The following is a 56,119-nucleotide window of genomic DNA, read 5'->3' on the forward strand; positions in this document are numbered from 1 at the left end:
ACTGATGTATGGTTTCGTAGCGGAATTCAAAGCAATAAAGTTCAAATTACGCAATGAGCCTAATTTGCCACCTTTAAAATAGTCAAATCGGCAGATTTGGCGGAGCCCGAAAAGAGCTACACTGCTCAAAATTACTACAAAACCGCTATGAACTATACATTTTGTTAGCACCTGCTATTCTTTGTGAATGTTAGTCATTCTTAACTTCATTAACATAGTATTTCCCCACTTCTGCAGTAAATTCACCGAGGTCGCTATAACTTATCTCTACTTCAAAGTTCTTATTTCCGTTTTTATTGTTATTCCAAAACGTCAGTCTTGCGTTACTTACGTCAATTGAGAAATTAGCGTGTGCCAAAGAGTTTCTTAAAAGTCTTAAAAATTTGAGTGTGTCAATATCTTCAGTATTTGCAGGCAGGTTAATAGTAAAATTTTTTCGTGTAGTGAATGCAAATTTAGTACTAGTCATTTCCCATATTTCTTTCGGGATAACCATTAAACCATACATAAGCAAAATAACTGTTCCTTGATTTTTTGTGTGATAGAAATTCAAATCTTGAATTCCTTGGTTGGTTTGAAACTTACTAAAAAACTCCGAAATTGTCATATCGGGATTTGTCTTCAGTTGTTCGTCAAATTGAAAAAGGAACTGTCCATTATACCAAGTCCATACTGGGATTTCTTCTCTTGAATTACTCATATTATTTTGATTTTTCACAATGTATGTATGTTTGTTCTTTAGTTGGTGCTAACGTCTCGTATATGAAACGTTTGGCATTTATTGCACTATCTTTCAAAATACGAAAAAATATTTTTACTTGTAATAACTTCAAATATAGCACTTTCCGCCAAATGTTATATATACATTGTTGGCGGTTCGTTCTTTTTCCTTTCTTTGTTAATCATTTCGTTATATATTTGTAACCATTGTGTAAGGTTTAATAATGTGGTTATGAGTGAATATATATCTCTTTCAGAAACAGCAGAATTAGTCGGGAAATGTAAAGAAACCCTGAGAAGATGGGACAATGAAGGTATTCTAAATGCTGTTCGTGAGCCTGTTTCCAATTATCGTGTTTATAAAAAATCAGATGTCCATGCATTATTAGGAAATCTATTTGAGGATATTAAAGAGGATGAAGTTTCAAACTATGTTAAGCCTAATCATGATTATTCAGTTCTTGAGTTATTCGCTGGTGCTGGTGGTCTTGCTGTTGGTCTTGAAAAATCAGGTCTTAAATGTGTTGCTTTAAATGAAATCGATAAATGGGCTTGTAATACTTTAAGAAAAAATCGTCCGAATTGGAATGTTCTTGAAGGTGATATTAAGGACTTCAATTTCTCGAAATATAAAAATCAAGTTGATGTTGTTACAGGTGGTTTTCCTTGTCAAGCGTTTAGTTATGCTGGCAAGAAACTAGGTCTTAAAGATGCCAGGGGTACATTGTTTTATGAGTTTGCTCGTGTTGTTCAAGAAGTTTCTCCTGCTATTTGTATCGGAGAAAATGTCAGAGGACTACTTAGTCACGAAAAAGGGAAAACACTGCAAGGTATGATTTCTATTCTTGACGAAATTGGTTATAATGTTGTTCCTTTTCAAGTATTGAAAGCAATTAATTATAAAGTTCCTCAAAAACGGGAACGTTTAATACTAGTTGGCATTAGAAAAGATATTGACATCAATTATGAGTATCCAGAACCTCATAAAAAAATATATAATCTTTCTGATGCTCTTAAAAAAGGCGAATTATTTGATAAAAATGTCCCAAAATCTGACGGAGCTAAATATCCACAATCTAAAAAGGAAGTTCTTGATTTAGTACCACCCAAAGGATATTGGCGAGATTTACCTTTAGATATTCAAAAAGAATATATGGGCGGTAGTTTTTATTTAGGTGGCGGAAAAACAGGAATGGCTCGTCGAATTGGTTGGGATGAGCCAAGTTTGACCTTAACCTGCAGTCCTGCTCAAAAACAAACTGAACGTTGCCATCCTGACGAAACTCGTCCGTTTACAGTACGTGAATACGCTAGGATTCAAACATTTCCAGATGAATGGAAATTTGTTGGTTCTATTGCTCAGCAGTATAAGCAAATCGGAAATGCAGTGCCAGTTAATCTAGGCCGAGAAGTTGGATACTCAATTGTTAATTTTCTAAATAAATATTATTCAATTAAAAATCAAAAAATGGAGAATTCTTAATTTCTTCCTCTAAAGCATCGCATCCTTTATTTATAAAATCCTTTGTGTCAATGGTAAGAATACTTTTATGCAATTCATCTACTAGTCCTTCGTAAAAGTTTGGAAAACCAGTTAATCTATGCCAAAACTCTTTGCCAATAATCACTGGAAATTGTTGGTCTATTTTTTTGTAATGCTGACTCAATTGATTTTCCTCTCCGTATAAAACACCTAAAATTAAATCTGAATTATTGAGGTTCATTGAGTTTGTTCTTGCCAAGTTAGTAACAGTTGTAAATTTCTTTAGCAATGGATTTACATCTTCAGAGTTAATGGTATTTGGACCAGATTTCAATTGACACCATTTTTGTCTGTTATCAATTTTATCGGTAAACTCAATATCCATTCCTTTTATTAAGGAGCCTTGTGCCAATCCAAGTTCAACAAACATATTTTGTATACGTGTTCCAAATGATGTATTTATTGAGGTTCCCAAAACTCTCGGGTAATATAAAGCCTTTGCAACGCCTTTCGCTGTATAGTCTTCTTCAAGTACTTTAGATAAATACTTCACAACAATCGGGTTGATGTTGTATGACTTTAACTTAGCATTATTTTTTAAAGATGCTTCAATATGATTTTTGAATATTTTGGTTTCAAAATACTCTACAATTTTTGCAATTAACTCTTTCTCTGTCATAATAATCCTTGATAAAAAACCAAAGATAACAAATTCATGATATTATTTACAGTTCGCTCTTTGAATGACCGCCAACGGCCACTTATAAGCGTAGTGCGGGTTTCAACGCACTTTCCTTTCAAGTTACCGCTATCGTTGTTTATTTTACTTTTGTTTGAATTACTCACTTCGCCCCGCATTACGTTTATAATTTGTTGTGAGCAGTACATTCTTTATTTCATTTTAGAATATTCCTAATGACATCTGCATTTACTTTGGACAGTTCTCTTGGTTCTATTTTGTGCATTCCTCCACCATAAACACGCCCTTCATCCAATAATTGACTATCTAAAATACTATTTAAAGCATCATAGATTAATCTCTTATTTTCAATATTCTCAGATAGAAAAGACTTTAGTTTATCTTTTGGATTCAAAATTAAATATGAATTTGACACTATTGAATCAGAATGATTTAAAATAAATCTAAAGGTGTTTTTGTTTTTAGAGTTGGAACGTCCAATATAAGTACAATAGAAACTGCTTGACTCTCTATTTTCTTGTGCATACCAAATTTTTCTATTCTTGCACAAATAACGATTTGAGACTCCTTTCTCAATACCAGTTTGAATATAGCTATACAGACTTGGATATCTACCTTCAATTTCGGTTAATGATAACTTGCAATCTAAAACAAATAGCTTTTGTTCAATAATTGGATTCCTATTTTCATCACTTAAAATCTCAGTTTCTTTAAGATATCTTGGACTTGGTAAAATAGGACGAAAATGTTCTAAAGGTAAGTTTAACCTATTGATTTCTTCTTTTGCTAGAATAAAGAAAGAATTATCACCTGTGGCTATTCCTCTTTTAATAGCAAAAAAATCACTGAGCATAGAATGGTTACTAGAGTCACGTACATTTTTTTGGGGAAACCTTGTCCATTTACTTTCTTTTTCTAAATCACTTCTTTTTATGGAGTTGGACATTAAAGGTGTTTCTATATTACCTCCAAAAGAAAAATTAACTTGATAGTCTGTAGTTGGTTTCTTATTCCTAATTATTACAATTGCAGAAGATACAAGTGCATCCGTAAATTGAATATCTTCTGGAGCAAATCTATGTATTTGAATTAACTCAACTTTATTAAGTAAGTAGTTTTTTATTTCCTTTCCATAATTGACATCCATAAATTCACTAGGTATCAGCCAAACTCCAATTCCATCTGAATCCAACCATTTATGACTTATTGCGACGAAGTAACAATACAAGCCAGCAAGACTAGATAGTTTTATATTTGAAGACTTAACTGCATTTTCTTGAAGTACCTTTTTCTGACCATTTAAATGATGATGACGAACATATGGAGGGTTGCAAACAATTAGGTTATATTTCTCATTTGATGAAATTTCTGCCTTGCAAAAATCATCAATTCTATAATCAAGTTTTGATTCTCTCCATAATTCTTTTGACTCTAATGCATAATGTAGGTCGATTTCATAACCTGTAGCTGAATCTATTTTATTTAAAGGAAAGTTTTTTAATAATGCACTGTAAAATGAACCAGTACCAATTGCTGGGTCAAGAAAAGTGATTTTTGAATCCTTGTGAAAGAAATGCTTTGTATATGAAAGTATACTATTTGACAATTCTATTGGTGTTGAAAACTGACCTAGTTTGTTTCGTTCCAAGCGTGTCTTCAAAGAATCCAACTTTAATTGTATTCCTTGACGTTTTTCCTCTATGATATTTAAACTATTCATTTTTAAAAACCAAACTTTTCTAAGTCTTCAATTCTATGTTCCCATACCCAATCAATTCCTTCTGCTGCTTCATAGCCTAGATATCCTGAATCAAAATAACCACATAAGAATAAATCAAAAGTTATTTTATCGCCATATGTATTTCTAAGCTGTTGCATTTTGATAGCTTCTTCTTTCCTTCGCTTATTTGTGTTTGTAAAATCACCTGCAGATTTGGCTTCAAAAAGTGCAGGAAAGTCACCTTGCTTGGACTCCTTCCTCATAATCACAGCATCTACAGGTATATTCACACTGCGTCCATCTTCCAGTTTTACTGGTACGTTAAATCTGAATGAAAAAGTACCACTCGGCATTGATAAAAAATCATCTGCTTCTCCTTTTTTTAATTCGCGGTAACCACGGGCTTCAAGCCACAATTTCATCGCTTTTAATTGTCGTTGTTCTTGAGCGTTTCTTATAATTGGGTCAGCAACAGCTCCACATAGTCTGTCGGCAACAATAGTAGATGCACGATAAACTTCCTCTTTTGTACCTTTATCATTTCTTGACTTCCAAACAAAAATATCAGGGTCTGCCATTGTTTCAATAATATTCCCAATATCTTTTAATTGATTTATTAGAAGCGGTATCTTCATTTTTGGGGGCATTCGATGCTCAATCTCCATATTTTTCACCAAGTTTGGTGAAACACCAGAAAGACCAATCAATCTGTCTCTAGCAATTGGAGGGCATGTAGTCATTCTAAGCATGGGTAGCACTGATGGGTGCTCCTGTAGGACTTCAGGTTTAATATTTGTAAGATTTTCAGTCCAATTTAGTGCTTCTTCGACTTGTTTCGTTGTGTGTATTCTTGTGTCTCTATATGCTTTTGGAGCAAAGTGCATAAACCAATTATTATAAAAGTCCACTGATTTTGCAACATCTTCTTTCCAAATATCAACTTTATCTCTATTTACAGCCATAAAATATTTTCCTTATTTTTTTACAAAAATACAATAATTCATTGGGTTCTCAAATTCAGCACCGTATTGCTCACAACTACCTAGGAAAACAACCTTAGGTGTTGTTATTTTTGTTTTAACAAAGCTAAAGGTGCACAATACATGCCATATAGGCAAGAATAACACACCTAAATATGTTAACTATGGTAATTTTAGCTAACTCAATAAATATGGAGGCAGTAACAAGTGCATAAATCATCTTCGGTTTTAGTGTTATCTCATAATAAATGGGGCGTAATCTAACCAAAAGTGTAATTGAGAGCTATGTTTTCACTCTTCAACTCTATATATATTGATTTCATTTCTTTAGTTTCAGTTTTTTTTTTAAAATTGGGGCACATTTTATAAAGACATGGCGGAGAAAGAAAAAGAAGAGCTTACCAGAATTGACATCGAGAAGGTTTTTAGAGATAAAAATCCAGGAGTTTTAAAATGGATTCCGAAGTTTGTAATTTCATATTTAAAAAAGGTTATTCATCAAGATAGTCTTAATTGGATGCTCGAAAACTATGCAGATAGTTACAATGTAGATTTTGGAAGAGTTTGCATGGAGCATTTTGGAGTTAAAAGTAAGTGTATTGGCTTAGACAAAATTCCCACAGATGGAAGATATCTTTTTGTAGCAAACCACCCGCTTGGTGGATTAGATGGTATTATTTTTCTGACAGAAGTAGGGAGTGTTTTTAAAAATATTAAATTTCCAGTTAATGATATTTTACTGTTGTTAGGTAGGTATAATGATATCTTTGTTCCAATTAATAAACATGGCAGTCACTCCAGAGAAGCGGCAAAATTAATTGAAGATGCGTTTACTTCAGAAGCCCAAATGTTATTCTTTCCAGCAGGACTAGTTTCGCGTAAGCAAAAGGAAGGTATAAAAGACCTTGAGTGGAAGCCAAATGTTATAAAAAAAGCAATTAAAACTAAACGAGATATTATTCCTGTGCATATTGATGGTAGAAATTCGAACTTTTTTTATAATCTATCTCGTCTCAGAAAGCTACTTGGGATAAAAGCTAATCTTGAAATGTTATATCTTGTAGATGAAATGTTTAAGCAAAAAGGTAAGCTTGTAAATCTTCAATTTGGAACGCCAATTCCTTGGCAAGAATTACAAAATGGAGACTCTCCAAAAGCTTGGGCCGAAAAAATAAAGAAAACAGTCTACAGCTTACCAAAAATAATTTAATTTTGTCTTTGCAAAAATCTATTTTTTTATGGATTCAATAAAACCAATTATTGCTCCAATAGCTAAAGATAAGCTAGAAGCTGAGTTAACAAAAGATCGTTTTGTTCGGAATACAAACAAGGGCGGTAATAAAATATATGATTTCAGAGGCGACGAAGCTCCTAACTTATTGTTAGAAGTGGGGCGCTTAAGAGAAGAGTCTTTTCGCCAAGCTGGTGGAGGAACAGGAAAAGAAACAGACATTGACGACTATGATACTGCTGAAGTACCATATAGGCAATTGATTGTTTGGGATCCTGAGGAGAAAGAAATTTTAGGTGGGTACCGTTATATCATGGGAAATACTATACCTAGAGATAAAGATGGAAAAGTAACACTAGCTACATCAAGGCTTTTTAACCTTACCGATAAATTTCTCGACGAATTTCTTCCTAAAACAATTGAGTTGGGTCGATCATTCGTTCAGCCACAATATCAATCGAGTAAACAAGGTGCTAAAAGCCTTTTTGCTTTGGATAACCTTTGGGATGGATTAGGCTCTCTAATCGTTAATAATCCAGAAATGAAATACTTTTTTGGTAAGGTAACGATGTATACCCATTTTAATCAGGAAGCTAGAGATTTAATTTTGAGCTTTATGAATAGGTATTTTGGCGATCCTGATAACTTACTTTATCCAAAAGATGAATTCAAGGTTAAAATTGGTTTGTCGGATGCAAAGATTGAAGAGATCTTTCAAGGCCCTACCTTTGTTGAAGATTACAAGGTTTTAAATCGTAGGGTTAGAGAATTAGGAGAAACAATTCCTCCTTTGGTAAATGCTTACATGAATTTATCTCCTTCAATGCGTTCGTTTGGTACAGCTATTAACGATAGGTTTGGAGATGTTGAAGAAACTGGAATTATTATTACCATTAATGAGTTCAACAAAACTAAAACAGAACGACATGTAGAGACTTATAATCCTAACGATCAGCATGATTAGTGTTTAAGTTATTATTATTATGTAATATATTAAAGCATCTTTTTTAAAAGATGCTTTTTTTGTTTCTGTAAATCCCTAATTGTTGGTATTGATGGATTGGTTGAGGTAATTTACATTTGTATTTATAATTAATCTAAATAAAAATAAAACATTTTGCCTGAAAGCATTGTTTTAAATAAGATAATACAAATGAAGGGAGTTAATATGGAAATTATAGATATAAAAACATTACATGGCCATATTTTTACTTGCGATAAGTGCAGTAAAATTCATTTCGAATTTAATCAATTAGCGATAAACTTTTCTTCCTTAAGTATTATAGAGGACTTTTATAGTTATTTGAATAAGCTTGAGGGTGACGAGTTTGAGCGTATCAATAATCAGTCTCAATATATTCGTAAAATTCAAATACCTTTTCCCAATACATCTATTAAAATGGTGCTTTCAAAAGCCGATTTAAAAGAGTTGAAAATACTTATGCAGATGTTTATTGTGGACTATAGAGAATTGGAACAAAAAAGTCAATTAATTAAAAAGCTATCTCACATCTCCGAAAAGCAACTCAATTAAGGGCTCTACTGAAAATTTAACAAATATTAGCTTTTTAGGTAATTCAATACCTGTTTTACCTGATTAATAAAAAGATATGACATGATAATGGTCATATTTATTCCTCAACAAACCCACTCACAACAAGTTGGGATTTTTTATGAAAGAAAATAGCTCTACTTTTGTGCAAAATTTAAAAAGCAACTATGGAAACAAAAGACTTTGCTAAAGGAAATTGGTGTGATGCCATTGATGTTAGAGACTTTGTTAAACAAAACATCTCTCCATATTCTGGAGATTACTCTTTCCTTGAAGGAGCAAGTCCTAAAACAAAAAAGCTTTGGGATGTTTGCCTGCAAGCATTAAAAGAAGAACGTGCTAATAATGGGTTAAGAAGTGTAGATACGGAAATTGTTTCTACTGTAAACTCTTTTGCGGCGGGTTATATAGATAAAGAAAGTGAAGTAATTGTTGGTTTGCAGACCGATGCTTTACTTAAAAGAGCTATGAAACCTTACGGTGGATTTAAGGTAGTTCAAAAAGCACTTTCGGAGCACGGTTTAAAACCATCTGCTATGGTTACCGAGGCTTTCGGAAAATATACAAAAACACATAACGACGGGGTTTTTGATGCTTATACAGATGAAATCAGAAAATTTCGTTCTTTAGGTTTCTTAACTGGTTTGCCAGATAACTATGCTCGTGGTCGTATCATTGGTGACTATAGAAGAGTTGCTCTATACGGTATCAACCGTTTAATTGAGGAGAAAAAACAAGACTTAAAAGGAATTAATGGTCCGATGACTGACCATACTATCCGTTTAAGAGAAGAAGTTGCTGAGCAGTTAAAAGCGTTAGGTCAAATGATTGATATGGGTAACCATTACAATTTAGATTTATCTCGTCCTGCAGAAAATGGTATTGAAGCTGTACAGTGGACTTACATGGCTTACCTTGCTGCTGTAAAAGAGCAAGATGGTGCTGCAATGTCATTGGGTAGTGTTTCTTCTTTCTTGGATATATATATACAACGTGATTTAGAAGCTGGTTTAATTACCGAGCAAGATGCTCAGGAGTATATTGACCAATTTGTGATGAAATTACGTATGGTTCGTCACCTTAGAATGGAAGCTTACGAGCAAATTTTTGCTGGAGATCCAACTTGGGTAACTGAGTCTATAGGTGGTATGTTAGTAGATGGAAGAAGTAAAGTAACTAAAACTTCATTCCGTTTCTTAAATACCTTATATAACCTAGGGCCTTCGCCAGAGCCAAATATTACTATCCTTTGGTCTAATAGCCTTCCGCAAGGATTTAAAGAATTTTGTTCAAAAGTATCTATCGATACATCATCTATCCAATACGAGAACGACGATTTAATGCGTTGTCACAGAGATAGTGATGATTATGGTATTGCTTGTTGTGTATCATTCCAGGAATTGGGTAAACACATTCAGTTTTTTGGAGCACGTACCAACTTAGCTAAAACACTTTTGTTAGCGCTTAACGCTGGACAGTGTGAAAATACAGGTACTCAAATGGTAGATGGTATTCCATCGATGGCTAATGATGAGTATTTAGATTTTGACAAAGTAATGGCTAACTTCGAAATTGCCATGAGAGAAGTAGCGCGTGTGTACAATGAGTCGATGAATATCATCCACTACATGCACGATAAGTACTACTACGAAAAAGCACAGATGTCTTTAATCGATACTAATCCAAAAATTAACTTGGCTTACGGTATTGCAGGACTTTCTATTGTGGCCGATTCACTTTCTGCTATCAAGCATGCTAAAGTTAAACCAGTTCGTAACGAAGATGGCTTAACGGTAGATTTTGAGATTGAAGGAGACTTTCCAAAATATGGTAACGATGACGATAGAGTAGATTTAATTGCTCGTAGTTTAGTAAACCATTTTAGTGAGGAGTTGAAAAAGCTTCGTGTATATAAAGATGCAAACCCGACTTTATCGGTACTTACCATTACATCTAATGTAACTTACGGTAAAAAAACGGGAGCTACGCCTGATGGTAGAGCTAAAGGTATTGCCTTTGCACCAGGAGCAAATCCAATGCACGGGCGTGATACTCACGGTGCTATTGCTTCATTAAATTCAGTAGCTAAAATTGATTACGAAGATTCTCAGGATGGTATTTCTAATACATTCTCTATTGTACCTAAATCATTAGGTTCAAACGAAGAAGATAGAATTGCCAACTTGGTAGCAGCTTTAGATGGATACTTTGGTAAAAATGCACAGCACCTTAATGTAAACGTTCTTAACAGAGAGCTATTAAAAGATGCTATGGAAAACCCAGAAGAATATCCACAGCTAACGATTCGTGTATCAGGATACGCAGTTAATTTTACACGTTTATCGCGCGAACAGCAGCAAGAAGTATTGTCTCGCTCGTTCCACGATTCAATGTAAAACAACATATTTTTAAGACAAAAGTCGAAAGCTGAAAGTACTACTACTTTTGCTTTCGGCTTTTGTCGTTTGTAAGAAAGGTAATAACTTTCGAAAATTTCAATTTCAACTTTTAACATTACTAAATGTCAAAATTAAAAGTTCATTCCATAGAATCGTTTGGAACCCATGATGGTCCAGGCATAAGAATGGTTATCTTTTTACAAGGGTGTAACCTTAAGTGCTTGTACTGTCATAATCCCGATACCATCCCTTTAAAAGGTGGTGCGGAGCATGAAATTGAAGCTTTGGTAAAACGTGCAGAAAACATGAAATCCTACTTCGGAAAACTAGGTGGAGTGACTGTATCTGGCGGAGAACCTTTAGTGCAAAGTAAAGCGCTCATTCCATTTTTTAAGGCCTTAAAAGAAAAAGGGATTCATACTAATATTGATACCAATGGTTCTATATTAAATGATGATGCTAAGGAATTGATTGATAATTATGCCGATTTAGTGATGGTAGATATCAAACACACGCATGCTAAGGGTTATCATCAAATAACTGGTGTAGATAAATATGGCTCGTCGCTTAAATTTATTCAGCATCGCGAAAAATCAGGAAAGCCTGCTTGGTTAAGGTATGTTTTAATTCCTGGCCATACCGATATTCCAGAGGAACTGATAAAATTAGGTGAGCGATACAAAGGTTTTGATTGTATTCAAAAATTGGAGATACAACCATACCATAAATTGGGTACCCATAAATGGGAAGCATTGGGCGAGGAATATCTTTTAAAGGATGCTATTGAAAACACACCTGAACAGATTGAAAGAGCCAAAGAAATACTTTCGCCTTACTTTAAAGAAATTAAAATAAACTAGGTCGCACAACGACAACGAATAATTACAGACAATTCAATGTTCTCCCAGTGAGCATTGATGAAGCAAACTAATGACTATTTTATTATGACTTTATATTCTCCTCCTGAGATTATTAAACTGGCTGGACAAGCTGCTATTGCAAAAGACAAGTATTCAGCTAAAAAAGTACTTACCTTAAGTTTTATGGCGGGTGCCTATATTTCCTTTGGCGCCTTACTTTCTATCCTCATTGGAGGTGGAATGCCTGGTATTGCAGAAGAAAACCCAGGTATAGCTAAATTTGCTTTTGGGGCGGCCTTCCCTGTGGGACTGATGATGGTGGTTATGGCAGGAGCTGAGCTTTTTACGGGTAATAATGCTTATTTTATGCCCAATGTTTTAAGTAAAAGACAAAGCTGGAAAGCACCACTTCGCAATTGGGGATTGGTTTATCTAGGCAACTTTGTAGGTTCTATTTTTGTAGCTTATTTTCTTACGCACCTAACCGAGGTTGTATCTGCAGAACCATGGACTGATATGATTTTTAAAATTGCAGAGGGTAAAACATCTAATCCATTTTATAAAACCTTTTTAAAAGGTATTGGCGCTAACTGGTTAGTTTGTTTAGCACTTTGGATGGGCATGTCGGCTCAACATACTACAGGTAAAATTTTAGGTATTTGGTGGCCTGTTATGGCTTTTGTTACTATGGGGTTCGAACACTCCATAGCCAACATGTACTTTATTCCATTGGCTATTTTTCAAGGAGCTGATATTACCTGGACTAGCTTTGTGGTGGATAACTTAATTCCAGCTACTTTAGGCAATATTGTAGGAGGTGCATTTTTTGTAGGAACGCTATATTGGTATGCCTACGAAAAAGAAGCTTAAGCAATAAGTGGTCTTAAACATTCTCATCTTTGATTTTGTTTTAAAATTGACGTAGTTTTACCAGTAGATACTATTCTATGATATAATGGGTAGTCTTTATTTCAATCTTTTTTAAACTTATTTCAACATGAGAAAACTAATTGTAGTACTTGCGTTGGCATTTATGGTAATAAACCTATCTGCACAGTTATCTAATGATAGTATACAGCCAACTAAAACGCCTCAAAAGGTGAGTTTTAAGGATAAATTATATACGGGAGGTAGTTTTGGTTTATCTGGTAATTTTAGCGATTATATGTCTCTAAGGGTTAGTCCGATAGTGGGTGCACGTATTTCTCCTAAATTCTATTCTGGCCTTGGGTTGGAGTATATTTATACCAAGGATAAACGATATAACAAAGATATATCAGCACATGATTATGGTGCACGTTTGTTTGGCCAGTATAATTTTATACCACAACTGTTTGCACATGCCGAGTTTGCAGGCTACAGTTACCAATCCTTTTTTATTAATGGACAAACAGCAGGAAGAAACTTTGTGCCATTCATATGGCTAGGAGGTGGTTATCGACAATATATTAGTAATAAAAGTTTCTTTTCGGTGAGAGTGCTATTTGATGTATTACAAGATAAACACAGTCCGTATGATTCTGGAGAACCTGTTATTAGTGTGGGGTTTGGTGTAGGGTTATAATTAGTAAATACGAAATTGATTTAGTCATTATGAAAAAAATACTTCTAGTATTATATATATTATTCATTTCTATTAGTAGTTATGCGCAAGATTTTGGAGGCGTTCATACCAGCAACTTTCTGCCTCTTCAGAATATAGCCAATGACCCAACAGGAATTGTTAGAGATTCTACTAAATGGAATATAAATGTTCTGTCCGGCCAAGTATTATTTTTGAATGATGGGCAGAGTCAGGAAACAGATGTTTTTCAGAAGCTGGCAAATACTGGAATTTTAAGTTTAGATAAATTACTTGGCTCAACAAGTAATATAACGGTGGCTAATGGTAAAATCATATTTCCTTCCATATCTTATAAGTTTAATCATAAAAATGCCATTGCGGTGCACTTCGATCTTAGAGGAAATGGAGTGTACAGAGCATCACACGAGAGTGTAGCTAAGCTTTTTAAAGATGTTGAATCTCCAGATGGTTTAGATGATTTACAAAACGAGAATTTAAATGGTATTGTTAATACCTGGACGGAGTATAATGTGACGTATTCTCGTTTGCTATTTGAAAATGATAAACATGAATTTGCTGGAGGTGTCACGCTTAAGTATCTGCAAGGTGGAGGTGCTGGGTATTTTAATATGGATGGAATAGATGTGAGTTATGATAAGACTCAAATTAATAATTTAGATTTTGACCTTAGTTATGCCGTTAATGAAACATTGTACGAAATTACTGAGGATGGAAAAGTTAAGTTTAATGGTGACAGTGGTTTAGGTGCCAATATAGGTTTTTCGTATATCTATAAAGATCCGAACCAGAAAGATAAACCATACTTGTTTAAAGCTGGCTTAACCATTAACGATATAGGGTCCATAAAGCACTCCAATAATAAAGGTAACAAAACCTATCATGTTTCTATGCAGGATGTACCGTACTCTAGATTTCAAGGTGTTGAGACTCTAGGTGCGCTTATTGATACGCTTAAAAATTCTGTTGATTTTAAAGAAATAGATGGGGACGATTATAGTTTAAGTTTACCTACCACATATGCGATTAATGCAGATTACTGTTATAGCAAAAATATTTATATCAATGCTAGTTTCTCGTATCAGCCAAGTGTTTACGGAAAGGTTATAAAAAGCTTTAAAACAAAGTCTGTAACTACCTATTTAACTCCTCGATTTGAAAATAAAACATGGGGATTTTATTTACCTATGCGCTATCATAATAAACTAGGAGCAAATGCTGGTTTTGGTGCTCGATGGAAAGGGTTTTATATTGGCTCTGCTACCGTAATTGGTAATTTGTTTAAAAGTGACAGTGAATCAAGCCAATTTTATTTTGGTGTTAATATACCTATCGGAAAAACTATTTAATACCGCCTAACCAGTACATTCTTTTTCTTTAGTAAAATATTGTAGATGAATCCAGATAACACCTTGAATCAATTATCTTCCTTGTTAAAAGGGGAAGTATCTGTTAAAGATTTAGATCGCGCTCAGCACGCAACCGATGCTTCTGCTTATCGCGAAAAGCCTTTGGGAGTCGTGTGGCCTAGAGATAATGCCGATCTTCATCTAATTCTGGATTTTGCTTATAAAAATAAAATAGAATTAATTCCCAGAGGTGCTGGTACGTCATTAGCCGGACAAGTTGTTGGTAGTGGCTTGGTAGTTAACATGTCAAAGTACATGAACAACATTCTGGAATTGAATGTGGACGAAAAGTGGGTGATGGTTGAGCCTGGTGTGGTATTAGATGAGTTAAACAAATATCTGGCTCCACATGGTTTATTCTTTGGCCCTGAAACATCAACTTCAAATCGCTGTACTTTAGGTGGAATGGTGGGTAATAACTCCTGTGGTTCTCACTCGTTGGTTTATGGTAGTACAAGAGACCATCTTTTAGAGGTACATGGATATTTAGCTAATGGAGATGAGGTTGTTTTTAAAGAGATTCAGAATTGGGAGTTTGATAAAAAATGCCAGCAGGAAGGGCTAGAAGGTGATATTTACCGAGAAATAAAAGACATCTTATCTAAACCTGAACATATTGCTGAGATTGATAAAGAATATCCGCATAAAAGCATACATCGAAGAAATACAGGTTATGCCTTAGATTATTTAGCCGAAATGGTTCCGTTTAAAGAAGATGGTGATCATTTTAATATGTGTAAATTAATTGCAGGCTCAGAAGGAACTTTAATGGTGGCTAACAAAATGAAGCTAAATTTGGTTTCAGTCCCACCAAAACACGAAGCGCTTATTTGTGTTCATTTTAATAGTCTCGAAGAGTCTTTACAAGCCAATATAGCAGCGCTGAAACATTCGCCCAGAGCAGTTGAATTAATTGACGATAAAATAATTGATTTAGCAGGACAAAGTACAGCTCAGCAAAGCAATCGTTTTTTTATATCGGGTAAACCCCAAGCTCTATTGGTGATTGAGTTTGCAGATAACTCTTCAGTTGCGTTGGAAGAAAAGATTCATCAACTGATTAATGATTTTAAAGAGCAGAATCTAGGCTATGATTATCCCATTGTAGAATCGGAAAATATAAAAAGAGTTTGGGCACTCCGTAAAGCAGGATTAGGTGTTTTATCCAATATGAAAGGGGATGACTTACCCGTTGCTGTGATTGAAGATACGGCTTTAAGACCTGAAGATTTGCCTGCTTTTTCAAAAGATATAAAGGACCTTTTGGGTGGGTTTAGTAAGGACTGTGTGTTTTATGCACACGTTGGAAGTGGTGAGTTACACCTGCGTCCGGTATTGAATTTAAAAGACCCTCAAGATGTAATCATATTTAGGAAAATTGCCAAGGAAACAGCAGCCATTGTAAAAAAATATGATGGCTCGTTAAGTGGAGAACATGGTGATGGTAGATTGCGCGGAGAGTTTATTCCGCTCATGGTGGGTGATTTAAATTATAAATTAATATTACGTGTTAAAAAGGTATTCGATCCAGAGGGACTTTTAAACCCTGAAAAGATTGTTAATACCCCACAAATGAATACTTCCTTAAGGTATCGACAAGCGAATCCTTTGAAGAAGATAAATACCGTTTATAGCTGGCGCGATACAGAAGGGATTGTTCGTGCAACGGAAAAATGCTCGGGTTCGGGAGATTGTTTAAAATCGGAAGTCATTGGCGGAACCATGTGCCCTAGTTACATGGCAACTAAAGATGAAAAGCATACCACACGAGGAAGAGCTAATATACTGAGAGAATATTTCACAGGAACCTTAGATTCGGATAATTTATATTTAGAGGATATTAATGAAGCGCTTAGTTTGTGCTTATCATGTAAGGCCTGTAAATCGGAGTGTCCTTCAGGGGTTGATGTAGCCAAATTAAAGGGTGAGTTTTTACAACATTATTATAGCCAAAAGGGAGTTCCTCCTAAAGCGATGATGATTGCGTATATGCCCGCTATAAATAAGTTGTTTTCAGTTTTTCCTTGGTTATACAATGGACTAACTCATGCGCCATGGATTAAACGTATTGTGCCTAAAATGATGGGGTTTAATGCTTCTCGCTCTATTCCAAAGATGAATAATATTTCTTTGAAGACATGGGCTAAGTGGCATAAAAAATCAGCAGCCAAGCAAAAAACAGTATATCTTTTTGCGGATGAATTCACTAATTATTTAGATAGTGATACGGGTATAAAAGCTATTCTTTTGCTAGAGCAGTTAGGGTACCGAGTTGTGATTCCTGAACACTTGAGTAGTGGACGAACCTATATTTCGAAAGGGCTGATTAAAAAAGCTAAAAAAATTGCTAACCGAAACATAGAACTGTTGGCACCCATGGTTTCATCTTTAAGTCCTATTGTTGGTATTGAACCTTCGGCTATTTTAACCTTCAGAGATGAGTATATAAACTTGGCAAAGGATGAGTTGTTAAGCGAGGCGCAGAAAATTAGGAAATGTACCTATACCATTGAAGAGTTTTTGGCCAATGAGATGAATAAGGGAAGGATTAAAAAGGAGCAGTTTACCAAGGAAGAGCGAAATATTAAATTTCATGGACACTGTTATCAAAAAGCCTTGTCTAACACAAAATACATAAGGCAAGCTTTATCTTTTCCAGAGAATTATCACGCTGAGGAAATAGATTCGGGTTGTTGTGGTATGGCAGGTTCATTTGGTTACGAAAGCGATACTTACGCCATCTCCATGAAAATTGCTGAAATGAAGTTGCTTCCTGCGGTCAGAGAAACAGAAGAGAGTACTTATATTGCTGCTTCTGGTACTTCGTGTAGACATCAAATTAAAGATGGTACAGGAAGAACGGCAAAGCATCCTGTAGATATTTTATTTGAAGCTTTGGCTTAAATGGGTCGTTAATCTTCAACAGGCTTGAACGGTATGTTGATGTAAAATGTAGAGCCTATTCCTACACTAGAAACTAACTCAATAGAGCCGCCTAGTAACTGCGTATTTTCCTGAACGATGGCAAGTCCAAGACCCAGCCCTCCGTTTAGTTTAGACTTTTCAGGATCTGCTTGTTGAAATTTTTTAAAGATATTGTTTTGGTCTTCGTCTTTGATGCCAATGCCCGTATCTCTAACAAAAAATTGCAAAGTTTGCTGCTTGTCAATAATTTTGTAGCCAAACTTAATAGAGCCTTTATCCGTGAATCGGATGGCATTTTCAATCAGACAAGTCAGTATTTTATAGATCTTAATTTCGTCAATCCAAACCCTGCTAGCATCATCATCAAGTTCTGTTTCTAAAGATAGCATTAGAGGTTTGTGGTTGAGTGTATTGCTAAATAAGGTGTGTATTTCATTAAGTTTGTTATTCAAGAATACACGCGACTCAAAAACCTTAACTTGTTTAGTGCCAAGCTTCGATATTTCAATGATGTTATCAATGATAAGGAGAAGTTGATTGCTGTTATTCTGAATCGTTTCGATATACGACCTCTTGATATCTTCCTCTATATCTTCCATATCTAAAAGTTGAGCAAATCCAATAATACCGTTCATTGGCGTGCGCACCTCATGCGACATGTTATTTAGGAATTCAGTTTTTAGTCGGTCACTTTCTTCAGCTTTGTTCTTTGCTATCTCTAGGTCTAAGTTCGTTTGTACTAATGCTTCAGTAGTAGCTAAAAGTTCTTCGTTAGTGGCCCGTGCTTCTTCTTCCGAGCATAACAACTCCTTATTTTTTTCTTCTTTTTCAACCAGTTCGTTATTGGCTTTATTTATAGTAGAATCAATAAATTTACTGGTGTAATACATAATTAATGCAACACTTGTTAGTATGAGTGTGTGGTTCAGGTATGCATTAGTGAATAATGGTTGGTCGTTTGGTTGTAACTGGATGGCTAAATAATATATTCGAGAAGTAGTTATAAAAGTAAGTATGGAATTGATCAGTATTATGGGGCGTGAGGCATATAATACATTAAATACGATATATCCTAAAACAGAAACTTGGCCAAGTGCAAACTTATAAGTTACATCAATCTCTGGCTGAATAATATTCATGAAAATAAGCAGAGAGATAACCGAAGTAAGGCTAAAGAAGTTTCCGGCAATCTGAATTCCTTTATTTTTTAATACAAATAGTGAGATAACTAAGATTGTTAAGGCCGAGGAATTGGACCAATAGGTAATCGAAAGGTTATCGTGTTTTTGAAATACGTTGGATAATATACCAATGGAGAGTATGACTATGCCTATAAAACATAGCTTTATGAACAGTTTGGTTTTTAACTCAGAAAAATAATCTGAATCCTGGTTAGGATGAAAAAACAAAAGAATATTTTTCATTTATGGCATTAGGTGTATATGATTTGTTTTCCAATTGTATTTTAATAACTAAATTCAATCTAAGGAGATAGAATTTAGTTATCAAGTTGCCATGTACGACAATAAAAAGGAAAAGTTTCTGTCTGCTAATAAATGAATGAAAAGAAGATGATGAATGATTATTTTAATCGAGACAACTCTTTTTTAATATTTGATTTTTCCTTTTTGATACGCGCTATTTCTTTAAGTACAAATGATATTTCGTATCCATCGCTAATCGCTTCTTTGTCAAATTTCTCCATTACAATGTAGTAATGCTTTTTACCTATAAACTGTACTTTTAATGGCTTAGAAGTGTTTTGCGCAATAAAGTCTATAATACCATTGTCGTTATTGTTTTTGTAATTAACAACTTCCCAATAAGTACCTTGATCTTCAAATTTTCTATTGTCAAAACCATCTTCAGGAATCTGCTCACTAGTAACCGATTGATCCTTATGATATACCTTTATTTTATTATGGTAGATGTAGTTCTTGCCAGAATATCTACTTGAGATATAGAAGTTACCTTCCATGTCCAGATGGGCACGCAAGTATGTTCTACTGTATGAGTTTTGTGGTTTCTGGCGTTTGTGAATAAGTACTTCTTTTTTACCGTAATCGTTGCTTACAATAAAGTTTTTCATCAGTACTTTTAGTTCCTCTTCTTTCTTCACCAAAGCACTATCAAAGAATACTAAGTTTCTTTCTTGTTCTCCAATTTTAATGGTTCGCATCAAGTCCTCAGCACGGGTTACAAACTCAATTTCTTTCGGAAAATTTTCTATGATGGAGTCTAATGCCACCTTAGCATCATTATATTTTTCTTGATTAAAAAGGTCATTTGCCTTTTCAAATTTCTCTTTGGCAATTTCTTCAGGTGTAGGTCCGCATGCTAATAAAAGTGCTGATAAGAATAATACCCAGATTGATTTATTTATAGTTTTATTTAGTGCGAACATGTGATAAGTTATTAAGACCGTTTTTAATGTGTTGCTATAATTAGCAAAAATAAAAAAACCGACAATAAATGTCGGTTTTTAGATCACTAAGTTTGAAAGGTATTAGTTTAAAAATTCAAAATCCTTAACGGTAACATTAAGTGACGATTGAATTTCACCTTCTTTGGTTTTATATCCAGAGCTACTAGGTTCTCCTTCAATTAATACTTTTTTTCCTTTTTTAATGTAATCAGCAAATTTTGTATCGCTGTCTTTACCACGCCAAATGGATGCTCGTATCCATTCTGTTTTTTCTACTTTTTCACCTTTTGAGTTTTTGTAGTTTTTAGAAACAGCCACATCAAAATTAATTACCTTACCATTGCTGGTTTCCGTTACAGTGGCGTCATTTCCCACATTTCCGCTTAAAATTAGTTTTAACATATCTTTATAATTGTTTGATTAACATTATATCTAAGATAGTCATATTTAACTAAATATCCAGCTAACGCCGATTAAAAATCTTTCTCTTTATCTTCGTTAAGTAATTTTTTGGTACTTAATAAACCACAAGCAGCATAAATATCTTCGCCTCTCGATTTTCGAATAGTGGTAATAATACCTTTCTTTTCCAGCACCTCTTTAAACTTTTCCATGGTAGGATGAGATGACCCGCGAAGAGGAGTATCTGGTATCGGGTGAAACTTAATTAAGTTTACACGTGATTTTAATCCAGAAATTAATTTTACCAATTCTTTAGCATGTTGAACAGAGTCGTTAACACCTTCGAACATAATGTACTCAAATGAAATTCTACGTTGTCTACCAAAATCATATTCCTTAAGTATATCAATAATTAATTCGATAGGATAAACATTTTCAATCGGCATTAATTCTTTACGCTGCTCGTTTAACGGTGTATGTAAGCTAATGGCTAAATGGCAGTCACTCTCTTCAATAAATCGACGCATGGCAGGCGCTACGCCAATAGTAGATACGTTTACTCTTCTTGGGCTCCAGGCAAATCCCCACTCAGCAGTAATAATTTCTAAGCTTTTTAAAACTTCCTCTATGTTATCCATAGGTTCGCCCATACCCATATAAACTAAATTAGTCAGTTCATCACTTTCAGATATGCTAACCATCTGGTTTAATATTTCCCCCGCAGTTAGGTTTTGCTGAAAGCCTTGTTTACCTGTCATGCAGAATAAGCAACCCATTTTACAACCAACTTGCGAACTTACGCAAAGTGTTTTTCTAGTTTCGGAAGGTATATAGGCAGCTTCAATAAACTGTTTTGTTTTGGTATGGAAAAGATATTTTTTTGTGCCATCAACCGACTCTTGAACATTTTCAAAATTTCTTAACCCAATGTTATACTTTTGATTCAGTATATCTCTATTTTTTTTAGAGATATTATTCATATCATCAATTTGGGTTACTTTTTTTTGGTACAGCCAGTGCGCAAGTTGTTTTGCTATAAAGCCAGGAAAACCTAGTTCTTTAACTAATGCTTGAAGTTCTTTTAGGGTTTTGCCAAATAATGCCTCTTTTTCCATATTTTGCTTTCTGTTTGTTGCAGCTTATTTAATAAGGTGCAAAGGTAGTATTTCTTTTATTTTTGAAGTTAATTTGTTGTTTAGTTCAAGAGCTTGGTATGACCAAGGTAAATTTATTGGGTACTTAGGTTATCGCAGCTTCGATTTATATAAGCGAATCAACGTATGAAACCCCTGAAGTCTATAAATGTTTATAACCCTTGATTCGAATTGTTAATAGAGATATGAAAAGGTTCACTAAAGAAATAAATATTAGGTATTTCGATATCGACATGAATAATCATGTAAATAACTCGGTGTATTTTACTTATATGGAAAATGCCAGAACGGAGTTATTAATGGATGATTTTTTAGCTGCCAAGAAAGATGGGTTGACCTTTGTGGTATCGGAAACATCATGTAAATATTATAAGCCTATTAGGTTGGGAGATAGTATTATATGTGAAATGGTTTTTACCTTAAAGAGGAAGGTTCAGTTCTTGGTTACTTATACTTTTAAAGATAAAACAACACAAGAAATTTTTGCGGAAGGAGATACCATGGTTGTGATGATTAATGAGTCTAAAAATCGCCCCGTTGCTGTACCGCAGGCTTTTATCAATAGTTATGTGAATGTAGATTAAAAGTATATTTCTGCCATTATATTTTCAAACGCTACCCCCTTTGATAGGATTATATCTCGAACGTCTACTACCATCTCAGGATTACCGCAGAGGTAAAATTTGGTGTTTTGGGGTAATGATTCTTGAGATTTGAGCCAATTGCTTAGTCGCCCTTCTATAATACCCTCTCCTTTTTCTTTGGTGCAAAACCGTAGGTAGTCACTTTTAAGTTGGTTACTAATGTCATCCTGAAACAAGAAGTTATCTATTGTTCGGGAACCATGCAGTAGTTTTTGCGGTAGTTCGCTTCCTGATTCCATCATAGAAATAAAAGGTGCAATTCCAGTTCCTGTAGCTATCCACCATTCTTTATCTTGCGATGGTATAAATTTCCCAAAAGGTTTAGAAACGTATACAGTATCTCCCTTTTCTACCTGAGAAAGCGGAGGAGTGAGCTTCCCATCTGGTTTAACATCAAATAAAATTCTCATATATGATGCTTTATTACTGCTGGCTATACTGTATAATCTAGGGTCGTTTTCTTTATTCAAAGTAAGAGCTACTACCTGCCCAGGAGTAAAGTCAAACTTTCTCGTAAAATTAACTGTGAAATATCCAGGTGTAATTTCAGTGATAGATTCAATTTTATGAGCAAAAAGTTCTTTGCGTTTTCTTGTCATGGTAATTATTTTGAACTCAAAACGTAGAAAAGCCGCACTTTGTTTAAAGGCGGCTTTTATCTTTGTTTATAGTATATGTACTAATACTTCTGGGGCAATCAATAAATTATTCGTTTATCGGTAAATAAACCTCAGTCACCCATTTTCTCGAATCTGTTTCCTCCATTGGGTTGGTAAGGTATAATTCGTATGGTGGTATTTTTTTGCTTTCGTTTAATTTGTAGGTTCTCGAATAAGTCATTCCTGCAGCCCAGGCGTTGCCAATGTGTTCGTAATCTCCTGTAAATCTAATCTTTAACGCTTTTATGGCTGGCGAGATGTCTCCATAATAAGGTTTAGCAATGCCCGTGGTATCTTTTACTGGTATTGCTGTGGTATAATCGCAATTACCCTTAATTAAATCAAAATCATGATAAACTGTTAGTGCTTTGTTGTATTGAATGTTGTTGGTAGCAGCATATTCATGTAACTTATTAAAAGAATTTTTCATGTTGTCACCCACTTCATCCATGTTACAAGCCGTTCTTTCTCCCATGTATTTGATTTCTTCGGCATCAACAATTCCAATAATTTCAACCTTAGAAGCAACGTAACCTTTTTCGGCCAATTCTTTCATCATCTTAAGACCTCTTTCGTAATCCATCCCAATCATAGGCTCCATCATTTCAGCCATAAATCTTACTATAAATGGCATTTCGCCTTTCATACCCCAGGTTACTTCGGTGGTTGAGTCGTTAATATTGCTGAATTCCCAGTAAACAAATGACGATGATTCCATCGGTTCTTTAAATACAATATCCTGATCAATTGATTTTCCATCCACAATTTTAACATGTTTCATTTCTCCAGAACCAACTAATTCACCTGTCCAAGCATAGGTGTCACCTACCTTTTTACCATTTCCAGAAATATTAACTTCAGCTTCAGGCTCCATGCATAGCCATGGCGACCATGTTTTCCATTGGTTAAAATCTTGTACCAGGTTAAAAACTTCGGCGTTTGGTTTGTTGATGGTAATGGATCTTTTAACATCATACGATCCATCAAGTGTAGCTAGCCATATAGCAGCAGACCCAAGAGCAACGATCAATACTACAACTATAGTAATTAAAAACTTTTTCATTATACAGGGTTTTAAATAATTATAAGTGATTATTAAGATAGGTTCAAAATAGTAAATATTTTCATCCAAGTCAATTTAAATCTGAATGGGGTATAGGCGCAGCTGTGCTTCTGTTTGGTGGATAATATACTCTTTGTAATCAAAATCAATTTCTTATATTGTAACCTTATGGTGCGTTTAACGAACAAATAAAAACAACTCACACTTAAAATAATTTATGAAGTTATTACGTAAATTTATTTGCATTGTAGCATTTTGTTTGTCTCTTGTTTCCTGCGATTTTCTTGAGCCATCAGATAAAGTTCCTTCAGTTCCTTTGTTGTATTTTAATTTTAATGGAAATAATGAGTCTTCAGGTATCGAGCCTTTTAAAATATATGGTAATCAAACCATGTCTTATTCAAAAGGAATTAAGGATTCATCATTAAACCTTACGGGAACTTCTTATTATAGAAAACCAATTGTGGTAGAAACCAAAGGGCATTTTATTCCACAGCAGCAGAATGCTTTTGCCGTAATTGTGTGGGTAAATGTAGCCGAAGGAGATAATGAAGTATATGGAATCATTGGAAACAAAGGTGTGGGTACAGAGGATGAAAAAGGTTGGGTGGTATCTACAACAGATGAAGGAGCATGGCAATTAGAAGTTTCTGATGGTTTTGAACATCAAGTTTATCGAGCAACGCCTGTGCGCCAAAGAATAAATGATGGAAAGTGGCATCAGCTTGGTTTTATGATGGACAAAAATGAGAAGGTGGCCCGTACTTATTTTGATGGAAGATTGGTTGGAGTGATGAGTTTAACAGGGATTCAAGGTTTTGATGCAGATTATAATTTATTTATTGGTTGCAATCCTGCTTCGCTCGATTATACGATGGATACCTTTAATGGTAAATTAGATGAGATAGGCGTTTGGTCGCAGAGGTTATCTGATGAGCAGTTTAAGCAGGACTTTGTGAGTATAAAGAAAGAACGAATGAGTGCTCCTCCTCAGGCCAGCGATTCTATTAGAGTAATGACCTGGAATATTTGGAATGGCGGAAGACAGCAAGGTAAAAGAGTGGGTTTAGATAGAATTGCACACTGTATCAAAGAAAATAAGGCGGATATTATTGCTTTGCAAGAAGGTTTTGGGTCTGGTGAATATTTGGCAGATAAACTAGATTATTATTTTTATAGAAGAAGTCATAATCTATGCCTTTTGAGCAGGTTTCCCTTAGGGAGAAATTTAAACATGTATAAACCTATTAATTTAGGTTGTGTTGAGGTGCTTTTAAATGAAGATGATGCGGTAATAATGTGTCCGCTTTGGTTGAGCTTTAAGCCCAATATTAAAGGCCTTTTGATGAATGAAACAGTTAGTAATGATACCATTCTAAAACTCGAAAATTCTTCTCGTGGTAACGAAATGACATTTATTTTAAGTGAGCTCAATCAATTGAATAATGAATTAAAAAAGACCTCCGTTATTGTTGCTGGAGATTTTAACAGTGGTTCGCATCTTGATTGGACTGAAAGAAATAAAGCCAATAAATACAATAAAATAATTCCGTTTCCGGCCAGCAAAAAAATTGAAAATAAAGGATTTAAAGATGCCTACCGAGAAGTATGGACGAATGAAGTAGAAAAGAGTGGAAATACTTATTCTCCTATTTTTAAAGAAGGCTATAAGGATAGAATCGATTTTATCTATTATAAAGGAAATCATATTAAGGCTACCAATGCAGCTATCGTTGATAGCACTACCGCATTATTCCCTTCAGATCATGCCGCAGTTCTAGTAACTTTTCTATTGCAATAAAAAAACGTAATTTTAGGGTAGGGGTAAATACATGTTTACATTGTCCTATATTAAACGTTTAGTATTGCATGTTATCAAAACTTAAAAATAATAGTGCCGAAAATCTTTTTGGGCTCATAAAGCAAGGCGACGAAAGCGCTTTTGAAGAGTTGTTTAGACTGCATTATGTCAGCCTGACTGCTTTTGCCAATAGTTTTATGCATGATTTAGATATAGCTGAAAGTATCGTGCAAAACGTTTTTGTTAAGTTATGGGAGAAGAGGAGTAAATACGAAATTAACTCTTTAAAATCCTATTTAATGATTGCTGTTAGAAATAGCTGTCATAACGAACTAAAAAGATTGCAGCACGAACGTAGTTATAAGAAAACCATTACGAGCGAAGATGTTATTGCGGAAGTAAATTATTCCGATTCTGGAGTTATGGAAAGAATTTCTGAAACCATAAATCAGTTACCTGAACAAAGAAAACGGATATTTAAGCTAAATAGATTAGAAGGATTAAAATATAGAGAGATAGCGGAGAGGCTTAATATCTCGCCAAAAACGGTAGAGGTTCAAATGGGCAAAGCTCTAAAGTTTTTAAGGGAGAATTTACTTGAATTAAAGAAGCAGGTATATAATATTCTTTTATAAAAAAAGAGGTTTCAGACGGATTGAAAGAAATACAAGGTATGATGAAGAAGAAGCAAAATATAGATTGGGAGTTGGCAGCTAGGGTGCATTCTGGGGAAGCGTCGAAGAGTGAGATGGAGCAATTTGATGCGTGGGCGAAGGTTCCTGAGCATAAAGCAGAATGGGATCAGCTGGTTGAACAACTAGGACAGGTGGATCATGCTTTAGTCGCCGAAAAAGTAAATATTGACTTGGCTTGGGAAAAAGTTAAAGGTAAAACCAAACAAAAAACTAGGCGAGTAAAAATGGTATCTAAAATGTGGTATTCAGCAGTTGCTGCTTCTGTAATTGTTGCTTTTACTTTGTTTCTAAACCCATTTGAAAAATCGGCTACCCTTCAACATTTAGTTGTTAATGAAACTATGAATAATCAGGAGGAAGTTAATTTAGCAGATGGTTCTATGGTTGATTTAAATCGTCATAGTAGTATTCAATATCCTGAAACTTTTAATGATAATACTAGAATGGTAACGCTTGACGGAGAAGCGTTTTTTGATGTTGCGGCGGATAAAAATAAACCATTTTTAATTGATGCTGGCCAAATTCAAGTGAAAGTGGTGGGTACTTCTTTTAATGTTAAAGCATATGCCGATTCTGAATATAAAGAGGTTAGCGTTAAAAGTGGTGTCGTTCAGGTTCTTTCTCAAATGGGAGATAAACCCATTGTGGTACTCGAAGCTGGCGATAAGGCTGTTTTTAATGTAAAAAATAATTCCTTGATTAAAATGAAGAGTGAAGGAGATAATTATTTAGCTTGGAAAACAAAAGATATTACTTTTAAGAAGGAGAACCTTAAGGATGCTATTTCTTTATTAGAGGACGTTTATAATGTCGAAATTGATATTCCTGATAACTTTAAGCTTGACAGTGCTGAGATATCGGCTACATTTCATAAAAATAGTATTGACTTTATTTTAGATGTACTTGATAAAACGTATAATGTAGATTTTAAAATAGTAGAAAAGGATTAGGTAAAACAATTATTAGCTACTTTTAGTATTCAATTAAAAATGGATGGGAATTTATTTGCGTTACTTATATCTGATTGTTTTAATTGGTCTAGGACAATTGTGTAAAGCACAAGATGTTTTAGATGAAAATGTAAGTGGACATTATAAGAACCTAGGAATTGGAGCTATATTAGATTCATTGCATCATCAATATGAAATAGATTTTTCCTACGACCCATCTATACTTCGCACAGATTCTGTTATTACCATTTCTTTTACGGAAACTGCTCTTGACACCGTTCTGAATGATATTTTTCAGCAAAAGGACTTAAGTTTACAATCGATAGACCGTCAGGTAATTATATCTATTTATAAACGAGATGTTTCTGTTAAGAATTATATAACACTTAGTGGTGAAGTTACTTCTCAGCAAAATTATCAGAAAATACCACTGGTAAATATTAGTGTTAAAGGACGGCCGATCGGTACAACTACTAATATGGAAGGAAATTATGTTTTCTTGATTCCGAAAGAATATGTTGGAGAGGAGTTGTACATGTCTGCAATTGGTTATCGATCTGAATTATTTCAAGTTCCACTTGCCGATACAGTATTAAATGTTAGACTAAAACAGGAAACGATTCAAATTAAGGAAATTAAAGTACGTTTTATTAGACCGGATGAAATTGTTAAAAATTTCATTCGGAATATAGATCAGAATTATTTTACAGAGTCTATGCTTTTAACCGGGTTTTTCAGAGAATCCATTAAGCAGGATGATAGGTACGTTGAAGTGTCTGAAGCCGTTTTAGATATCTACAAAAGTTCTTACCTAAAGACCTATGATATAGAAGAGGCTCGATTTGTGAAAGGACGAAAGAAAGTGGAGAATAAAGGAGTTTCTATAGCACGTTTAAAATTAGCTGGTGGGCCTGCTTTGTTTTCAGGACTTGATGTGGCGAAGCATCTTGATTTTATGTCGGCTGATAATGATGCTAATTACTTTTATACTTATAAAGGAAAAGGAATTGTGCATGACAGAGTGGTATACAAAGTAGGCTTTAAACCCATATTTGAAGTGGGCGATTTATATTACGAAGGAGAGTTTAGTATTGACGTAGAAAGCTTTGCTCTGATTAGAGCCGACTTTAGAATGACAAAAAGAACCTTAAGGAATAGTGATCAGATATTAATTCAAAAGCACGCTCGAAAGGTAAAATCAAATCCTATATTTACTAGTTATATGGTTGATTATAGGCCGTATAAAGGCAAGTGGATATTAAATAGTGTAAAGGGAGAACTGATCATTGATATGCACGATAAACGAAAGAAAATTAAATCACAATACCATGCCATAGCGGAATTACTCATAACCAATGCCCAAGATGGAGAGGGGAGAAGAATCAAGAATTCTGATAGATTCAAAACCAACTTTGTTTTGGCGGATAAAATCATAGGTTATGATCCTATGTTTTGGAAGGACTACAATGTAATTCGCCCCGAGGAAGAGCTGGAAAAGGTTTTTAAATCCTCCGCTGTAGAAATCAACGTGGTACCTATACCAAAAAAAACCAAGCCTTAAAGTAAAGCTTGGTTCCTCGTTATTTTTAATCTGACATTAGGTATTAAGCACAATGCTTTTGAAGAAATTCAATGGTGGATCCAACAGAAGATAACTTCGTTAATTCCGAATTTTGAATCTCTAGTTCAAACTTAGTTTCCAATAGAAATAAAAAACAAGTTACATCAATTTCATCCATTAAAAGTTCTTCTTTTAATGTTGCATCCTCCACAATCTTATTTCTAGGCACGCCTGTTTTTCTTAAAACTTTGTATAAGTTTCTTCTAATTCTTTCTTGCTTCATAACTTTGTATTATTTGGCTTTAAAGCACATTCTGCATATATGACAATCTCCTATGAAATAACACGTATAAAAAAGTGAATTTTATTTAAAAATGTTCAAAAATTGCCATTGCATAATTGTATCGCTCAGGGATAGAGGTGTTTGTGGTGTTTGTGAAAAGAAAGTTTTAAGAATCATTTTTTATTGCATGAACACTATTATCTTTGTTTCCCTCAGAAAATAATATAAAAAGTATCGCAATGAATACGTGGTTTGAATGTAAAGTGAAGTACGAAAAAATAGACGAGCAAACAGGAAAACAGAAAAAAGTTAACCTGCCCTATTTAATTGATGCCGTCTCATATACCGAAGCGGAAAGTAGAATTCATGCCGAAATGGAGCAATATGTTTCGGGAGAGTTTGCTGTGCCTGCCATAAAAAAAGCCAATTACACCGATTTATTCTTTTATGATGATGGAGATAAATGGTATAAGTGCAAAGTAATGTTTGTTACTATTGATGAGGAAGCTGGAAAAGAAAAGAAAGTGGCTAACCAAATGTTGGTATTGGCAAACGACTTAAAAGAAGCTCACGAAAGAATTGATGAGTCGATGAGTGGGATGACGGTGGATTATGACATTGTTGCCATTATTGAGAGTAATATTGCGGATGTATTTCCTTATTTTAAGGATGAGGTGGATGAAGCTATTCCAGGTCATTTAACGCCATTGTCTGAATATGAGTCTAATGAAGAGAAAACGGTAGTGGATGAGACTCCAGAAGCTTCGTTTGAATAAGATTTAAATTATAGCGAATTATTGAGAGGGTTTTACTTTGTAGAATCCTCTTTTTTATTTTCACTTCCTCTTTTATTAGACTCAATGCTAATAATATTCAATTCATTATTTATTAATGTAAATACCATGTTTTAGGTATTCACAAAACCATAAAAATGACTTAAATTTATACTTTACTTTTATGTTGTAATTAAACAGCATAAATACCTAATGTTTTTGATTGTGTTTTAAATAGCAATCTTAAATTAAATCTTTACATTTTTTAAGAAAACATGTTATTGAACCTATTTAGATTTCAAATTGTAGATTTTAAGGCGTGTTTAGTAATAAAGCATTAATTGAGTAGGATAATTTTGTGCTTAAATGAAGAAAAATATCTTTAATTGATTAATTTTGGCAAGCGCTATTTAAAAATGTATTTAACTCCTTTTGTTATGTTCTTATTATTAGAGCAATAAGGAAAGTGAGTTGTGTAATAGTGACAAAAGAAAGAAGAAGACTTATAAATCAAATGATAATGAAAGAGGAAGTATTCAATTTAAAACCGACAAAGAAGGATCGTAGAGATATGATCCAGTACATCAATCTTCAATTGGCTGCACTTGGGCAACCTTTGTTTCAGGATGAAACGGATGCTCAAAAAAAACTCTCTAATACTAAATTTTTAGAATTAACAGAGGGGCTAATCAGTAGCTTTAGAGAAAAAACAAGATTGCTGTCAGACCACCTTTCTCCGGTAGATACGAGAATACAAGACTTTATCGATGATTATCTGAAAGATGTCAAAATTGATAAATCACTTCGTATTCCGAATAATACTTTAGTGCTGAACCAAAAAGGTATGGCACGAGAAATTAGTTTACCTCCTAATGGAGATATCTTTAAGAATGAATTAGTAACCTCTCATAGAGTAAAACAAGGTATTCTTAATAACCCACTTCATGATAAAAGAACCACAAAAGGTACTTTTCATATTGTAGAGGGAGGTATGCCTGTGCCATTAGATAAAAAGGAAGTGCCAAAGATTGCTTTTGCGCATTTATTAAATTCTGCATTAAATCCACCAAAGGAATATAAGGTTTTACCTTTTACATCTAACCAAGATAAGCAAGCAGAAGTGATTTTGTCATTATTATTACGCCCTGTAGTTTGTCCTAAAGTAGAAGGGGTAATTGAGGAAAAAAGTATGGAGATCCGCTTTTTTGCTCCTGGTTGTTTAGCTAGTAATCTTGACTTTGTTGAGAATATTTTTGGTAATGCAGGTGACCATAACTTAGCTGAAAATGATGCTGCTTTAGATGTAGAGCACTGGACTGGTACTACAGGTACAGTTATTTTAGCACCTCAGTTAATTAAGTTAAAGAAAAAAGATGTTGGTCTTCCACATATTTCTGAAGCAACAGAGCGTCAAAAGAAAGACGGTATGTGCTATGAAAAAGAAGATGAATTATATAATGATGGTGGAGCGTTTAAATTAACTTGTAGAGATGATCGTGGTGTTGTGGTTACTTTAATTGCCGACAACTATTATGGATACTCTAAAAAAGAGGTTAAAACACAAATCGGATACTCAGCTAACCTTTATGGTTTGGTAGAAGAGGAGCATGCAGGTGGTGCTGTAGCTTATCCTCGTGGTATCATGAGTGAAAATGTATTTGGATCAGACTTCTCATCTAAGTTCGATTATAAGTATAACTTTTCTGAGGCAATGTCTTTAATTGCTAATAAAGCGGATGTTAAGCCAGAAGGTTATGCAATAGATAAGAAATACCCATCTATTGTTTATATACCAGAGCATGCAGATATTGATATCCAAAAGAGTTCTATTAGCTGGGATAATAACGGCAAAGAGTTTTCATTAAAACTTTCTCCTGAAAAAACATATGTACATCCTACTGGAGATAAATTTCAGTTGGTGAAGCATCCTGCTCAGCCATTATGGAGAATTGTTCATACCAATGCAGAAGGGATGTTCTGTCATAAACCATGTACGGTTTCTGGTGGAGGTAAGTCTGAGATTTCAAAGTCTCTACAGAATGCTATTAAGTATGGTAATTTTAATATCCAAAACTTAGAGGAAGACTTTAAATTAGCAGATAAAATTATCGACAAAGATTACTCTAATCGTTGGAAAGAGCACAATCCAAAGGCTGCAAAGCACGATGCGCGTAGCTTCTTAAGTCCAAAACGTACTTTAGGATCTGCCGTTAAGTTGTTAACGCCTTCTGATCAGTATAACGATGAGTACAACGAATTCTTAAATAATATTCCAGAGCACATTCGTACTTTAGTTCTTTTTGTAAAACGTCTTTACAGGAATGATCAAGAGCATGGAAATTGGAAAGATTATATGACTGTTGAGGTAGTTAATGGTCGTCAAGGAACTACTTTAATGTATAAAAACAACCCAGTAATTGGTTCTTACGTTCGTATCGGATTTAGTAAGGATGAGAACTGGTTAGTACATAAGTTACGTTCTGACTTTGTGCCTAGTCATAAAATTCAAATGGAAGATGATATTACAGCATCCATTGTCCTTCCTGCGGATAAAATTAAGCACTTAAATCCTGAGTATACTAACCCAAGTGTTAAAGTTACTAAGAACTGTGAGAGTCACCTATTCCAACGTCCAGATGAGGCTGTAATTAGAGGATATGATGTAGGTGCTGAGTTGGATATTGTTCAGCCAGGTACTTTCTTAACTAACTATGAACCATTGCGTAAAGCTGATGCCATTGAATTAGTTGAGGATGCGATGAGTTTTGATAGATATACGCAGCCTGTAAAAGATTTAATTCTTAAGGTAGCTGAAAGTGAGAAGGATGGTTATTTTGTTACTCCGTCACACACTCGTGTTGTTGCTGATGGTCCTACTAAAAACCCTCGTTATCTGGAGAAAAATAGATATGCTGTTGAAACTGAGGATAGCTATTTAGCTGATGTTGGTGTTCGTTTAAGAAGAAGAATTAAGGAAAATGAACCTGTAATCACAACTGTAAATGCTGTGTTACCGGGGCGTAGAAATAATCCTGCGGATAGAAAAGCTGGTATACGTTCATTGAGTGTTTATAACCCAATTCACTATCAAGAGTTACCTGAGTTATTTATGGATTTCATCTGTAGTTTAACAGGTAAATCTCCATCAACAACAGGGGCTGGTTCTGAGGGTGCTTTAACAAAAGGTCCTTTTAATATGTTATCGCCTACTTCCGATTTAAATAACGCCTTGCTTTCGTATATTTTAACGGAGTATCAAGGTTTCAGTTCGGCTGCAGGTTATGTGGGTAACGATAGATTCGATCATGATATCAGTTTGTTAATTCCTGAAATTTGGGCTCGTTTAGTACCTGAGGATAGAGATCCTAAGTTATTGATTGAAACAGGATGTTTGGAGAAGTTAGAAGACTTTGAGCACGAAGGACAGAAAGTATTAGCAAGTCGTTTAGGTTATAGAATTACAGATAATTTTGCATTCAGATGTATGAACCGCCTGTTTGATGAGCCACAAGCTGTATTTAATGATGAAATGCTTAAGCCTGAACTTCAAGGTATGGATGACTTTGTGGATGGAATCAATAATATTGTAGAGGCACAAAAGAAAGTGGCTTTAGCATATTTCGAAGATGGTTCTGTTGAGGCAGCTATTCCTCCATTGAAAATTCTTTTAAGCATCATGGCTTATGGAGAGTACGAAGGTAAGCAGATTAGTGATCCTGAATTGCGTAAGTGTTTTGAGCGCGAAACTGTTATCAATAGTGATTGGTATAAAGAGCGTTTAGCTTTAAAACAAACTAAGGAGCTTAAGTTTACAGCTAAGCAATTAGCAAGTTTAGAGGATTTTGCAGGTAAGTCAGAAAATGCTTTATTAGTTGAGCAAATGGATATCGATAATAGAATTAATGTAGCTAAAGATAGATTGGCTTACGTTAAGTCTGATGCTTATGTAGCAGATATTACTGGTACTATTGGAGCGGATCCATTATATAGAAAGTAATCTTAATTACACAATAATATGGAAGGTAGTCTCTTGAGGCTGCCTTTTTTGTTTCCTATTATTTTACCTTAAAATAGAGAAACGAAAGATAAGGTGGATACTAGTATAGGTATTATGAGATGTTTGATTTCGTAATGGTTGAAGCGAGGAAAAAGGAGGAGGAGAGTAGGTGATGTTATCTCAGCTTGTTTTAATACGATTAGGATTCTTCTTATATATTGCTGTAGCTCTAATATCTATATAAGGGTGCATTTAAGAGAGAACTAGCACTTGTGCAGGGAATTGTATAAACAACAAAGGCTATCGAATTTCGATAGCCTTTGTTGTTTATATGGTAAGAGGTATTTTCTAGAAATACTTTAATCTGTCATCTTTAATCTCAGCCTTCTCTTGAATTGAAGGAGTTAAGCTGTATGATTTTCTGCTGTTGTTTTGCTCTAGCTGAGTTTTTGTTGTATTTGTCTCAGGTGTATCATTGATAGCCTCTGAAGTTACTTTTACAACATATACGCCGTTACTTCCTTTAGCAGGGATAGAAATCTTATCTACATCGCTTAATGAAGCTAAAGCAACTAAAGCAGGCTCAACACCAGCTCCAGGAACTTGGAAAGAACCAAAGTTAATATTTGTAGCTGACTGAACGTTACTATTCATCTTTTGAGCTAAAGAAGATAAACTTTGACTGCTAGCTGTATTGTCTTTAAACTTCTTCATGATGATCTCAGCTTTTTTATCTCTAGCTAAAATCTCTTTAATAGTAGAAGTAACAGATGCTGAAGATACATCTTGGTATCCTTCTTCTGATGCTTCAGTAACTACAGCAATTACAAATTGGTTTCCAAATTCGTAAATAGTAGGAGACATATCGTTAACGCCAGCCTCAAAAGACCATTGTACAAGTCTTCTTGAGCTTTCTAAGCCATTTACATTTCTATCATTAGCACTTAAAGTAGCAAAACGAGGCGTTAAGTTCTCGGTTTTAATACCTTCAATAAACTTATCAGCGGTATTGTTTGTAGCTGCAAATTTATTGGCTTGCGAGTAAATTTGTTGATATGTTTTAGAGCTGTATTTAACTTCTCTTCCAAGTGTAGCAATATTGTACTTAGTCACTAATTTACCAACAGCTTGAATTTCGATGATGTGAATGCCAAATTGTGTTTGAACCTTAACGATATCGCCTTTTTTACCATTGAAACAAGCGTCGTTAAAAGGTTTAACCATAGCACCTTCTTTAAACCAGTTTAAGTCACCTCCATTGATAGCAGAACCAGTGTCTTTAGAGTTTTCTCTTGCTACTTTAGCAAAGTCACCACCTTTTTTAACTAAGCTCATTAGGCTATCCGCAACAGCATTTCCTTTAGCAGGGTCTTGCTCTTGTATTAGGATGTGACGTGCTTTAACTGAATCAGGCATTTGCTTGATACTTGCTACACGACTTAACTTGTAAGTCTCATCCTCAAAGTAAGGTCCAAATACATCGCCTTCTTTTGCAGTCTCAACAAAGCTTTTTAACGAGATTCTTACATCTTCAGCTTTTAAATTTTGATCTACATAAGGAATGTCAGAGTTCATAGTTACAAACTGTGCTGCATCCGTTTCAGGTGCTGAAAACTCAGTTTTTGTATCAGTAATCCATTTCTCCGCAAGTTGCTTATCTTCTTCTGATGGGTTTACCACGAAAGTAACATACTGAATAGTACGTTCTGCATCTTGTTTGTAATCATCCTTATTGTCGTTGTAATAAGAATTGATTTCACTGTTTGATACTTCAATTGTGCTATCCGAAATAGTACTGTAATTTACAGCTACAAAGTCAAAGTCTACATTTCTTAGCTTAGCATTCGCTTCGCTGTTTACTTGACTTGAAGTTACATAAAAACCTTTTTGAAATAGGTTAGTGTACTTTGTTCCTAGCTTTTCACTAACTAAAGACTTTTGTAAGAAGTGCCAGTAAAAGTTAGCATTTCTATCATTCTTTCTGTTTCTCAAAAAGTTGATTACCGCTGATTGGTCAAAGATACCTGTTTGAGGATCTGTAAACATCTGGCGAATTCCAGGATGTGGATTCTTTCCAGTTGCCATATCAATCACTTCGTCCATGGTTACTTCAATACCTGTTTCCTCGTATTTCTCTCCCATAACAATGTCCATCACCATCTGATTCCATACTTGTTCTCTGATTTGGAACTGCATGTTCTCGTCAAGGCTAGTTTGTCCTGAGCTTAATTTACGGAAATCTTCGGCTTGGGTAATTTCGTTTTGAAGAGCTTCATAAGATATAACGGTTCCGTTTACTTCACCAACTTCCATGCTGCTTGGCTGACCGCCTCCTTTATTACTAAAGAAATCTGTTAATATAAAAGCAAGTAAGGCGAAACCTACCATAAAAGCGACAAGGACTCCACCTTTTTTTCTAATTCTCTCTAATGTTGCCATTCTATTGTTTGTTAATTTTAAGTTCTCAAAAATTAGGTTACGAATATACAAAAAAAAGGGTAACACGGTGTGTGGAAGCAGGCCTAATGAACAATTTCAGAAAAAAAACCTTCTACCATATTTTTTGTGCATATGGGATGATGGAAAGTGGTTGCTATACAGGCTTATAAGAGGGTGGTTCGAGTGAGGGGTAGGTGCGTTTTATTTTCACTTTTGCGTGAAAAAATTAAGAATTACCCATTAAGGAGAGATTTATCAAGTCTATTCTATTGTCAGAGGCAACTTGAATCTTCATTTTATAGTCATCTATAATAATTTCTTCTCCATTTTTAGGGATGGATTGATTGTGATGTAAAATATATCCAGCAATGGTTTCAAAGTTGTCTGATTCGGGTAAATCTAAATCATATTTTTCATTGATATAATCAATCTCAACACGACCAGAAAATACAAACTCGCTTTCTGAAATTTGCTTCTCCACTAAATCAGAAACATCATGCTCATCATCAATCTCACCAAATATTTCTTCTAAAATATCCTCCATTGTAACGATGCCGGCAGTTCCGCCAAATTCATCTACCACAAGGGCTATACTTCTGTGCTCTTGTGTAAAAACTTCTAGGAGCTTATTGGCTGTCATTGTTTCGGGCACTATGGATAGTGGATTAATGGCGTTTTTAAGCTGCTTTGGTTTTTTAAAGAGTTCAGAAACATGAATGTATCCAATTATATTATCGATGGAGTCTTTGTAAACTAAAATCTTTGAGTAGCCCGTTTCTATAAATCTTTGTTTAACCACATCAAGCCCTTCGCTAACCTCTATAGCTGATATCTCTGTTCGGGGAATGATACATTCTCTTACCTTGACTTTAGAGAAATCTAATGCGTTTTTGAGCAATTTAACCTCTTGCGCTACATCATCATCATTTTCTAATTTTTCGTGATGGTGTGATATTAGATTGCTTAAATCTATTCGTCCTAAAACTATATTTTGAGTGGTCTGTACGGGTGTTTTAAGCACTTTATTCATCAATAAATTGCTTAAGGTTACCGTTAGCTTTGAAATGGGGTAAAATATTATATAGAAAAGCAATAGTGGTAAGGCCGCTATATTTAAAACTAATATGGGGTTAATTCGGAATAGAATCTTAGGCAAAAACTCGGCCGTAACTAAAATAAGCAAAGTGGATAGTGCAGTTTGGGTTAGTAGCACGCCTGTTGCAGAAGTAATGTAAACCTCAATAAGCGGTTCTAGTATTTGCGCCATCTGTAAACCATATACAACTAGTGCTATGTTATTACCTATAAGAAGAGTTGAGATAAATATTCCTGCATTTTGAATAAATATATCGATAACCTTACTTAAAAATGGAAACTTCTTTTTATTGAGCTCTATGAGCAGTTTATTCGAAGAAATAAATGCCATCTCACATCCTGAAAAGAATGCCGAAAAAAGTAGAGTAAGAAGAATTACTGTATAGTGATCCATTAAATGATGGGTTCGATATTATATTTCTAAATTAATAATAATAGGGACTTGAGTGAAAATATAGAGATTTTTTTTTAGAATGAGGCTACTCTTCATCTATACCAATGGTGCCGCTCATTTTCTTCAAGTTGTATTTACGCATATTTTCTTTGGCTGTTAAACCATAACCCGTAATAATTTCATCTTCGGTAGTTATTTTTACAAACTCCTCGGTATAAATATCTCCATTTTTATGATCCCAGAATAACTGTTCTGTATTAAAAATTACCCCATCTGAGTTAATAGCTTCTACGTTATTTCGTAAATCCCATATAGCTGCTTTTTCCGTGTATATGGCATATTTGCATTTAATCTCTGAGGAAATTATTTGAGCTGTGTCGTAAGTGATAATATGACCGCCTTTAGGATATTCCTGATATGGCTCTTCAGCTTTGTCGTAATTTAGTAGTAGTGGTGTGGTAACATGATACTGCACCTTCCCAGAGTCAGAAATGAAAGTTTCAAAATCTACTCTTTCTAATGAAGGAGTATTTTGATTTGCTTCAATAGCTTTGATTTCTTCAGGTTTATTTGAAGTACAGGCTAGTGTAAAAAATAAAACTGCAAATAGCATAGCTATTGCAGTTTTATTTTTGATGATATTTTTAAAAAATGAAGTCATTTTCATTTAAATAGTCATTATTTCTTTGCTCTAACTTTTGTGCTAGCGCCAATCCATCCACCAACAGAATAACTGTTTCCTACGGTTAAGCCTTCGAAGAAAATTTCTTCAGTTCCAGGGAAGTGCTTAGAGTAAATAGCAATTAATTCGTTTGCCTTATCTGCTATAGCAGGATCAACTTGTTTTGCTTTGTAATACATATCTACTGCAACCCAGTATGCCGTTTTGTGCTCGAATTCTTTAGTTCCAAAGTTTTTAGCTGATGTAGCATATAAGTTACCAATTAAGATGTATGGCTCACCCCAATCTACTCTTAAAGCGATGGCTTCTTTAGCAAATGTTCTTGCTTCAAAAAGTTTACCTTGTGTAGATCTAATTAAACCTAACTGGTAATAGTATTTTGCTTTTGATTTAGCATCATCTTCAAGGTCGATAGCTTCTAAGTAAAATTTACTCGCTTTGTCTAAATCACCATTTTTTAAGTTTGTAATAGCAATACCATAAGCAGAAGATGCAGAAGGTTCAATGTCATGAAGGCTTAAAGAAACGTCATATAATAAAGCAGCGTCTTCACATTCCGCACGTGCTAATAATTTGTTAACCATTTTTAACCAGTCGTGGTTAGTTTTGTTTTCTGCTAATTGAGGGCCGAAAATCTTTTCAATTGTTTCACAGTCTGCTGCTCCACTGGTTGCAAAAAGTCTCTCTACATTTTCTTTAACGTCAACTAAAACCTTTGTTGTAGATTCTTTTGTTGAAGCTTTGATGCGCTGGTTTAATAAATCGTTTACCAATAAATAAGTTGTTACAACTTTCTCGGCATCAACATCACCTGTTTTATACATAGCAACAGTGTTCGTCATGCAAACAGCTAGTACAGGTATTTCACTTTTAACTTTTTGCCCTGCTATAGATTTATCGAACAGCTCTTGAGCTTGCTTTCTATATTCTTTATCTTTCTTTTTGTAATAAAGCATTTTTGTTGCTTTACGACCAAGAATATAGTTTTCGTTATACTTTCTATGATTACCGAAGTACTTAATACGTGTATCGTAAACACCCATTAATTGCTCAAAAAGCTCGTCTTTTTTTGCTTTGTCCTTTTCTTGCTTAATACGCCAATCCATAATTTTTATACCTTCAGTATAAATTTTTGAACTTGCTAACGGACATTCGTTGTAGGCAATTTCCCACGACTCAACAGCATCCGCATAACTTTTTTGTTTTGCGTATTCAATGAATAATGATAAGTTTTGAAGACATCTAATACTGTCTTCTCCGTGGCCGTATTTCGACCCGTCTTCTACTCCTTTTTGGCTAAATGCTTGTGCACCAATAAGAGTGATCAATCCCGTTATGAAAATCTTTGTAAAAATTCTTGACATGGTGTTATAGGTTTAAAATAATTGTTAATCAAATTGTCTTTTGTAGAACCAAAGCTCGTGCAAACTAAAGTTGGCAGTTACTCTACCGTACGATTGCTTATAGTTTAAATCGTATACGGCCTCTTTGGTTCCTAATTCTAAGGAAAGGTTGATTGAGCTTCTAGATCTCTTTAATGGTATTCCTACACCAAAAGTTATGCCATAATTGTAATAATCGGTGCCATACACATTAATATTATCTGTTTTATAGTAAGCACCACCGCGATAACGTATTCTGGATATGTAGCTGTCAGCCGATCTATCATCTGGAATATATTCAGCTCCTACAGAGTAACTAGAACTGTTTACATATCTAAATGATTCATCAAAATGAGCTGCATCAGACCATAATTCAGTTTTGTAATCAAAACCTACGATTAGTTTATCTTTTATCTCATATGAAACACCAAAGCCAATAGCTGAAGCATATTGTAGTTCTCCGTTATCAAATTTATTATTATCGTAACGTAAAGTATCTACTCCTCTAGGTGTATAGAATAAATTGTTATCATCTCCAAATTCACTTCCTCGTGCAATGTAAGATGTGGTGTCTCCTTTTAGGTTAATGTTAGGGCGATAAGTCAATCCAAAAGTAATAGACTTCTCTTCCCCTATCTCACGAGTATATTGTGCACCAAAGTTGTATAATACACTTGCAATTCTAGTTTCCTTAAGGATACCATGATTTAATCCACTGGAAGAACCTCCAAAGCTCGACTTGGAAATGTTTCTGAGATTACCAAAGGCATAGGAAATATCAGCACCTAATGATAAATTCTTTGTGGCTTTAAAAGCTAGACTTAAGTATGCTGCTGTTAAATTCCCATTACCAGTAATCTGTGAATAGGATTCTGTCCCATCTTCTTGATCTTCTATAATAACAAAATTATAACCGCTAGAGGTTAGTGGTTTAATTCCTACGGATGAAGAGATTTTGGGAGATACAGAGAAAGCCAAGGCAAAATAATCAAAAACTATATTACTGTTTTTAAGTGTTAATTCACCAATTTCTTGTCTTTGCCAAAAGTAGCTAAATCCACCATCAAAATAAAAAGACATTGAATCTAATGCGGTTAAAGAAGCAACGTTTTGGTTGTTGATACCATAAGCAGATCTCATTCCTATACCGGTATTAGCCATTCCACTTGTTCCTGAATAACCAATATTCTGAGTTTCGCCTAAACCAAAGCGAGAAAAAGGAGAATATGTCCTTTCTTGAGCCGATAAGTTAAAGAACGAATTGAATGTTATTAGTGTTACCGCAACAAGCGCTAATTTATTTATTTTTAGCATTATATTCTAATATTGTATTTAAACCGGTTAGTACCAAATTAAGATGTACAAAGATGGGATTTTTTAGATTTTTGGCAAAAAAATATGCATCTCCACCTGTTAAAATAGTTTTTGTGCTGTTATTCAGTTCGTTAAAGTGATTAATGTAGCCCTCTACTTCAAATAATATACCATTTTGCACCCCCGACCAGATCGCTTCGTCCGTACATAAGCCCATAAATGGCGAATGATCATGTTGATTTAGCAAAGGAAGCTTCTCCGTATTTTGATGGAGTGCATTAAAACGTGTTTGTAATCCTGGAGATATATTTCCTCCTAAAAATGTTCCGTTTTCATTTAAATAATCAACCGTAATAGCCGTTCCTGAATCGATAATTAAAAGAGGTGTGCTTGGGTATAATTTAAATCCACCAACCAGAGCTGCAATTCTATCCTTGCCCATGGTGTGTGGTGTTTTGTAATTATTTTTTATGGGTAAAAAGGAAGATGCATTTAAGATATGCGAAGTATTTATATTACTAATGTTAAATTTGTCAAGAACATCATTTACTTTCGTATAATCAGTTTTAACTGATGAAATGATGAGTTGATCAATACTAAAACTCTGTTGGAGTTTAGAAAAAAGACTTTTATCAGGATTTTTGCTAGAATCGGAATGAATCAAGTCCCCCTTGTCAAAAACACCAATCTTAGTAAATGTATTTCCCTCATCAATGACTAAATTCACGATTATTTATTTTAAGAGTTGCACTATTTTGTACGAGTGTATTGTGTTGAATATTAATCGTGTATATTGATTAAATATTCCTTAAATTAGATTTGTTTGATTGCAAAACTAGTAAAAAAGCTTTGTATCGGAAAGGATTAAACGAGCACAGATTATGAGAAAAATATTTATAGTAGAAGACGACCGCTTTATAACTGCCATTTTTACCATGTTTCTTCGCGATTTAGGACATGAGTTAGTAGGTAAAACAAGTTCTGGAAAAGAAGCTATTGAAATGTGTAAAGAGCTAAAGCCAGATGTTATTCTGATGGATATTCATTTGGATGGTGATTTAGATGGCATTCAGACGGCTGAAATGTTAAAGCGCGAAATAGAAGTGCCTATTATATATATATCTAGTGACACAACTTCACCTGTTATTGAGCGTGCCATAGTATCAAATTCTTATGGATACCTAGTTAAGCCTATTAATAAAAAGGAATTGGGCATTAGTATCGATTTGGCTTATTTTAAGCACAAGGTTGATCTGGAGCAAAAGGAAAGAGAGCAAGGGTATAGAGAGTTTATTTCTGACTCACCTATGGCTATAGTGGTTGTTAATGAAGGTAAGATTACTTACCTCAATAGATTAGGCTTAGATGTATTCAGAACACATTATATTGAAGACGTAATGGGCCTTCCGATTAAGAATTTTGTGGCGGAAAAAAGCATGGATGAGTTTTGCGAAATTCTTGAATCGACGATGACGGATGATAAACGTATTAAACCATTCTTAGCAAAAATGAAATCGGTGCACGGAGATTACTATTGGGCTGAGATTACAGGATCGAAGGTGAAGTTTAATAATCGTCAATCTGTTCAACTTCTTTTTAGAGATGTATCTGAACGTAAGTCTAGCGAAAGAAGAAATAAAGTTTATGAAAAAGCTTTGTTCGATAGAGAAAAAGCCTGTTTCGTTTTAAATCATAGAGGAGAAGTTACAAGAAGTAATAACTATACTGAAAAGCTATTGGATCAAGGGACTATTGATGGTGCTAAATTAGAAACCTTGCTAGCAGATAATAACGAATGGTTATCCATTTTTAGCAGTAAGGAAACTATAATTGAAGATCAGCAAAAAGTGGTTGCTATTCTAAAAAATGATCAAGAAATTGAATTTGATTTATTTTTAATGAATGATGTAAATGGCGAATTACACGAAGTTATCTTAACCGAGAAATGCGAATAATTATTTCTCGGTAAAGATTGAATCGTGGATATCGTCAAAAATAGTTTTTACAGAAGTGATGGTATCAATAATTGGAAATACCATACTGAGTTTTCCACCTTTTTCTTTCATCTTAACATCTTTTGATTTGGTTTGTAAATAACCAAGGATGCCCGTAAAAACAGGAGACTGGTAATAAGGAGATTCTTGATTTGATACAAAGTAAATAATCAACTTGTTGTTTTTAAAGATGATTTTCTCAATGCCAAGATCGATAGCCTTCCATCTTATTTGAACAACCTGTATTAATTCCATACTTGTTTCAGGGATTTGTCCAAACCTATCGGTTAGTTCATTTTTGAAAGCATCAAGTTCATCTTCATTTTTTAAGCCATCCAGTTTACGGTATAATTGCATTCTTTCAGCCACATTTTCTACATAATCATCTGGTAATAATAATTTGGCATCAGTTTCAATAGTGCAATCCGAAACAAACTTGATGTTTTTATCTATGGCTTGATTGATTTCTTCTTTATATAAATCTTTAAACTCCGTTTCTTTTAATTCAAGAATAGCTTCATTTAAAATACGATGATAAGTTTCAAAACCTATGTCTGCAATAAATCCACTTTGTTCTCCTCCCAATAAGTTACCTGCTCCACGAATATCTAAATCCTGCATAGAAATGTTAAAACCACTTCCTAAGTCAGAAAATTCTTCAATGATCTTAAGTCTGCGTCTAGCTTCTTGTGTTACGGAGGTTAGTGGAGGAGCTAATAAATAACAGAATGCCTTTTTGTTCGAACGACCTACTCGTCCGCGTAACTGGTGTAGCTCACTTAAGCCAAAGTGATTTGCATTGTTTATAATAATAGTGTTGGCATTAGGTATATCTAACCCCGATTCAATAATAGTGGTAGCGATAAGTACATCATAATCACCATTAATAAAATCGAGCATTATTTTTTCTAATTGACCACCTTCCATTTGGCCGTGCGCCACAACTGTTTTAACCGTTGGCATAATTCGGTTAACCATGGCTTCAACCTCAAAAATATTTTGAACCCTGTTATGAATAAAAAATACTTGCCCGTTTCTATCTATTTCGTACGAGATAGCCTCCTTAATTATTTCATCATTAATCGTATGAAGTTCGGTAAGAATGGGATGTCGATTCGGAGGAGGAGTGTTTAATATAGATAAGTCACGCGCTCCCATCAACGAAAATTGCAAAGTACGAGGTATTGGAGTTGCTGTTAAGGTTAAGGTATCAACGTTAATTTTTATCTTTTTAAGTTTTTCCTTAATACTAACTCCAAATCGTTGCTCTTCATCAATAATAAGAAGTCCCATATCCTTAAATTCTACATCTTTTCCGATGAGGCGATGCGTACCGATAAGAATATTTACTTCTCCATTTTTTAAGTTATTTAACGCCTGCTTTATTTCTTTTGGTTTACGCAATCTACTCACATAATCTATCTCACAAGGGAAATCTTTTAAGCGCTCCCTAAAGGTATTGTAATGCTGCATGGCCAAGATGGTGGTAGGTACTAATACTGCAACTTGTTTGTTATCTGCCACAGCTTTGAAAGCCGCGCGTATGGCAATTTCAGTTTTTCCAAAACCTACATCACCACAAACTAGCATGTCCATCGGAGTTTCTTTCTCCATAGCTTCTTTTACCAGTCGAGTGGATTTTTCCTGATCAGGAGTATCTTCATAAATAAAAGAAGCCTCAAGTTCTGTCTGTAAATAGCTGTCGGGAGAAAAAGCATAACCAGGTTCCTGCTTGCGCTGTGCATATAATGCTATGAGCTCGCGAGCAATATCTTTAACCTTTTTCTTGGTTTTATCCTTTACTTTTTGCCAAGCGGCTGTACCTAATTTATTAATACGTGGAGGTTCGCCTTCTTTACTTTTGTATTTACTAATACGATGTAAAGAGTGAATGCTGACAAGTAAAACATCATTGTCTCTAAAAACCAATCGTATGGCTTCTTGTCTTTTTCCATTTACTTCCTGATTCACCAAGCCTCCAAATCGTCCAATTCCATGATCGATATGAACCACGTAATCACCTGGATTTAATCGGCTAATTTCTTTTAAAGAAATAGCTTGCTTGGCTACTCGTGCTTTATCTGTTCTAAGGCTGAATTTATGATACCTTTCAAATATTTGATGGTCGGTGTAAAAACAGTTTTGCTGGTCGTGATCGATAAATCCTTCGTGCAAAGTTTTGGACTGAGCTGTGTAATGCACTTTGCTCTCTTTGTCTTCAAAAATAGCCGTTAAACGCTCGTGCTGCTTGGGGTTGTCGGCTAAAATAAAGCAAGTGTAGCCACCCTCTTCTTTGCTTAATAAATCCTCTTCCAGTAAATCAAAGTTTTTATTAAAAGCAGGTTGAGGAGTTGTTTTAAATTTTATTTCGCACGCATCTTTATAATAGCTCTTTTTTCCGAACTGAATGCTTTGTTTTGAAGCAAGTTGTTTTTGTAAATCATCTCCATTTACAAATTGGTTTGCAGAAGGTATGGTTTCGTCCTCAGATTTCTGACTGTTTCGATGTACTATTTTTAGGTGTGCATCTTTTATTTTTTCTATGATGAAATCAATATCATAAGCCCATATTTTAGTTTCTGTATTTAAGAATTCTAAAAGTGGTATATGCTCCAAACCATCTCCTGTACTTAAGTTTGGAATAATGGCTATGTCATTCAGTTTGGTTTTTGAAAGTTGGTTTTCTAAATCGAAGGTGCGAATAGAATCTACTTCATCACCAAAAAAATCAATACGATAAGGATCTTCATGTGCAAATGAATATATATCAATAATGCTACCTCTGACTGAAAACTGCCCAGGTTCATATACAAAATCTACTCGCTCAAACTGGTACTCATTTAATACCTCGGTAACAAATGAGATGTCCAACTGCTCACCTGTTTTAATATTTAGCGTAGCATCTTCTAGTTGTGAATTCGTGGGTACCTTCTCAAACAAAGCCAATGGGTAAGTGACTACAATACCAGCCTTTTTTGTGTTGGCTAAATAATTTAACGCCTCTGTACGTAATATTATATTAGAGGATTCTAAATTTCCATATTCTGGCGATCGTTTGTAAGTAGAAGGTAAAAAGTATACCACGTCTTCGCCTAAAAGTTGAGCCAAATCATTATAAAAATATGCAGCCTCTTCCTTATCATTTAAGATAGCTAAGTGAGCATTGTTTTCTAGCGTCTTAGCAAGAACTACACTTTTAAAAGATCCTGTTGTTCCGGAAACAAATATATGTTGTTCCTTTTTGTTAATGGCATCTTTTAATTGCTCAAAAATAGGATTGTTTTGGTACTCGGAAAGTATATTGGACTGATTCACGCTTCTATTTATTTTTGTGCAAAAGTAATTATTCTATTGGAAAATGTAGGGTCAGTTATTTATAGCTTTACTCCACTTTAATCACCACACCCGAAGCTTGCACTTTTCCTTTGGTATTAACAGTGCCCGATATGTAAGGTTTATCATCCAAATAAATTTGAATATAATACAAACCTTTCTTTTTGAATGTGAATGGTAATGGAGTATAGCCTTTCGTGTTTTCTGTGTTTAAATCCCATGGAAGAATTTGTTGAACCATATCATTGGTGAAATCACTGTATTCCATTATTCGATTAATGGTAGCTGCTGACATTTTGGAAGGAGATTTTTCGTAATATGCCAGAGCCATATGGAAATATTTCCCTTTTACAGGTTTAACTGGAATAGAAAAAGATTGATTACTTTTGACTTTACGTGGAAAATCTCCAAACTCAATATAATTATCCAAAAATTCTTCATAATACCTAAATTCACCCTGGTGAAGGTAATAGCCTAAGCCAACATAGTTATGAAAAATATTTATGCAGTTTTTCTTATGACCATCGTTAGGTCTCCTCTCAGCCATAAACGAATTATGGGCTTGTTGCATATACGAGTGAATGTCCTTGGTGGAAGAAGGGAGAAAATCATCAGAACGCAAAGCAGCTGCGTTTTCAGAAACATGAGCAGTTCCTCCTGCAAAGGCAAACCTATGATAGGGTGATTCTCCTTGCTTGTTAAAATGCCCCATAAAACCATTAAGAGCTGCTTGTTTGGCAATTTTATTTGCAACCCTACAAGCTAAAATATCTAATTTTACCAACTGAACCTGATGTTTTTTACGTGATGCATTAATGTGTGCAAGCTGATTTAGTTTAATGAGGATAGCAGTTTTGTCATCTTTGTATTCGCTCAATCGTTGTTCTTTGTCGTTTAAATCTAAATAATATTCCATATCGCTATTGGAGATGGTGTATTCTGCGACTTTGGACTTGCTACGAGATTGAGCATAACCTGCTATTGAAAAGGTAAGCGTAAATAGTAGTATGTAAAAATTAGATGTTTTCATTCTCTTCATGCATAGGTATTATAAACGAAAATTTGCTACCAATATTTTTACGACTCTCAATTTGTAACTTGGAGTGGTGTTTTTTTAGAAGGTCGTTACAAATTACCAAGCCAATGCCAGCCCCTTTTTCATTGTAGGTACCTTCCTTGGTAAAGTGCTGACTCGGATTAAGAATCATTTTAATATCTTCATCTGAAATACCAATGCCATCATCTATTACGGCCAGTTCCATTTTGTTTTCATCTACTACAATACCTTTCAAATAGATATTTCCACCCGCCTTGGTAAATTTTATGGCATTAAAAATAAGATTTCTAATAATTGTCATCACCATTTCCTTGTCGCAATATACGCTTGCATTGTCAGGGAAATGATGAGAGATAACGATTTCTTTTTGATTCGCAATTTCTTTGTAAAGCAATTCGTTCTCAATAAAAATGTCATTTAAGTTGTATTGTTTGGGTTCAAAGGTGTACTGATCAAGTTGAGCTTTACTCCAATTTAATAAGTTGTTCAGTAGGTTATACGTGCGTCGTGTGTGCAGATAAATTTTCTGAATATCATCTTTTTTTACCTTAAACTCTTTGTCTTTATTTCGTAATAGTATTTCAAAATATCCAATTAGTGCGGTAAAGGGACTTCGTAAATCATGAGAAATAATACTAAAAAAACGATCCTTGGTATCATTTAAATTTTCAAGTACATCATTCTGATTAACTAACGAATCTTTTTCAAGAGAAATACCTTTCTGTGCTTTGTATAGCTTAAACGAGAACCTTTCTATTACAATGCTTATAACCACAAACATTCCCGCAGCTTCAAGTATATATTTTGTGGAACGGATAAATAAGTGTGAATCGTGAATGTGTAGTTGATGAACCAGACAAGATACTAGAATAAAAGAACCAGCAGATATTATGGCGTAAATAACAACAATGCCAATACAACTCATTGAGAGCCCAAGGGTGGCCAAAGTAATCATTAGTCCAGAATAATATGTGTCCAGCGCAACTGAATTTGCATCTATATTGGCATAAATATATACCACATTCAAATTCATAGCTAATAATGCTGTTGCATTGATGATACGTATGTATGGCCTAAGCTTTTTAACGTAACTTAAAATGTACGCCGTTATTAAAAAGGGTACACCAACAAACATTTGAAAACTGATGACGGAAGCCTCTGTGTTGGGATAGGTGTAGTAGTCGAGTAAAGCAAAGATGGGATAGAAGCATGTATATAACAAAAGCAAATTACGTATATAATGCTTGTTGCTTTCAAAAAGCCACAGAATATAATCCAACCTGCTTTCTCCCTTATCCCTATTATACTCCATTACTAATATTCCCAAATGTACGTTCTGTAGGCAAATATACGGCATTTAAGTAATTGGATGCAAAAATCCATCTCAACAATTACTGCTGTTAAGATGGATTTAGTTTCTTTTATCAGCCAAATACCCTAATAAACTCTTCTACTTTATTCACCATGTTAGTTGAACCGCAATAAAATGGAGTTCGTTGATGTAATGAAGTAGGCGTTAGTTCCATGATTCGTTGATTCCCATCAGTAGCTTTTCCGCCAGCTTGCTCAATAATAAAAGCAATGGGGTTGCATTCGTATAGTAATCTTAATTTTCCCTTAGGAGCACTATCTGTAATAGGATACATAAAAATACCTCCTTTTAGCAAATTTCGATGTACATCAGAAACCAATGAACCAATATAGCGAGATGAGTAGGGGCGATTTGTGGCGGCGTCTTTCTCCTGGCAATACTTAATATATTGCTTTACGCCAGCAGGAAATTTTAAATAATTACCCTCGTTTAACGAATATATAACACCATCTTCTGGGTTCTTAATTAACTTATGAGAAAGACAGAATTCACCAATAGAAGGGTCTAAAGTAAATCCATTGATGCCCTGACCCGTAGTGTATACTAGCATAGTAGAAGAACCATATAAAATGTATCCTGCAGCAACTTGTTCTGTTCCTGGCTGAAGAAAATCATCCATGGTGGCCTTTTCTCCCACCTTAGTTTTTCGTTTGTAGATAGAAAAAATAGTACCAATAGAAACATTAACGTCTATATTAGAAGAGCCATCCAGAGGGTCCATTAGAAAAACGTATTTACCATTTCTGGCCACATCATCATCAAAAAGGATAAAGCTTTCGTTTTCCTCCGAAGCTATGGCGCAAACTTCTCCACAGGAGTGCAGGGAGTTAATAAAATGATCATTGGCAAAAATGTCGAGTTTCTTTTGATCTTCACCTTGCACATTAGACGTGCCCATTTCTCCTAGTATATCTACTAGTCCTGCTTTGTTTACTTCACGGTTAACAATTTTGGCTGCCGTTCCTACGTGGTGTAATAGGTGCGATAAGTCCCCTTCGGCTTGCGGGAATTGTGATTGACTATTTAAGATAAACTCACTCAGCGTTACAACTTCAAATTGATTCATAAAATTGATTTTATTTTGGGTAATTTATTTCGGTATTATAATACGTAAATATTTTTCGTTCTTAGATGATAATAATCACAAACTAAGTTTGAGTAATATCAATTATTAAAGTCTTGTAATTATTACCTTTGATAAAGGTTTAATAATTTGTTTGTGTTATGATACAAGTTTATAAGTTTGGAGGAGCTTCAGTAAAAGATGCAAAAGGCATTAAAAATGTTTGTAACATTATAAATAACTGCCAAAATAATTTGGTTGTAGTTATTTCTGCCATGGGTAAAACCACTAATGCTATGGAAGAATTAGTGGATGCTTTTATAAAGCAAGATCAAACTCATATAAAAATAGCATATGAAACCGTTGTCAACTATCATAACCAAATTGTAAACGATTTGTTTGAGTCGGATGATCCATTTTTAGCTCAGTTTGATGAACTCTTAAATAAATTATGGCAACGTGTTCAACAGCACCCCGGATTGGATTATGATTTTGAATATGACCAGATAGTTCCGTTTGGGGAAATATTGTCTACACAAATAGTAAGTACTTACGCCCGTAAAATAAAAATTAATAATACTTGGTTGGATATAAGAAAGCTGATAAAGACCGATGAAAATTATAGAGATGCAGGTATTAATTGGGGCTTAAGTTCTCAGTTTGTAAAGTCAAAAATAAAGTTTGATGATAATAGTGTTTTTATAACTCAAGGTTTTATTGGTTCAACCATTAATAATATTACCACAACGCTGGGGCGAGAAGGGTCGGATTATTCGGGTGCTGTATTGGCGCATATATTAGATGCCAATAGCTTGACGATATGGAAAGATGTTCCTGGCGTGCTGAATGCTGATCCTCGCTGGTATCCATTTGCTGAAAAGCTCGATGAAATTTCATATCCCGAAGCCATTGAGTTAGCATATTATGGAGCCCAGGTTATTCATCCAAAAACTTTAAAGCCTTTGCAGAATAAGAATATTCCGCTATTCGTAAAATCCTTTGTCGATGACCAGGCGAGAGGAACGGTCATACAATCGGTTGAGTTGAGTGGGGTAGAGGTTCCTGTTTTTATCCTAAAGAAAGATCAGCTTTTTATTACCATCTCACCGAAAGATTTTTCGTTTATATTGGAAGATAATTTAAGTGACATATTTACATTTTTCAGTAAACATAAAGTCAAAATTAATTTAATGCAGAATTCTGCACTTAATTTCTCTGTCTGTGTAAATAATGTGCGTAATGTATCTAAGCTGATAGAAGCTTTGCAAAAAGACTTTGTAGTTAGATATAATGAGAATGTAGAATTGGTGACTGTGCGAAACTATACTGATAAGGCTGTGGATAAAGTGACAATAGGTAAAGAAATAGTTGATGCGCAATTGAGTCGCAATACCGCACGCTATGTGTTGAAGTGTAGTGAGTGGAAGTTTTAACTTGAAAGGCCAAGTCATTTAACTGGCCTTTCAATATATAATATTACACTTCGTTGGCCGTTTTATAATCCGTATATCCTTTTTCATCTGGCGAATAAAAGGAGTCGAAGTCGCCTTCTTTTAGGGGAATGCTTTTCTTAAAACGTTCAAGCAAGTCTGGGTTAGAAATAAAAGGGCGTCCAAAGGCAATCAAATCAGCGTTGCTGTTTTTAAGATCTTTTTCAGCCGTTTCAGAGTTGTAGCCACCGCAATGAATGATAGTTCCCGAAAATGCTGCTCGTATTTTTTCTTTTACTGACACAGGAACTTCCGGAGCTCCCATGGCTGAATGATCCACCAAATGAATATAAACGATGCCAATCTTATTCATCTCTTGGGCTAAAAACTCGTATGTTTCTTCTATATCATCAAAGGCAGTCATATCATTAAAAACACCATAAGGCGAATAACGAATACCCGTTTTATCTTTACCAATAGCCAATGCTACTTTCTGAGCTACTTCAATCACAAAACGACACCTATTTTCTATACTACCGCCGTAATTATCATTTCGTTTGTTGGTGCAAGGGTTAATAAATTGATCTAGCAAGTAACCATTGGCGCTATGCAGTTCAATGCCGTCTATTCCAGCTTTAATAGCATTAACTGAAGCTTGCACAAATTCATTTTGAGCTTCTTCAATATCACTTAATGTCATTTCTTTTGGAGTAGGGTAGCTTTGCATTCCATTTTTATCCGTATGTACTTCCCCACTTAAAGCCACGGCCGAAGGTGCCATGATGCAAGTACCTTCTTCCATATTGTCTGGGTGAGATACTCTGCCAGTATGCATGATTTGCATAAATATTTTACCTTCCTTTTGGTGGACTTGGTCTGCAATTAAGCGCCATCCATTAATTTGTGCATCATTAAATATGCCAGGTATTCGAGCGTATCCCAATCCATTGGGCGAAGGAGCAGTACCTTCTGTAATAATTAAACCAGCGCCCGACCTCTGTCCATAATATTTAGCCATTAATTCATTCGGAATATTTTTGATAGCGCGGTTGCGTGTCATAGGAGCCATTACTGCTTTGTTTTTTAGAGTAATGGTACCCAATTGATAGTTGGAGTATAATAACATGATAATAATTTTAAATAAGATTCTACATGAGAGAACTTAATTTAAAACAGCATGCTTTAGTAAAAGTTTTGAGAGAAATGTAGATTATAAGTTGAGGGTGGTTAGGAAAGATATAACCATAATAATCGAAAGTTTATCTAAATAGTTGGTTCAGCTTTACTTTATAATTAAAAGTCTTTTAAATAAAAAGCGGCTTTGTAACCTCTGAGTTCGTTGTAATCGTTGTATAATTCATAAGCAATCAGGATAGAATGAATTCTCTTTTCCAGCCTTTTTGAATCTTCGTTGTAAACCCAGGTTTCCTTAAATTGTAGTTTTCCAACTCTATCTCTATTAAAGTTGATGTCATCTTCCAAGGCTTTAATATCATCTATATCTAAAGCTTCATTGTTGTAGTAGTGGTATGCTTTTTTCTTTCCGGTATATACCATCTCAAAAAGACTATTCACCAAATCTGCTTGTCGAACATCTTTTACTTTTAAGGATTCCCATTGGTTCAAACTATCAGGGTTGCTAATCAGAACCTCATAGGTAATGGTATCTGCCCACACAATATCAGATTGTTGATAGGAAGTTTTTTCAGACTTCCTATCATTACATCCTGTAGCGCAAAAAAGTAGAAAAGTAAAAAATGTAATACATTTAATAGTGGTACGATAGTTAACCTTTCTCAACATGCGATTCTTATTTTATTGTTTTCTGAAACTTAATCGTTCACCTTTTTTATCGTCGTTAAAAATACCGTTGTGGTATGCAAGGTGTCCATTCACAAAAGTGTGACTCACGTAATGTGAAAAATCCTGTCCCTCAAAAGGGCTCCATCCACATTTCGAATATAGGTTACCTTCGGCAACGGTCCATTTCGATTCTGGCTCTACAATAACCAAATCGGCCTTGTAACCTTCTCTAATGTATCCTCTGTCTTCAACTCTAAATAAAACAGCAGGGGCATGACTCATTTTATCCACCACCTGTTCGTAAGTGAAAACACCTTGGTTTACCATTTCTAACATGGCTACCATGGCGTGTTGAACTAAGGGGCCTCCTGATGGAGCTTTAAAATATGTGCCTTGTTTTTCTTCTTTAGTATGAGGTGCATGGTCTGTAGCAACAACATCTAGGTTACCATTTTTCAATGCAGCCCTTAAGCTATCTCTATCCTTTTTCGTTTTGATGGCAGGATTCCATTTTATCTTGGCTCCATGTTTTTTGTAATCTTCATCGCTAAACCAAAGGTGGTGTACACAAGCTTCTCCAGTAATTTTCTTATCTTCCAAAGGCATGTCTTTGTCTAAAAGTTCAAGCTCTTTAGCAGTAGTTAAATGCAAAATGTGCAAACGAGCTCCGTGTTTACGTGCTAGGGTCGATGCTTTTAATGATGATTTATAACAAGCCTCTTCCGAACGGATTAAATGATGCATCTCAAAAGGAACTTCTTCACCATACTTTTCTTTATAAGCTGCCATGTTAGCAACAATAGTATCTTCATCTTCGCAATGTGTGGCTATTAATGTAGGTGCTTTGGAAAAAATTTCGGCTAATGTTTTTTCATTATCTACCAACATATTACCAGTAGAAGAACCCATAAACACTTTAACCCCACAAACTTTTGTTGGGTCTGTTTTAATAATCTCGTCTACATTATCATTGGTAGCTCCTAAATAAAAAGAGTAATTAGCAATAGACCTTTGCGAAGCTAGGGTGTATTTATCTTCTAAAACTTCATGCGTAGTAGCCTGAGGTTTGGTGTTGGGCATTTCCATAAATGAGGTGATGCCGCCAGCAACGGCTGCTCTTGCCTCCGTAAAAATTTCAGCCTTGTGTGTTAGGCCTGGCTCTCTAAAATGAACCTGATCGTCAATAGCGCCAGGAAGCAATAGTTTACCTTCTCCGTCTATTATATTATCAGCAACAGGTAAAGACTCGCCCTCTTTATATATACGTTCAATCTTATCCGCCGCAATTAAAATGCTACCCACATATGAGGTGCCTTCATTTATAATTCTAATGTTTTTGATTAATGTCAAGCTCATACTACCTATTTGTTAACGCTTTAAATGAATTAGTTTAGTAAAATCCAGTAACTATCGTTCGTATTTTTTAAACCAACTAGCTACTTTCATTTTAATCACTCCCCAAACGGCTTCGTTAAAAATACCACCGCTCATTTTCGAAGTTCCTACTTGTCTATCTGTAAAAACAATCGGAACCTCCGAAATGTTGAATCCATATTTCCAGGTAGTAAATTTCATTTCAATCTGAAAAGCATATCCTTTCAATTTAATCTTATCTAAAGGAATGGTTTCTAAGGTGTGTCGTTGGTAGCATTTAAAACCTGCAGTAGTATCCATAATCTTCATGCCAGTAATAAAGCGAACATAAACCGAAGCAAAATACGACATCAATACTCTGCCCATAGGCCAGTTAACCACATTAACACCCGATTTGTATCTCGAACCAATCGCCAGATCTGCACCTTCTTTACAAGCTTCATATAGTGCAATCAGTTTCTCAGGAGGGTGAGAGAAGTCTGCATCCATCTCAAAAATGTAATCATACTTTTTGTCAATGGCCCATTTAAAACCAGTTAAGTATGCCGTTCCCAAACCTAGTTTTCCTTTGCGTTCTAATATATGTAGTTTGCCCTCGTACTTTTCTGTCATCAATCGTTTAACAATGTCCGCAGTTCCATCGGGCGAATTATCTTCAATGATTAAAATATGGAACTCTTTAGGTAAGGCAAATACAACATCAATAATAGATTCAATATTTTCCTTCTCGTTGTAGGTAGGTATAATAACTAAACTATCGCTCACTTTATATGACTTTATATTAAAAGAAAGCACGAATATAATAACAACCGTAGTAACATAGTATGATTTTATACAATTTTCTTTAGGGCGTTCCCCTCAATCAGATATCTTTCCATAGGTGAAACGCGTATTTCGGGGCGGGCTTTACGTTACTACTCCTCGCTAAGTTTTATGAGCGAGGAGTGCTAGTATTATATAATGTAGCGGTATATATGTAATGTAGTATATATATGGAATAGCGCTGTGGGGTATTCTCTTCAATCCCTAACGCAGGGGGGAAGCATAAAATAAGGAGTGTTTTGTATATGCTTATATTTAAAATATCCAGTATTAAATGTTTGATTTTTTTTAGATGAAAAAAAAATATCGCCCTAAGTGTTTGTTTTCGAGGGAGTAATTATCGAGGATCTTAAGGATGTGAAATAAAGTGAGAATAAAATTTTGAAAACAAATAAAAAGTCACTTATCTTTGCACCCGCTTTAAAAGAAAGGCGCTATTCAAACTGACTTATTGAGCTCTTGTGTTGATTGAAAAAACAATCAAATATGAAGAGTAAAATTTTTTCAAAAAAAAGTAAAATATTTTTTGGAAGTTAAAATGAAAAGTGTTTATCTTTGCACCCGCTTTGAACGAAAGGTGTGATACAAACTGAGATG

Annotated in this window: 44 protein-coding genes; 19 read left to right on the forward strand and 25 right to left on the reverse strand. The window is 34.7% G+C overall.

The window, feature by feature from the left end:
* Positions 1 to 190 precede the first annotated feature (190 nt).
* Positions 191 to 700, reverse strand: a complete 510-nt coding sequence (locus tag A8L32_RS22170) for a HEPN family nuclease (protein ID WP_075591565.1) — start codon at positions 698 to 700, stop codon at positions 191 to 193.
* A gap of 252 nt (positions 701 to 952) precedes the next feature.
* Between A8L32_RS22170 and dcm the strand changes: the two genes are divergently transcribed.
* Positions 953 to 2,203, forward strand: coding sequence for a DNA (cytosine-5-)-methyltransferase (dcm, locus tag A8L32_RS22175; protein WP_075591566.1), 1,251 nt, complete (start codon positions 953 to 955; stop codon positions 2,201 to 2,203).
* Here dcm and A8L32_RS22180 read toward each other — a convergent pair.
* The 3 genes from A8L32_RS22180 to A8L32_RS22195 form a co-directional block, all read right to left on the reverse strand.
* Positions 2,175 to 2,882 carry a PmeII family type II restriction endonuclease gene (locus tag A8L32_RS22180; RefSeq protein ID WP_075591567.1) on the reverse strand — a complete coding sequence of 236 codons (708 nt, stop codon included), beginning with the start codon at positions 2,880 to 2,882 and terminating at the stop codon, positions 2,175 to 2,177. The genes dcm and A8L32_RS22180 overlap by 29 nt on opposite strands.
* A gap of 217 nt (positions 2,883 to 3,099) precedes the next feature.
* Positions 3,100 to 4,623 (reverse strand): Eco57I restriction-modification methylase domain-containing protein, encoded by a 1,524-nt coding sequence (locus A8L32_RS22190; RefSeq protein ID WP_075591569.1) that lies wholly within the window; start codon positions 4,621 to 4,623, stop codon positions 3,100 to 3,102.
* A 2-nt stretch (positions 4,624 to 4,625) separates the two neighbouring features.
* The gene (locus A8L32_RS22195) at positions 4,626 to 5,585 is read right to left on the reverse strand and encodes a XamI family restriction endonuclease (RefSeq protein ID WP_075591570.1); all 960 of its coding nucleotides are present in this window, start codon (positions 5,583 to 5,585) and stop codon (positions 4,626 to 4,628) included.
* A 391-nt stretch (positions 5,586 to 5,976) separates the two neighbouring features.
* Between A8L32_RS22195 and A8L32_RS22200 the strand changes: the two genes are divergently transcribed.
* The 9 genes from A8L32_RS22200 (at position 5,977) to A8L32_RS22240 (ending at position 17,540) form a co-directional block, all read left to right on the forward strand.
* Positions 5,977 to 6,813 carry a 1-acyl-sn-glycerol-3-phosphate acyltransferase gene (locus tag A8L32_RS22200; protein ID WP_075591571.1) on the forward strand — a complete coding sequence of 279 codons (837 nt, stop codon included), beginning with the start codon at positions 5,977 to 5,979 and terminating at the stop codon, positions 6,811 to 6,813.
* Positions 6,814 to 6,841: 28 nt separating this feature from the next.
* Positions 6,842 to 7,798: a GNAT family N-acetyltransferase gene (locus A8L32_RS22205; RefSeq protein WP_075591572.1), complete on the forward strand. Its 957-nt coding sequence runs from the start codon at positions 6,842 to 6,844 to the stop codon at positions 7,796 to 7,798.
* A 189-nt stretch (positions 7,799 to 7,987) separates the two neighbouring features.
* Positions 7,988 to 8,368, forward strand: a complete 381-nt coding sequence (locus A8L32_RS22210; protein WP_075591573.1) for a DUF6686 family protein — start codon at positions 7,988 to 7,990, stop codon at positions 8,366 to 8,368.
* A gap of 185 nt (positions 8,369 to 8,553) precedes the next feature.
* Positions 8,554 to 10,782, forward strand: coding sequence for a formate C-acetyltransferase (gene pflB, locus A8L32_RS22215; protein WP_075591574.1), 2,229 nt, complete (start codon positions 8,554 to 8,556; stop codon positions 10,780 to 10,782).
* A 125-nt stretch (positions 10,783 to 10,907) separates the two neighbouring features.
* On the forward strand, positions 10,908 to 11,645 hold the full coding sequence (gene pflA, locus A8L32_RS22220) for a pyruvate formate-lyase-activating protein (protein ID WP_075591575.1): 738 nt from the start codon (positions 10,908 to 10,910) through the stop codon (positions 11,643 to 11,645).
* A 57-nt stretch (positions 11,646 to 11,702) separates the two neighbouring features.
* Complete coding sequence (locus A8L32_RS22225) at positions 11,703 to 12,515, forward strand: formate/nitrite transporter family protein (RefSeq protein ID WP_198931837.1); 813 nt, start codon at positions 11,703 to 11,705, stop codon at positions 12,513 to 12,515.
* 127 nt (positions 12,516 to 12,642) lie between these two features.
* Positions 12,643 to 13,209: a hypothetical protein gene (locus A8L32_RS22230; RefSeq protein WP_075591577.1), complete on the forward strand. Its 567-nt coding sequence runs from the start codon at positions 12,643 to 12,645 to the stop codon at positions 13,207 to 13,209.
* A gap of 29 nt (positions 13,210 to 13,238) precedes the next feature.
* Positions 13,239 to 14,576 (forward strand): DUF5723 family protein, encoded by a 1,338-nt coding sequence (locus A8L32_RS22235; protein WP_075591578.1) that lies wholly within the window; start codon positions 13,239 to 13,241, stop codon positions 14,574 to 14,576.
* A 45-nt stretch (positions 14,577 to 14,621) separates the two neighbouring features.
* Complete coding sequence (locus A8L32_RS22240; RefSeq protein WP_075591579.1) at positions 14,622 to 17,540, forward strand: FAD-binding and (Fe-S)-binding domain-containing protein; 2,919 nt, start codon at positions 14,622 to 14,624, stop codon at positions 17,538 to 17,540.
* 8 nt (positions 17,541 to 17,548) lie between these two features.
* Here the strand turns inward: A8L32_RS22240 and A8L32_RS22245 are convergent, their stop codons facing one another.
* From A8L32_RS22245 to rlmN, 4 genes are all read right to left on the reverse strand, one after another.
* The gene (locus tag A8L32_RS22245) at positions 17,549 to 18,985 is read right to left on the reverse strand and encodes a sensor histidine kinase (protein WP_075591580.1); all 1,437 of its coding nucleotides are present in this window, start codon (positions 18,983 to 18,985) and stop codon (positions 17,549 to 17,551) included.
* A gap of 158 nt (positions 18,986 to 19,143) precedes the next feature.
* Positions 19,144 to 19,965 carry an outer membrane protein assembly factor BamD gene (locus A8L32_RS22250; RefSeq protein ID WP_075591581.1) on the reverse strand — a complete coding sequence of 274 codons (822 nt, stop codon included), beginning with the start codon at positions 19,963 to 19,965 and terminating at the stop codon, positions 19,144 to 19,146.
* A 102-nt stretch (positions 19,966 to 20,067) separates the two neighbouring features.
* The gene (locus A8L32_RS22255) at positions 20,068 to 20,388 is read right to left on the reverse strand and encodes a single-stranded DNA-binding protein (RefSeq protein WP_075591582.1); all 321 of its coding nucleotides are present in this window, start codon (positions 20,386 to 20,388) and stop codon (positions 20,068 to 20,070) included.
* 71 nt (positions 20,389 to 20,459) lie between these two features.
* Positions 20,460 to 21,503, reverse strand: coding sequence for a 23S rRNA (adenine(2503)-C(2))-methyltransferase RlmN (gene rlmN, locus A8L32_RS22260; protein ID WP_075591583.1), 1,044 nt, complete (start codon positions 21,501 to 21,503; stop codon positions 20,460 to 20,462).
* Positions 21,504 to 21,727: 224 nt separating this feature from the next.
* Between rlmN and A8L32_RS22265 the strand changes: the two genes are divergently transcribed.
* Positions 21,728 to 22,126 (forward strand): acyl-CoA thioesterase, encoded by a 399-nt coding sequence (locus A8L32_RS22265; RefSeq protein ID WP_083631466.1) that lies wholly within the window; start codon positions 21,728 to 21,730, stop codon positions 22,124 to 22,126.
* On the opposite strand, the gene A8L32_RS22270 is transcribed toward A8L32_RS22265, so the two are convergent.
* A complete protein-coding gene (locus A8L32_RS22270; protein ID WP_075591585.1) occupies positions 22,123 to 22,785 on the reverse strand; it encodes an FAD-binding oxidoreductase in 663 nt (220 codons plus the stop codon). The genes A8L32_RS22265 and A8L32_RS22270 overlap by 4 nt on opposite strands.
* A 106-nt stretch (positions 22,786 to 22,891) precedes the next feature.
* Positions 22,892 to 23,908, reverse strand: coding sequence for an SRPBCC family protein (locus A8L32_RS22275; RefSeq protein ID WP_075591586.1), 1,017 nt, complete (start codon positions 23,906 to 23,908; stop codon positions 22,892 to 22,894).
* Between the two features lie 217 nt (positions 23,909 to 24,125).
* Here A8L32_RS22275 and A8L32_RS22280 point away from each other — a divergent pair, with 217 nt between their 5' ends.
* From A8L32_RS22280 to A8L32_RS22295, 4 genes are all read left to right on the forward strand, one after another.
* Positions 24,126 to 25,709, forward strand: coding sequence for an endonuclease/exonuclease/phosphatase family protein (locus A8L32_RS22280; RefSeq protein WP_075591587.1), 1,584 nt, complete (start codon positions 24,126 to 24,128; stop codon positions 25,707 to 25,709).
* 68 nt (positions 25,710 to 25,777) lie between these two features.
* Complete coding sequence (locus A8L32_RS22285; RefSeq protein ID WP_075591588.1) at positions 25,778 to 26,344, forward strand: RNA polymerase sigma-70 factor; 567 nt, start codon at positions 25,778 to 25,780, stop codon at positions 26,342 to 26,344.
* A 38-nt stretch (positions 26,345 to 26,382) separates the two neighbouring features.
* Positions 26,383 to 27,354, forward strand: coding sequence for a FecR family protein (locus tag A8L32_RS22290; RefSeq protein ID WP_143525202.1), 972 nt, complete (start codon positions 26,383 to 26,385; stop codon positions 27,352 to 27,354).
* Positions 27,355 to 27,397: 43 nt separating this feature from the next.
* Positions 27,398 to 28,915, forward strand: a complete 1,518-nt coding sequence (locus A8L32_RS22295) for an STN and carboxypeptidase regulatory-like domain-containing protein (RefSeq protein ID WP_075591590.1) — start codon at positions 27,398 to 27,400, stop codon at positions 28,913 to 28,915.
* Positions 28,916 to 28,958: 43 nt separating this feature from the next.
* On the opposite strand, the gene A8L32_RS22300 is transcribed toward A8L32_RS22295, so the two are convergent.
* Positions 28,959 to 29,198 carry an acyl carrier protein gene (locus tag A8L32_RS22300; protein ID WP_075591591.1) on the reverse strand — a complete coding sequence of 80 codons (240 nt, stop codon included), beginning with the start codon at positions 29,196 to 29,198 and terminating at the stop codon, positions 28,959 to 28,961.
* A gap of 239 nt (positions 29,199 to 29,437) precedes the next feature.
* Between A8L32_RS22300 and A8L32_RS22305 the strand changes: the two genes are divergently transcribed.
* Positions 29,438 to 29,974 (forward strand): DUF4494 domain-containing protein, encoded by a 537-nt coding sequence (locus A8L32_RS22305; RefSeq protein WP_075591592.1) that lies wholly within the window; start codon positions 29,438 to 29,440, stop codon positions 29,972 to 29,974.
* A 517-nt stretch (positions 29,975 to 30,491) separates the two neighbouring features.
* Positions 30,492 to 33,968, forward strand: a complete 3,477-nt coding sequence (locus tag A8L32_RS22310) for a hypothetical protein (RefSeq protein ID WP_233145520.1) — start codon at positions 30,492 to 30,494, stop codon at positions 33,966 to 33,968.
* 348 nt (positions 33,969 to 34,316) lie between these two features.
* Here A8L32_RS22310 and A8L32_RS22315 read toward each other — a convergent pair whose 3' ends face one another.
* The 6 genes from A8L32_RS22315 to A8L32_RS22340 form a co-directional block, all read right to left on the reverse strand.
* Complete coding sequence (locus A8L32_RS22315; RefSeq protein WP_075591594.1) at positions 34,317 to 36,407, reverse strand: peptidylprolyl isomerase; 2,091 nt, start codon at positions 36,405 to 36,407, stop codon at positions 34,317 to 34,319.
* A 226-nt stretch (positions 36,408 to 36,633) separates the two neighbouring features.
* Positions 36,634 to 37,896, reverse strand: coding sequence for a hemolysin family protein (locus A8L32_RS22320; RefSeq protein ID WP_075591595.1), 1,263 nt, complete (start codon positions 37,894 to 37,896; stop codon positions 36,634 to 36,636).
* Positions 37,897 to 37,981: 85 nt separating this feature from the next.
* Positions 37,982 to 38,509: an LPS export ABC transporter periplasmic protein LptC gene (gene lptC, locus A8L32_RS22325; protein WP_158027283.1), complete on the reverse strand. Its 528-nt coding sequence runs from the start codon at positions 38,507 to 38,509 to the stop codon at positions 37,982 to 37,984.
* A 65-nt stretch (positions 38,510 to 38,574) separates the two neighbouring features.
* The gene (locus tag A8L32_RS22330; RefSeq protein ID WP_075591597.1) at positions 38,575 to 39,942 is read right to left on the reverse strand and encodes a tetratricopeptide repeat protein; all 1,368 of its coding nucleotides are present in this window, start codon (positions 39,940 to 39,942) and stop codon (positions 38,575 to 38,577) included.
* Positions 39,943 to 39,966: 24 nt separating this feature from the next.
* Complete coding sequence (locus A8L32_RS22335; RefSeq protein ID WP_075591598.1) at positions 39,967 to 41,274, reverse strand: porin family protein; 1,308 nt, start codon at positions 41,272 to 41,274, stop codon at positions 39,967 to 39,969.
* Positions 41,258 to 42,001: a type III pantothenate kinase gene (locus A8L32_RS22340; protein ID WP_075591599.1), complete on the reverse strand. Its 744-nt coding sequence runs from the start codon at positions 41,999 to 42,001 to the stop codon at positions 41,258 to 41,260. The genes A8L32_RS22335 and A8L32_RS22340 overlap by 17 nt, the downstream gene beginning before the upstream one ends.
* 154 nt (positions 42,002 to 42,155) lie before the next feature.
* On the opposite strand from A8L32_RS22340, the gene A8L32_RS23585 reads away from it, so the two are divergent.
* On the forward strand, positions 42,156 to 43,229 hold the full coding sequence (locus A8L32_RS23585; protein WP_075591600.1) for an ATP-binding response regulator: 1,074 nt from the start codon (positions 42,156 to 42,158) through the stop codon (positions 43,227 to 43,229).
* Here A8L32_RS23585 and mfd read toward each other — a convergent pair whose 3' ends face one another.
* The 4 genes from mfd to fbp all read right to left on the reverse strand — a co-directional run bounded on the left by mfd (position 43,230) and on the right by fbp (position 50,096).
* A complete protein-coding gene (gene mfd, locus A8L32_RS22350) occupies positions 43,230 to 46,583 on the reverse strand; it encodes a transcription-repair coupling factor (RefSeq protein WP_083631469.1) in 3,354 nt (1,117 codons plus the stop codon).
* 67 nt (positions 46,584 to 46,650) lie between these two features.
* Positions 46,651 to 47,640: a CAP domain-containing protein gene (locus A8L32_RS22355; protein WP_143525204.1), complete on the reverse strand. Its 990-nt coding sequence runs from the start codon at positions 47,638 to 47,640 to the stop codon at positions 46,651 to 46,653.
* A complete protein-coding gene (locus A8L32_RS22360; RefSeq protein WP_158027284.1) occupies positions 47,618 to 48,985 on the reverse strand; it encodes a sensor histidine kinase in 1,368 nt (455 codons plus the stop codon). The genes A8L32_RS22355 and A8L32_RS22360 overlap by 23 nt, the downstream gene beginning before the upstream one ends.
* 97 nt (positions 48,986 to 49,082) lie before the next feature.
* Positions 49,083 to 50,096, reverse strand: coding sequence for a class 1 fructose-bisphosphatase (fbp, locus tag A8L32_RS22365; RefSeq protein ID WP_075591604.1), 1,014 nt, complete (start codon positions 50,094 to 50,096; stop codon positions 49,083 to 49,085).
* Between the two features lie 158 nt (positions 50,097 to 50,254).
* Between fbp and A8L32_RS22370 the strand changes: the two genes are divergently transcribed.
* Complete coding sequence (locus A8L32_RS22370) at positions 50,255 to 51,526, forward strand: aspartate kinase (protein WP_233145521.1); 1,272 nt, start codon at positions 50,255 to 50,257, stop codon at positions 51,524 to 51,526.
* Positions 51,527 to 51,569: 43 nt separating this feature from the next.
* Here the strand turns inward: A8L32_RS22370 and A8L32_RS22375 are convergent, their stop codons facing one another.
* The 4 genes from A8L32_RS22375 to A8L32_RS22390 all read right to left on the reverse strand — a co-directional run bounded on the left by A8L32_RS22375 (position 51,570) and on the right by A8L32_RS22390 (position 55,465).
* Entirely contained in the window at positions 51,570 to 52,649 is a 1,080-nt protein-coding gene (locus A8L32_RS22375) for an alkene reductase (RefSeq protein ID WP_075591605.1), read from the reverse strand.
* Between the two features lie 167 nt (positions 52,650 to 52,816).
* The gene (locus A8L32_RS22380) at positions 52,817 to 53,326 is read right to left on the reverse strand and encodes a hypothetical protein (protein ID WP_075591606.1); all 510 of its coding nucleotides are present in this window, start codon (positions 53,324 to 53,326) and stop codon (positions 52,817 to 52,819) included.
* Between the two features lie 12 nt (positions 53,327 to 53,338).
* Positions 53,339 to 54,682, reverse strand: a complete 1,344-nt coding sequence (locus A8L32_RS22385; protein ID WP_075591607.1) for a dihydroorotase — start codon at positions 54,680 to 54,682, stop codon at positions 53,339 to 53,341.
* A 51-nt stretch (positions 54,683 to 54,733) separates the two neighbouring features.
* Positions 54,734 to 55,465, reverse strand: coding sequence for a polyprenol monophosphomannose synthase (locus tag A8L32_RS22390; protein ID WP_075591609.1), 732 nt, complete (start codon positions 55,463 to 55,465; stop codon positions 54,734 to 54,736).
* Positions 55,466 to 56,119 lie beyond the last annotated feature (654 nt).

It is taken from the genome of Labilibacter marinus (assembly GCF_001659685.2).
Classification (GTDB): Bacteria; Bacteroidota; Bacteroidia; order Bacteroidales; family Marinilabiliaceae; genus Saccharicrinis; species Saccharicrinis marinus.

Bases quoted from the DNA above. Each gene is read 5' to 3' on its own strand.
- A8L32_RS22170 (WP_075591565.1), bottom strand. From the start codon at position 700: ATGAGTAATTCAAGAGAAGAAATCCCAGTATGGACTTGGTATAATGGA.
- dcm (WP_075591566.1), top strand. From the start codon at position 953: ATGAGTGAATATATATCTCTTTCAGAAACAGCAGAATTAGTCGGGAAA.
- A8L32_RS22180 (WP_075591567.1), bottom strand. From the start codon at position 2,882: ATGACAGAGAAAGAGTTAATTGCAAAAATTGTAGAGTATTTTGAAACC.
- A8L32_RS22190 (WP_075591569.1), bottom strand. From the start codon at position 4,623: ATGAATAGTTTAAATATCATAGAGGAAAAACGTCAAGGAATACAATTA.
- A8L32_RS22195 (WP_075591570.1), bottom strand. From the start codon at position 5,585: ATGGCTGTAAATAGAGATAAAGTTGATATTTGGAAAGAAGATGTTGCA.
- A8L32_RS22200 (WP_075591571.1), top strand. From the start codon at position 5,977: ATGGCGGAGAAAGAAAAAGAAGAGCTTACCAGAATTGACATCGAGAAG.
- A8L32_RS22205 (WP_075591572.1), top strand. From the start codon at position 6,842: ATGGATTCAATAAAACCAATTATTGCTCCAATAGCTAAAGATAAGCTA.
- A8L32_RS22210 (WP_075591573.1), top strand. From the start codon at position 7,988: ATGAAGGGAGTTAATATGGAAATTATAGATATAAAAACATTACATGGC.
- pflB (WP_075591574.1), top strand. From the start codon at position 8,554: ATGGAAACAAAAGACTTTGCTAAAGGAAATTGGTGTGATGCCATTGAT.
- pflA (WP_075591575.1), top strand. From the start codon at position 10,908: ATGTCAAAATTAAAAGTTCATTCCATAGAATCGTTTGGAACCCATGAT.
- A8L32_RS22225 (WP_198931837.1), top strand. From the start codon at position 11,703: ATGAAGCAAACTAATGACTATTTTATTATGACTTTATATTCTCCTCCT.
- A8L32_RS22230 (WP_075591577.1), top strand. From the start codon at position 12,643: ATGAGAAAACTAATTGTAGTACTTGCGTTGGCATTTATGGTAATAAAC.
- A8L32_RS22235 (WP_075591578.1), top strand. From the start codon at position 13,239: ATGAAAAAAATACTTCTAGTATTATATATATTATTCATTTCTATTAGT.
- A8L32_RS22240 (WP_075591579.1), top strand. From the start codon at position 14,622: ATGAATCCAGATAACACCTTGAATCAATTATCTTCCTTGTTAAAAGGG.
- A8L32_RS22245 (WP_075591580.1), bottom strand. From the start codon at position 18,985: ATGAAAAATATTCTTTTGTTTTTTCATCCTAACCAGGATTCAGATTAT.
- A8L32_RS22250 (WP_075591581.1), bottom strand. From the start codon at position 19,965: ATGTTCGCACTAAATAAAACTATAAATAAATCAATCTGGGTATTATTC.
- A8L32_RS22255 (WP_075591582.1), bottom strand. From the start codon at position 20,388: ATGTTAAAACTAATTTTAAGCGGAAATGTGGGAAATGACGCCACTGTA.
- rlmN (WP_075591583.1), bottom strand. From the start codon at position 21,503: ATGGAAAAAGAGGCATTATTTGGCAAAACCCTAAAAGAACTTCAAGCA.
- A8L32_RS22265 (WP_083631466.1), top strand. From the start codon at position 21,728: ATGAAAAGGTTCACTAAAGAAATAAATATTAGGTATTTCGATATCGAC.
- A8L32_RS22270 (WP_075591585.1), bottom strand. From the start codon at position 22,785: ATGACAAGAAAACGCAAAGAACTTTTTGCTCATAAAATTGAATCTATC.
- A8L32_RS22275 (WP_075591586.1), bottom strand. From the start codon at position 23,908: ATGAAAAAGTTTTTAATTACTATAGTTGTAGTATTGATCGTTGCTCTT.
- A8L32_RS22280 (WP_075591587.1), top strand. From the start codon at position 24,126: ATGAAGTTATTACGTAAATTTATTTGCATTGTAGCATTTTGTTTGTCT.
- A8L32_RS22285 (WP_075591588.1), top strand. From the start codon at position 25,778: ATGTTATCAAAACTTAAAAATAATAGTGCCGAAAATCTTTTTGGGCTC.
- A8L32_RS22290 (WP_143525202.1), top strand. From the start codon at position 26,383: ATGATGAAGAAGAAGCAAAATATAGATTGGGAGTTGGCAGCTAGGGTG.
- A8L32_RS22295 (WP_075591590.1), top strand. From the start codon at position 27,398: ATGGGAATTTATTTGCGTTACTTATATCTGATTGTTTTAATTGGTCTA.
- A8L32_RS22300 (WP_075591591.1), bottom strand. From the start codon at position 29,198: ATGAAGCAAGAAAGAATTAGAAGAAACTTATACAAAGTTTTAAGAAAA.
- A8L32_RS22305 (WP_075591592.1), top strand. From the start codon at position 29,438: ATGAATACGTGGTTTGAATGTAAAGTGAAGTACGAAAAAATAGACGAG.
- A8L32_RS22310 (WP_233145520.1), top strand. From the start codon at position 30,492: ATGAAAGAGGAAGTATTCAATTTAAAACCGACAAAGAAGGATCGTAGA.
- A8L32_RS22315 (WP_075591594.1), bottom strand. From the start codon at position 36,407: ATGGCAACATTAGAGAGAATTAGAAAAAAAGGTGGAGTCCTTGTCGCT.
- A8L32_RS22320 (WP_075591595.1), bottom strand. From the start codon at position 37,896: ATGGATCACTATACAGTAATTCTTCTTACTCTACTTTTTTCGGCATTC.
- lptC (WP_158027283.1), bottom strand. From the start codon at position 38,509: ATGCTATTTGCAGTTTTATTTTTTACACTAGCCTGTACTTCAAATAAA.
- A8L32_RS22330 (WP_075591597.1), bottom strand. From the start codon at position 39,942: ATGTCAAGAATTTTTACAAAGATTTTCATAACGGGATTGATCACTCTT.
- A8L32_RS22335 (WP_075591598.1), bottom strand. From the start codon at position 41,274: ATGCTAAAAATAAATAAATTAGCGCTTGTTGCGGTAACACTAATAACA.
- A8L32_RS23585 (WP_075591600.1), top strand. From the start codon at position 42,156: ATGAGAAAAATATTTATAGTAGAAGACGACCGCTTTATAACTGCCATT.
- A8L32_RS22355 (WP_143525204.1), bottom strand. From the start codon at position 47,640: ATGAAGAGAATGAAAACATCTAATTTTTACATACTACTATTTACGCTT.
- fbp (WP_075591604.1), bottom strand. From the start codon at position 50,096: ATGAATCAATTTGAAGTTGTAACGCTGAGTGAGTTTATCTTAAATAGT.
- A8L32_RS22370 (WP_233145521.1), top strand. From the start codon at position 50,255: ATGATACAAGTTTATAAGTTTGGAGGAGCTTCAGTAAAAGATGCAAAA.
- A8L32_RS22375 (WP_075591605.1), bottom strand. From the start codon at position 52,649: ATGTTATTATACTCCAACTATCAATTGGGTACCATTACTCTAAAAAAC.
- A8L32_RS22380 (WP_075591606.1), bottom strand. From the start codon at position 53,326: ATGTTGAGAAAGGTTAACTATCGTACCACTATTAAATGTATTACATTT.
- A8L32_RS22385 (WP_075591607.1), bottom strand. From the start codon at position 54,682: ATGAGCTTGACATTAATCAAAAACATTAGAATTATAAATGAAGGCACC.